Here is a 57,671-nt window from a genome sequence, read left to right on the forward strand (position 1 = left end):
ATCGGGGTGGTTTCCTTCGGCCTGCATCAAGCCTTGACCGACGAGCAGCGCCGGGCGCTGTGGTTCTGGACGGCGCGCGGTCATGAGGATCGGATCGACGACGTAGAGGCCCGGGCACTCGCCGTGCGACGATTCCGGGAGCTCGGCGCGCATGCCGAGGAACTGGGGCTGCTTGTCTCGCTGGAGATGTACGAGCACACCTATCTCGGTACGGCTGCTTCGGCGGTGCGTCTCGTGGAGGAGATCGACAACCGTGCGGTCGGGCTCAATCCCGACATCGGCAATCTGATCCGCCTGCACGAACCCATCGAGGACTGGCGGGAGATGCTCACCGCGACGCTGCCCTATACGAACTTCTGGCACGTCAAGAACTACCTGCGCGATGAGGACCCCGCCTCGGGCGTCGTGACGACATTTCCGGCCTCGCTGGAATCGGGGCTGATCGACTACCGCTGGGCGATGCGCGAAGCGGTCGCCGCCGGATTTCAGGGCATCATCTGCGTCGAGCACTACGGCGGTGACGGATTGAGCGTCAGTGCGACGAATCGCGAATATCTGCGCAGCAGGGCTCTGCCCAGACGTGAGTATGCGCTGGGGAGCAGCCGCGTGGAACAGCAGACGGACCAGGTGCGCCGATGACGAAGATCATCACAGACCCGGATGTCTTCGTCGCTGAGTCCCTCGACGGGCTCGTGTTGGCGCATTCCGATATCCTCCGGCGCGTGGACGGCGGCGTCGCGCGTGCCCAGGCTCTTCCTGCTGGACAGGTCGCGGTCGTTGTTGGCGGCGGCTCCGGTCACTATCCCGGCTTCGCCGGGGCGGTGGGTGAGGGGTTCGCCGCTGCAGCGGTGTGCGGCAACATCTTCTCCTCGCCGTCCACAGCGCAGGCCATCCGCGTGGCGGACGAGGTGGAGGCCGGCGGCGGCATCCTCTTCTCTTATGGGAACTACGCCGGCGACGTGATCCACTTCGGCGAGGCCGAACGCCGGCTCCGCACCCGGGGCGTGGACGTGCGCACCGTGCTGGTGACGGACGACATCGCGAGCGCACCGGCGGAGCACGCCGATCAGCGGCGGGGCATCGCTGGAGATCTCTGCGTCTTCCGCATCGCCGGGGCATCCGCATCCCGAGGCGATGCGATCGACGAGGTCGAGCGCCTCGCTCTGGCGGCGAACGCGAGAACGCGGACGCTGGGCGTCGCGTTCTCCGGGTGCACCCTGCCCGGAGCCACCGAGCCGCTGTTCCGGGTACCGGAGGGGATGATGTCCATCGGTCTCGGCATCCATGGTGAACCGGGCATCCGTGACGTCCCCCTCGAGACCGCCGATCGCCTCGCTCTGACGTTGCTGCACCCCCTTCTCGAAGAGCGACCGCACGGCGCCTCGGATCGCGTGGCGCTCCTGGTGAACGGCCTCGGGGCGGTGACGCAGGAGGAATTGTTCGTCCTCTTCCGGCACGTATATGAGGAACTCGTCCGTCACGGTCTCACGGTGGTGGCGCCGCTGTGCGGCGACCTGGTGACGAGTCTGGACATGGGCGGTGTCTCGGTCACGCTGATGTGGCTGAACGATGAGCTCGAAGAACTCTGGTGCAGTCCAGCACGAACTACCGCGCTCGTTCGCGGCAATCCGGTGCGGCAGGCCGCCGTGTACCCCGACGTGCAGGAAAACGGGCGCCAGGCGCCCACGGGGAGCCGGGCACTCGCGGGGAGAGCTGCCGAACAGTCAGCCCCGCGGCGCTCGGCGAGCGCGGAGTCGGTGCACGCGGCGACGGTCGCGCGGGATTTGCTCGGCGCTGCGAGGGACGCGATCGCCGTCGAGGCCGATGCATTGGGCGCACTCGATGCCATCGCCGGCGACGGCGATCACGGAGTCGGGATGCTGAGAGGGCTGGAAGCGACGTGCACCGCAGCCGAGCGGGTCGTGCCGGAAGCGGGCATCGGCGAACTGCTGGAGGCCGCCGGCGACGCCTGGGCCGATCGGGCCGGCGGTACTTCCGGTGCTCTCTGGGGAGCGGCGCTCGCCGAGTTCGGTGCTGTGCTCGAGCGCTCCCCGACCATCGATGGCGCAGCTGTCGCAGAAGCCGTGATGCGGGCACGCGAACGCCTGGTCCAACTCGGCGGCGCGGAACTGGGCGACAAGACGATGCTCGATGCCCTGCTGCCCTTCGAACAGACGCTGAAAAGCGCGATCGAGTCGGGCGCCGATCTCATCGACGCGCTGGCGGCCGGAGCGTTGGAGGTCGAACGTGCGGCCGACGCTACCGCGGCCCTTTCCCCGAAGCGCGGCCGCGCGCGTCCCCTCGCCGAGCGCAGCATCGGGCACCCCGATCCGGGGGCGGTCTCGTTCGCAGTAATCGTGCGCACGGCGCATTCCGCGATGGTTGAAAGGAACCGGACATGAACAGATGGCGCATCATCATCGGCGCGGATGACGCCGGCTACGTGCTCAAGCAGATGCTGCGGGAGATGCTCGAGGCTGACGAGCGCGTCGAGTCGATCATCGACATTGGCGTGGATGCTTCGGGCACCACCCCCTATCCGCGCATCGCCGCCGAAGCCGCTCGCCGCGTCGTTGACGCCGAGGCAGATCGGGCGCTGCTGGTCTGCGGCACGGGGCTGGGCATGGCGATCACTGCCAACAAGGTCGCCGGAATCCGGGCCGTCACCGCTCACGATGCCTATTCGGTGGAACGCTCCGTACTCAGCAACAACGCTCAGGTTCTGACGTTGGGGGCACGTGTCATCGGCGCGGAACTGGCCAAGAAGCTCATCGACGAGTGGCTGGATCTCCGGTTCGATCCGGAATCCGGCTCAGCGGCGAAAGTGGCACTCATCAGCGATATCGAGAAAGAGGAAGCAGAATGAGTGAACGTGTTGCCGTCGTCGGCTCGGGATATATGGGTGGTGGTATCGCCCAAGTGATCGCGCTCTCCGGTCGAGATGTGGTGCTCGCGGATGTGTCCGCGGAGCAGGCAGCCCGCAGCCACGAGCGGATCGTGCGCGAGGCGGAGAAGTTCGAACACGAGGGACTGTTCCCTGTCGGAGCGGCAGAGATCATCGCGCAGCGCGTGCGGCCGGCAGCATCCATCGAGGAGGCCGTCGCCAATGCCGACCTGATCGAGGAGGCTGTGCCGGAGGTTCTCGAGATCAAGCATGAGACTCTGCGCCGCATCAGTACGGTCGCGTCGCCCGACGCCCTGATCGGGAGCAACACCTCGACGATCTCGATCGCCGCCCTCGCGGAAGCCGTCGTGCTGCCAGAGCGTTTTCTCGGCATCCATTTCAGCAATCCCGCCACCTTCATTCCGGGGGTGGAGGTCATCCCGCATGCGGGGACCGATCGTTCGCGAGTGGATCAGGCCATCACCGTGCTCGAGGAGTGTGGCAAACAGGGTGTCGAGGTCCCCGACGTCACCGGTTTCGTGCTCAACCGGCTGCAGTACGCGCTGTTCACCGAAGCGGCGCGCCTCGTGGAGGAGCAGGTCGCATCCCCCGAGGCGATCGATACCATCGCGCGGACGACGTTCGGCTACCGGCTGCCGTTCTTCGGCCCATTCGCGATCGCAGACATCGCCGGGCTCGACGTCTACGAGTTCTGCTACGGCTCGCTCGGTAGTGCATACCCGGATCGGTTCGCCGAGCCGGAGGTGCTGCGCACGCGGGTCGCCCAGGGTGATCTCGGTGTGAAGAGTGGGCGTGGGTTCCTCGCAACTCCGCCCGAGCGCTCTGCCGAGCTGGTCGCCTATCGGGACCGGGCTTATGCCGCCATGGCGGAGCTGCTGGAGCGGCTCGGACCGGCCCCCGTGGACTACTGAAGCAGAGTCGACTACTGAAGCGGAGTCGACTACTGAAGCGGAGAACGTTGAGGGCCTGAGCCCGGTGCAATACCGGACTCAGGCCCTTTGGGGTTACTGGCCCAGCTCGTTCAGCACGGTTTCCTGCGCCTGCTCGAGGGCTTCTTCAGCTGGGGTGCCGCTCTCATAGATCTCGTTGAGAGTGACCGTCCGGAACTGATTGTCCACGGTGGGCAGGTTCTCGTTGGAGAACGACTGGAAGTGGCCGATGCCGTCCTTCACCGAGTTCAGCACGTCGAACAGGTTCGTCTGGAAGTACTGGTTGAACTTGTTGTCGGGGTTGTGCGTGACCGCTTCGTCCTCCCAGACCGACATGTTGACCGGATCGAAGCCGAGAACCTCCCACACGGCCACGTTGGCGTCGAGGGACAGCTTCGTGAAGGCGAGGAACTCGCTGGCGAGTTCCTTGTTCTCGCTTGCCGCCATCACCGAGGTGCCGGTGCCGCCGCCACCGATCGTGAGGACTTCGGCGCCCTCGATCTGCGGTGCGGGAGCGATCGCGATCTTGCCGGCCAGCTCGGGCATGTAGTCGACATAGCGCGAGGTGTACCACGCCGGGTAGACGATGGCCGCGTAGTCGCCGTTGTTGATAGCGCCGAAGGCCTCCTCGCTGTCCGGGCTGCCGCCGGGGATCGTCGAGATCGCGCCCGATTCCTTCATGTCCTGGAACATCTGCATCGTCTCGACGACCTCGGGGCTGGTCAGCGCGGGTGCGCCGAGCCCGTCATCGTCGAAGAGCTGTCCGCCGTTCTGAGCGATCGCCAGTGGCTCGGTGAAGTAGACGCCCGTGCTTGCAACGCTGAAGGCCTTGTCCGTCGCCTGGTTGTACTCGGTTCCAGCTGCGGCGAAGTCATCCCAGGTCTTGATCGTCGTGTAGTCGATGCCGGCGCTGTCGAGCAGTTCGGTGTTGTAGAACGCGACGAAGGCGCCGACGTGCGTCGGGTAGCCATAGATCTTGCCGTCTCGGCTGTACAGATCGAGCCGGGCCTGCACCACGTCATCGGCGTAGGGTGCGGCGGCCTCGGTCAGATCGGCGAGCGGCGGGTTGCTGCCCTTGACGAAGTTCGCGAACTTGCCGACTTCGATGTCGGCGAGATCGGGCAGTCCCTGGTTCGAGTTCACCGCGAGCAGGAGCTTGTCGTGCATGTCCTGGTACGGGTAGACCGTGAGGTTGAGATCGATCGCCTTATCGGGGTTCTCCTCGTTCCACTTCTCGGCCATCTCCTCGTAGACCTGGCCGTGGAGTTCGGCGAACACCCACATGTCTAGTGTGGTGGTGCCGTCGGCGCCTTCGCCGCCGCCCGATTGGTCGTCGCTCGTGCAGCTGGATAGAGCTCCGACTGCCAGCCCCGCCGCGATCGTTGCGGTCAGAATCCTTCGGATTCGCATGATATTGCTCCTGACTGTGTGTGTTGGGGTACTGCGGATAAAGGGGGAGGAAGGATGCTGCTGAGATCAGCCCTTCACCGAGCCAGCAGTCATGCCTGCCACGAAGAAGCGCTGGAAGGCGAGGAAGAGGATCAGGATCGGGATGAGGGAGAAGAACGAGCCGATGATCAGCAGCTCGTAGTTGTTTCCGTGCGGGGTCAGCAGGGTGTTGAGGCCAATGGGAAGCAGGAACTTCTCGGGCGAGCGCAGCACGAGAAGCGGCCAGAGGAAGTTGTTCCAGATGGTCATGCCGTTCAGGATCGCCATGGCGGCGAAAGCGGGCTTGGCGATGGGGACGATGAGACGGAAGAAGATGCCGAACTCCGAGACGCCGTCCACGCGACCGGCCTCGAGGATCTCCTTGGGCACACCCAGGAAGTACTGGCGGAAGAAGAAGATCGTCACCGCCTGCGCGAGGAACGGCAGCACGACGATCCAATACTGGTCCGCTGCGCCGATGTCATTGACCTGCACGTAGAGCGGCAGCATGAGCATCTCGAAGGGGATGGTCATCAGGATGATCACGAGGATGAAACCCAGGCTCTTGCCGCGGAACTCGTACATCGCGAATCCATAGGCGACGAACGAACTCACCAGCAGCGTGCCGGCCACCTGGATGACGGTCAGCACCAGGCTGTTCCAGAACCACTGGAAGTACATCCCGGAGTCTGTGAAGAGCATCGTGTAGTTATCGAGGCTCAGTTCGGAGAAGTCGATCGAGAACGAGATGCCGTTGCGGATGACATCGTTGCCGTCCTGGAAGGTGCCGACGAAAATCCCGAGCACGGGCACCAGCGAGATCAGTGCGATCACGATCAGGAAGGCGCTCTGGATGAGCGTGGCCGTCCTGCGGGTCATGCGTGGCCGCGAGGCGTTGGCGCTGGAGGTGCGATCGGATCTCGTCGCTGTCTGCTGAGTCATCGCGTCGATTCCTTCTTGAACGTTCCCGTGGCGGTGAGCTGAGTGAGGTTGATCGCCAGGACCAGCACCAGGAGTACGACACCGACAGCGGAAGCGAAGCCGAGGTCGTTCTCCTGGATGCCCTTTCGGTAGAGGTAGCCGACGATTGTGAGGCCCTGATTGTTCGGGGAGTTGTTGCCGGCGTAGAGCATGAAACTCTCCAGGAACATCGCCAGCCCTCCGTACACGCTGATGGTGGTGACGTAGACGATCGTGGGCTTGAGGCCCGGAAGCGTCACGTGGAAGAACTGCTGGATCTTGCTGGCACCGTCGATCGATGCTGCTTCGTAGTAGTCGGTGGGGATGGCCTGCATTCCAGCGAGGAAGTACATCGTGTTGACGCCCGCCCAGCGCCACAGGGCAAGAAGTAGCAGCGCAGCTAAGCCGGTGAGGTCCTCCCGGAGCCAGCGCACCGGGCCGAACCCGAGGAACTCGACGATCTGGTTCATCAGTCCCGAGTCGGTCTCAGCGAACATCAGCCGGAACACGATGCCGGCCACGACCACCGATGTCAGAGCCGGCACGAACAGTGACGACTTGAAGAAGTTCTTGATCCGGCCGTTACCCACCCGGGAGTTGATGACGGCTGCGAGCATCATCGGGATCGGAACGAGGATCACGAGTGTCAGCACCATGTAGCGGATGCTGTTAAACATGGCCTTCCAGAAGACCTGGTCGCGCCAGAGCCGGTCGTAGTTCGCGGTGCCGATGAATGTCGCCTGCCCGTACAGGACTTCCTGGAAGCTCATGATCACCGATCGTCCGACCGGAACCAGCCAGAAAATGAGCAGCGTCAACAGGAACGGCAGGATGAAGAGGTACGGCGCGAGCCGCTGGCTGTAGAGCAGCTTCTTCATGCGATTTGTCTCGGTCATGGCAGTTTCTTCCTCGAACTATGCCTCTGGGACTGCAGTTGTCCGCCCCTCGGTTGAGAAGGCTATACTCCGGAGAGAGAATTTACAACGTTGTATTCCAACGTTGTATTTCAACGTTGTACTTCAGGAGCCAGAGGAGCAGAGCATGCCGGCAGCGCATCTGACCATCGACCCGCACTTCGTCACGGGACGCATTCACCGCAGGTTGTTCGGCGGCTTCGTCGAGCACCTCGGTCGGCACGTCTACGACGGCATCTACGAACCGGGTCACGAGACGGCGGATGCCGAGGGCTTCCGGCAGGACGTGATCGCGCTCGTCCGCGAACTCGGAGTCTCCACGATCCGCTACCCGGGTGGAAACTTCGTCTCCGGGTTCCGCTGGGAAGACTCAGTCGGGCCGCGGGAGCAGCGTCCGCGCCGACTGGATCTGGCCTGGCACTCCACTGAGACGAACGAGGTCGGACTGCATGAGTTCTCCTCGTGGCTGGAGAAGGTGGGCAGCGACCTCATGCTCGCGGTCAACCTGGGTACGCGGGGCACGCTGGAGGCACTCGACCTGCTCGAATACACCAATATTCCCGGGGGCACTGAGCTCAGTGAGCGTCGCCGGGCCAATGGACGTGACAAGCCCTTCGCCGTGGAGATGTGGTGCCTCGGCAATGAGATGGACGGGCCCTGGCAGCTGGGGCACCGTTCGGCCGACGACTACGGCAAGCTCGCCGCGCAGACGGCGAAGGGGATGCGTCAGATCGACCCCGACGTCACTCTCGTGGTGTGTGGTTCCTCCGGAGCTCACATGCCGACCTTCGGTGAGTGGGAGCGCGTGGTGCTCAGCCACACCTACGACGATGTCGACTACATCTCCTGCCACGCGTACTACGAAGAGAAGGACGGCGATATCGACTCCTTCCTCGCCTCGGGCGTCGATATGGATCGCTTCATCGAATCGGTCGTCGCGACAGCCGATCACGTCGGTGCTGTGCGCGGCAGCTCGAAGCGGATCGACATCTCCTTCGACGAGTGGAACGTCTGGTACATCGACCGCTACCACGGTGTCGACAAGATCACGGGAATCGAGAACTGGCCGGTGGCGCCGCGGATCCTCGAGGACAGCTACTCGGTGCTGGATGCCGTCGTCTTCGGTGGTCTGATGATCTCGCTGCTCAAGCACGCCGATCGTGTCACCAGCGCCTCGCTTGCTCAGCTCGTGAATGTGATCGCGCCGATCATGACCGAACCGGGTGGTCCCGCTTGGCGGCAGGCCACGTTCTTCCCGTTCTCGATCACCTCGCGCCTGGCGCAGGGCGAATCGCTCGAGCTCAAGCTCGACTCGCCGACGTACGAGACAGCGCGTTTCGGCGAGGTTCCGCTGGTAGATGCCGTGGCAACCCACGATGCCGAGGCCGGTTGCTCCGCGGTGTTCCTCGTGAACCGCAGCACGACGGATCCGATCACGGTCACAGTCGATGTCGCCCGGCTCGGCGACGTCTCGGTGCTCGAGGCTCACACTCTGAGCGACTCCCACATCTACGCCAAGAACACCCTCGAGGAGCGTGATCGCGTCACTCCGCACGCGAATGACACCGCATCGCTCGCAGCCGGTGTCCTCACGGTCGTTCTTCCTCCCGTCTCGTGGAGCGCGATCGCGCTGGGGTGAGCTAGGCCCCTGTTCGGGGGTTCGTTCGACAAGCGCAAGTTGCTGCATCTGAGCGTCGAATCGAGCCATTTGCGCTTGTCGAACGTCAGATTGTGGGACTGGAGCGCCGTACAGTGGTCGGCGTGAGCGAGTTGAGCGAGTTGAGCGCGGGCGCAGCCCGAACCATCGGCGTCCGGGACGTGGCGGCGCTCGCCGGTGTTTCCCGGCAGACCGTCTCGCGCGTGCTGAATGACCACCCAGAGGTTGCCGCAGGCACGAAAGCTCGCGTGCGCCAGGCGATGGTCGACCTCGGCTACCGCATGAACAACGCTGCCAGGGCGCTGGGCACTCGGCGCTCGCACACGCTCGGCGTCCTCGCCTCGGACGCTCTGCAGTACGGCCCCTCCCGCAGCATCGCCGCTATCGAGGCATCCGCTCGCGACGCCGGATACTGGGTGAGCGCGGCCTTCGCCGACTCGGGGGATGCCGTCGCGGTCGTCGCGGCCGTCGACCATCTCGTCGCGCAGGGGGTCGAAGGAATCGTCGTCGTCGCACCGCACGCGCGGACGCTGCGTACCCTGGACGAGTTAAGCATCGGCATTCCCGTGCTCACCCTGCACTCGGCGGGGCGAGGCTCGGCCGGATTGTCCGTTGACCAGGCGGCTGGCGCGCGGCTCGCCGTCGCAGCGCTGGCGGATGCCGGCCACACCCGCATTGCGCATCTCGCCGGGCCCGCCGACTGGCTCGAAGCGGAATCCAGGGCGAACGGATTCGCTGCTGAGCTCGCGGCGAGAGGACTGCCGGCCGGACCCGTGATCGCGGGGGACTGGACCGCACGATCGGGATACGAGGCGGCTGCTGTGGTGCGGGAGGCCGACGTCACTGCGGTTTTTACGGCGAACGACCAGATGGCGCTCGGACTGATCACCGGGCTGCGCGAAGCGGGCGTGGCCGTGCCGGGCGACATCAGCATCGTCGGCTTCGATGATGTCCCGGATGCGGCGTTCTACTGGCCACAGCTGACTACGGTTCGTCAGGATTTCGAAGAACTCGCGCGACGCGTGGTTGCCGCACTCACCGGTGGGGTGGCCTGTGCGGCGGGTGCCCAGGATGCCGCGGGTGCGACGAATGCCGCCGGTGCGACGGATGCCGCGACAGCAGCGGCATCATCTCCGGCATCCGCGTCCATGCTCGCGCCGGTCGAGCCGGTGCTCGTCGAGCGCCATTCTGTCGCGGCCCCACCTGTTTCCCGCGCATAACTCCTGAAAAATCCCGCCGAATCCCGACCGGGCCCCGCGGGACCCGCATGTTTCCGGCGAGCCCAGGCGGCAGTGCCACCGAAGTTCAGGAGTTGTGCGCGAGGACGCGCCGAGTTGTACGCGATCACGCAGGAGTTATGCGCGAGCACGCGCGGAGACGGGAGGCTTGACCCGCACCTGGCGCCGTGATTTCATAGACCGTGACCGGTCACAGTGGCCGTCTGCAATCCAACGAGGTTCCCGTGAGCAACGAAGCCCCCGCCTTCGGCCCCGAGGTCGAAGCATCCATTGCCGCCGTCCGCGCAGACGTCGCCCGCCTGCACAGTGAGCTGGTCCGAAACGGTCTGGTGGTCTGGACCGGTGGCAACATCTCAGGCCGCGTTCCCGGCGCCGACCTGTTCGTCATCAAGCCCTCGGGCGTCAGCTACGACGACCTCACTCCTGAGAACATGATCCTCTGCGATCTCGACGGCAATGTCGTCCCCGGTAGTGCTGGCAGCGACCGCTCTCCCTCGAGCGACACGGCCGCCCACGCCTACGTCTACCGCAACATGCCCGCCGTCGGCGGCGTCGTGCACACCCACTCCACCTTCGCCGTCGCCTGGGCCGCTCGCGGCGAGGAGATCCCCTGCGTGATCACAGCGATGGCGGATGAGTTCGGCGGCCCGATCCCGGTCGGTCCGTTCGCGCTCATCGGCGACGACTCGATCGGACGCGGCATCGTCGAGACACTCACCGGACACCGCTCCCGCGCGGTGCTCATGCAGAACCACGGTCCCTTCACGATCGGAACCGACGCGAAGGATGCCGTGAAGGCAGCCGTCATGGTCGAAGACGTCGCCCGCACCGTGCACTACGCCCGTGAAGCAGGTGCTCTCATCCCGATTCCGCAGGAAGCCATCGACAGTCTCTACAACCGCTACCAGAATGTGTACGGTCAGTCGACGGACAACCGCCGATGAGCGCCCGCGACGATATCGCCGCAGGTCGCACGAGCCTCGGCATCGAACTCGGATCCACCCGCATCAAGGCCTGTCTGATCGGGCCGGACGCCACCGAAGTGCTCGCCACTGGATCATTCTCGTGGGAGAACAGCCTCGAAGACGGCCTGTGGACTTACGCCCTGGAAGACGTCTGGCAGGGGTTGCGGAGCGCCTACGCCGATCTCGTCGATGATGCCGAGACACGTCACGGTGTGCGCCCCGATACCTTCGGTGCCATCGGGATTTCGGCGATGATGCACGGGTACCTCGGCTTCGATCAAGCCGGCGAGCTGCTCGTGCCGTTCCGCACCTGGCGCAACACCAACACCACTGTCGCGGCTGCGGAGCTCACCGAGCTGCTGGGCGTCAACATCCCGCTGCGCTGGTCGATCGCGCATCTGCATCAGGCCGGCGTCGACGCTGAACCGCACGTGCCGAACCTCGACTTCGTTACGACGCTTGCCGGGTATGTGCACTGGCGCCTCACCGGCGAGAGAGTGCTCGGTGTGGGAGACGCGTCCGGGATGTTCCCGATCGACTCCGCCACCTGCGATTACGACGCGCGGATGCTGGATGCCTACGACGCGCTCGCCGCAGACCGCCTCCCGGCGCCGGTGACGAGCCTGTTCCCGCGGGTGCTGGCAGCCGGTGAGGATGCCGGATCGCTTACCGCTGAAGGGGCGGGGCTGCTGGATCCGACCGGAGCGCTCGGCGCCGGCATCCCGCTGTGTCCGCCGGAGGGCGATGCCGGCACCGGCATGGTGGCGACGAACTCCGTCGCACCGCGCACCGGCAACGTCTCAGCCGGCACGAGCATCTTCGCGATGGTCGTGCTCGAGCATCCGCTGGAAAAGGTGCACCACGAACTGGACCTCGTCACCACCCCCGCCGGAGACGGCGTCGCCATGGTCCACTGCAATAACGGCGCCAGTGAACTGGCCGCGTGGGTGGGACTGTTCTCGCAGTTCTCGGCGGCCGCCGGCCAGCCGGTCGACAGCGACGCCGCCTTCGAGGCTCTCTTCCGTGAAGCGCTGAAGGGCGAAGCGGATGCCGGTGGCCTGATCGCCTATAACCATCTGGCCGGCGAGCCGATCGCTGGTCTGATCGAGGGACGGCCGCTGTTTGTGCGCACCCCCGACAGCGATTTCACGCTGGCCAACTTCATGCGCGCCCAGCTCTACGGCGTGTTCGGGACGCTCGCGCTCGGGATGAAGGTGCTCGAGTCCGAGGGCGCGCGACTCGATCGGATGTTCGCGCACGGTGGCATGTTCCGCACCGCCGGTGTCGCGCAGCGATTCCTCGCCGGAGCCCTGGATGCTCCGGTCGCGGTCGGCGAACTCGCATCCGAAGGCGGGGCCTGGGGGATCGCCGTGCTGGCGTCATACCTGTCGCATGCCGAATCCTCGGACCTCGGCACCTATCTCGATGAGCAGGTGTTCGCCGCGGCATCCATCTCCACCGTCGATCCGGATCCTGCCGATGTCGCCGGGTTCGCCACCTACCTTGACCGCTACCGCGCTGGCCTCGCCGTCGAGGCAGCTGCGGTCGAATCGCTATAACCCCGTTCCGGTCGCACTTCATGCGGTTATTTCGCTCTCAGAGCGACACGAACTGCGACCGGAGCTGAGAAGAGAAGGACACGCTCATGACCCGCACGCCGCTCAATACCTCTCTCGACGCCTACGAGGTCTGGTTCCTCACCGGTAGCCAGCACCTGTACGGACCCGAGACGCTCGCCCAGGTCGCCGAGCAGTCACAGGAGATCGCTCGTCTGCTCGATGAGGCCGGCGATGTCCCGGTGAAGATCGTCTGGAAGCCGGTCCTCACCGACAGTGAGGCCATCCGCCGCACCGCGCTCGAAGCCAATGCCGACGACCGCGTCATCGGCCTCGTCGCCTGGATGCACACCTTCAGCCCCGCGAAGATGTGGATTGCCGGGCTCGATGCGCTGCGGAAGCCGCTCGCCCACCTGCACACCCAGGCCAACGTAGAACTGCCCTGGGCGGACATCGACTTCGACTTCATGAACCTCAACCAGGCCGCCCACGGCGACCGTGAGTTCGGTTACATCCAGACGCGGCTCGGTGTGCCGCGCAAGACCATCGTCGGCCACGCCAGCGACCCGCGCGTACAGTGGGAGCTCGGCACCTGGCAGCGCGCAGCGGCCGGGTTCGCGGCATCCCGCTCGCTGAAACTTGCCCGTTTCGGTGACAATATGCGCTTCGTCGCCGTCACCGAGGGTGACAAGACCGAGGCAGAACTGCGCTTTGGCGTGCAGGTCAACACCTGGGGTGTGAATGAGCTGGCGGATGCTGTGGATGCGGCATCCGAGTCCGAAATCGACGCGCTCGTTGCCGAGTATGAGGAGCTATACGAAGTCGCACCTGAGCTGCGGAAAGGCGCCGAGCGCCACCAGTCGCTGCGTGACGGCGCGGCGATCGAGATCGGTCTGCGCTCCTTCCTTGAGGAGGGCGGATTCGGCGCCTTCACCACCTCGTTCGAAGACCTGGGATCCCTGAAGCAGCTGCCCGGTCTCGCCGTCCAGCGTCTGATGGCCGAGGGATACGGATTCGGCGCCGAAGGCGACTGGAAGACCGCGGTGCTCGTGCGCATCGCGAATGTGATGGGTGCGGGTCTTCCCGGTGGTGCGAGCCTCATGGAGGACTACACCTACGACATGACGCCCGGCGACGAGCTCATCCTCGGCGCGCACATGCTCGAGGTTTCGCCTTCGCTGACCTCGGCGAAGCCGACCCTAGAGATCCACCCGCTCGGCATCGGCGGCAAGGATGACCCGGTGCGTCTGGTCTTCACGGCCGACGCGGGGCCGGCGATTGTTGTCGCGATGAGCGATATGCGCGACCGCTTCCGTCTGACAGCGAACGTCGTCGAGAACGTCGCGCCGCGCGCGTCGCTGCCCAACCTGCCCGTGGGGCGAGCAGTCTGGAAGCCGCAGCCGGACTTCAATACCAGTGCCGCTGCCTGGCTGACGGCCGGCGCGGCCCACCACACGGTGATGTCGACGGCGGTGGGCCTGGAAGCCTTCCGCGATTTCGCCGAGATGGCCGAGGTCGAACTGCTCGTGATCGACGATGACACCACGCTGCCGGAGTTCCAGAAGCAGGTGCGCTGGAACCAGGCGTACTACCGTCTCGCACAGGGCCTGTGAGCCGGGCGGCTATCGTCGAATACATGAACGATTCTTCCCCGGCATCCGGTCGTCAGCTACGCATCTCAGCGCACGGATATGAGGCGGTCATCGCCAGTGTCGGTGCTTCGCTGCGGATGCTCACCCACGAGGGCCGCGACCTCGTCGTGCCCTTCGACGCGGATGAGGTGCGCCCCGCGTACCGAGGCGCGACGCTCGCGCCGTGGCCGAACCGAATCGTCGATGGCCGGTACACCTTCCGCGGTAGCGCGCATCAGTTGCCGCTCACGGAGCCTGCCCGCGGGCACGCTCTTCATGGTCTCGTGGCCTGGGCGGAGTGCACCGACCGCGGTGTCTCGGATGAGCGGGTCGTGCTCGCCGCTGTGATCGAGCCGCAGAGCGGGTACCCGTTCCGTGTCGAAGTCACCGTCGAGTTCCGCCTGGGCGCGGACGGTCTGACCCAGACGGTCACGGGACGCAATCTCGGAACGGATGCTGCGCCCTGGGGAACCGGCCCGCACCCGTACCTGGTGGGTGGCGCCGGCCGCGTCGATGACTGGACGCTCACCCTTCCGGCATCCGAGGTTCTCACGGTCACGTCCGACCGGTTGAGCCCGGTGGCGGTGGAACAGGTCGAGCAGCATCCGGAGTGGGATTTCCGTGAGGCGCGCGCGATCGGTGATGTGTTCATCGACCACGCGTTCACCGAGCTCTCACGCGTCGATGGTGCCGCCGAGGTGCGCGTCGTGGCAGCGGACGGGCGCGGGGTGGCGCTGAGCTGGGATGAGAGCTGCCCCTGGGTGCAGGTGCACACGGCCGATCTTCCCGCGGATGCCGCGAACAGCCGGATCGGCCTCGCCGTGGAGCCGATGACCTGCCCGCCGGATGCCTTCAACTCCGGCGTGGACCTGGTTGTTCTGGAGCCCGGCGCGGAGTCGGCGGCATCCTGGCGGTTCACGGCGATCTGACCGCGCTGACCCCGTCGATGGGGTGGAACAGCTGGGACTGCTACGGCGTGACTGTGCGTCGGTGGTGAGAGCTGCACGGTAACGTTCAAGCTCGGCGATTCCACGATGGGCCGGCGTGCGCTGACAGCGCTAGAGGTAGGCCAGGATATTGGTTGTGCCCGAACAATTTCCCCCAGCGCTGAGGCGGAACGCTCCGCGGATCCCCGTATCGCTTCTGCAGCGGACCAGGCTCACAGAGCCACTGTTGCCGCTCGCCCCACTGACCGTGCTGCGTGCCCCCGGCGGGGCGGGCAAGACAGTGTTAGCTGCGCAGCTCGCCGATAGGCTCCCTGACGCGCGCGGCCTGTGGGTGACCGTGGACGAACACATCTCCACTCGTGACGCATTCTGGAGGACCGTGATGGACGGGTTCCTCGGACGCGATGCAGCCGGGTACTGGATCAGTGCGTCGGACTCCATCCAAACGCGCAGGCTCGTGGAAGCCTTTCGCTCCGTCGCCGTGGACAGCGTCATCGTGGTCGATGACAGTCATATGCTCAAAGACGCCAGCGTGGCGGACGACATCCTCGAGATCGTCCGTGCTGTTCCGACGATCGACTTCATCGTGGCGTCTCGGGCGTCGATACCGCGCCTTGAAGATGCCGCCGTGCGGCTCACCATAGACGTACGGGTGCTGACGGTCGATGATCTCTCGTTCTCTCTGGACGAGGTCGTGGAACTGGTCGGCGGTAGGCCGTCCTCGGAACATCTGCTTGAAAAATCCGGTGGCAACGCGCTGTTTCTGCGAGCACTCACGCTGACGGCTTCCCATGCGGGGACGTCCGGGGATGGACCCGACGAATCCCGCGTGGTCGCCAGCCACCTGCGCGCGTATCTGGCTCAGCTCGACGACAGCACCCGTCACTTCTTGTTGCGCACTTCCCTGGGCGGAGGATTCACCCTTGCCGAAGCCGCCGCCTTGGTCGGGCCTGGCGATCGCAGCAAGACGATCAGGCGATTGGAGGTGGATGGCCTGCTCACTAGGATCGACGACGGTGACGTGGAGCGTTACCGATACCATCCGGTCGTGAGTGAAGTGCTCCAGGGAGAGCTCGAACGGGAATATCCTGGCAACATCGCCGACCTGCATGCGATCATCGCTCGTACTCGTCGCAACGAGAACAACCTGCCTGCTGCGCTGACGCACGCCCTGCTGGCACGCGACTACACGCTGGCGAGCGAGGTGCTGGTCAGAGGAGGGACGGTGCTGCTGCGCTCGGGCGCACAGACTCTGGTGATGCGGGTGCCGCTGCCGGTCGCACTGCACCATCCGATGCTCGCAACCGGGCGAGCGCTCGTCGAGAATGCGCGCGGGCGGCGGTGGGTGGCGCGGGAGTTCTTTGCGGCGGCCGTTATCGGTTCACGCGCGGGGGGACAGCGGGTGACCCCGGAGAAGGCCTCGATGGCCGTCGCCGAGTCGATGATCGCGCGGCTGGACGGAAACACTCGCCAGTCGGTTGTCGCCGCGCGGCGCGCACTGCGAATGATCGATCGCCTCGGTGAAGAGGTCTTCGGAGACCAGGTCGCCGAGCTTATGGTCACCTGTGCGGTCTCGTTCTTCCGGGCCGGCGAATGGGCCGAGCTCGAAGAGATCATGGATCGGATGCCGAGAGGGAAGCGCCGCGGTGGCCTCATGCACGCTTCGCTGGCTGCGGCGCGCGCCGCGCTGCGTGGTGAGTGGGACGTGCTCGAGGAAGTGGACGAAGAGCTGCAGGCCACGGGGTGGCCAGAGTTCGTCCTCGACGAGTACAGCGGCGTGTTGCTCCGCCTGGCGAAGATGGTTCGGGCGCTGGGGAGCGGAGATGTGGCTGATGCCCGGGTGAACCTCGCCGCAGTGAACAGGCATCTGGACACCATCGAGTTCAAACCTCTGCTCATCGCACTGGATGCCATCGCTGACGTCATCTCCGGCGATGCGGAGACCGCGATTTCGAAGATCAATCGAGTACGCGCCTCGGAGTTGGCGTCTCGCCGCCTCAGCCCGATGGACGCAGACCAACTTACGCTGGTGGAAGCGCTCGCCTGCGCTGCCGCCGGCGACCTCGTGGTCGCCGCTCGGTTGTCGGACAAAGTTGACTCGCCCGTTGCGCACATCGTTCGGGCGCAGATCGTCCTGCTGCAGCAGGACGCACCCGCAGCAGCCAAGGCGTTGGCGAATCCGTCATTGACGAGCAGCACGTCGCCCCGGATGGTGCGGATGAGACAGCTCCTCCTGGCCTGGTGCATGCTCGAATCCGGAGAGCGCGATGAAGCCAAGCGGGCGCTTCTTCGAGTCGTCGGGATCGGGCGAATCGCGGGCGAGGACGGTGGGATGATGCTGCTTCCACAGGACGTGCGCGATCGCATGCGGATGCTGTTCGATGGCGACCGGTCGGAGTTCGCGGCGCAAGCTCTCAGCCAACTCTCCGCGCCGATTCCGGCGCCGTTTTTCGTCCACGAGCAACAGCCACAACTCAGCAAGAGAGAACTCGCGGTCGTTCACGAGCTGCGCCACGGGCACTCCAACGCGCAGATCGCGCAGGCGTTGAACATATCCAGGAACACGGTGAAGACCCAGCTGCGCACGGCATATCAGAAGCTGGGTGTGACCAGCCGCGACGACGCCCTCGCTAAGATCGCGGTATTGGGATTGTCCGCACCCGCCGCTGACTGACCGCTTCAGCCGCGATCGATCGCGTGTGGCAGGTCTGTGCCCTTCGAACGGATCGGCATCACGCCGCGGTGCAGCAGCTGACGGTTCAGTAGCGAGGCGACGAAAGTAAATGTCACGGTCGCAACGCAACGCAAGGCAACGATCGCGACCACGAACCACGCCGAGAACCAGGAAGAATCGATCACCGGCAGGGACGCTAAGCCCATCACTGTGCCGGTCAGTGCCGCGGCGATGCCCAGCCGAAGCGGCGACGGCTGGCGCGAGCGCCACAGCACGAGATCGAACAGCAGTCCCTGTCCAGCGAGCGAGAGCGGCAGCAGAATCCCCAGCGCGTTGAACGGAACCAACAGGATGCCGGCGATGACGCCGACCGCTGTCGCCGTGCCGGGTACTCGGCTCCAGATTCGCGCTGTGAACGGCAACAGCATCCATACCGAGCCTGTCACTGCATAAAGCAGAGGGTTGATCAGTGCGATCGCCGTATTGGGCGCCGTTATCAGGATGCCGATGACGCATTCCACAGCCGCGAAAGCAGCGAGCTGCAGGAGAAGTCGAGTGGACACAGAGCAAGTATGGGGCATTCGAGTGTGGTGGGTGAGCAGGTGGGTGAATTCGAGCCAAGAGTGCCGCTCTGAGACACCCGCGAGTTGCGCGCGTGCCTAACGTGTGACGCGGCTGGGCCCGCTGCCCTGCCGCACACGAGCTTCGGGGAGGGGCACATGGTGCTTTCGCGCGCCTCACATGCACTCGCCGTCGCGGCGTGCCTTCTCGCTCTGGTCGGCTGTTCGGTTGCCGAGCGCCCCGACGTTGCATCGGCGGTTTCGAAAACCATCGAGTCGCGCTTGGGTTTCGCCCCTGATGTAACCTGCGAACCCCTCGATGCCTTCGCTGAGGGCGCTTCGCTCGCGTGCACCATCAGCGACAGCGAGAACGGACAGGCATACGCCGCAGAAGTCGTTCTCGTCGATGTCCGCTCCGACGAAGAATTCTCCGTCGACCTCAGCGTTCATGATCAACCCCTATCCGAATCCGATCCCCAGGAGAACACCGCGCCATGATGAAACTGTTGCGCAGAAGCGCCACGACACGCAGAGCTCGGGGGCTGGTATCCGTGCTGGCATCGCTCGCCGTCGTGGCATCCGCCCTCGTCACACCCGCTGCAGCGATGGCGGTGCCGGTCGTGCCGTCGGCGGTGCCGGGAGGGCCTGCGATAGTGTCGGCCACCGTCGATTACGTCTCGGGGTTGGACTTCACGACGCCGATCACCGAACTGCAGGCGACATACGGGACGACCGCGCCGACCGACAAATTCGCGCTGAACATCGGTTACTCCTGTGGGGCAGTCGCTGCGTGTGAGGACGTGACCATCCGGATCGATCCGCAGCAGCTGGATCGCACCTATGGTCAGTTCCGCTTCGCGACGTACGCGTCGAGCACGCTCCCTACGGGCGCGACGATCGGCGGCAACAATGCCGACGGTTATACGGTTTCTCTCGGCACCATCGCCGCCGGTACGACAGGGTCGTTCACCGTGGCCTACACCTGGCAGAATCGCGGTCTCACCGCCGCGCCACAGTCGTTCTTCGTCGATGGAGAGCAGATCACCAGCACCGTGACGATCGATGCGACGAACGCGGGCGCCACCCACGCTGCGTCAGATGCCATCACCTGGCACATTCAGACTCTGGAACCCCAGGTGACGTTCGCGTCACAGGGGCTCGCGCGCGCCGACACCGACTATGACTACGTGTTGCGCATGGGCTCTGACTGCATGTGGTACCGCACGACGGCGAATCATGGGGAACCGTCGAAACTGTGTGCAGAGTCGTACACCAACACCTTCCACCTGCCCGAAGGATCCGTGTTCGTCGCGACATCGCCGGATGGCATCTATGACGCAGTCGCTCGCACGGTGACCTGGACTCAGAGCGGTCAGGCTGCGGCGGACGGATGGGGATCCGCGAACGGCTTCAGCGCCGCCCGTACGGTGACCGTGCAGTTCCCCTCGTCGCTGTTCGCCGACGGGTGCATGATGACCGCCGAGGCGACGTTCGATACGGACGTCACCTACCTCGACGGACAGAACAAGCAGGCGTCCACCGCCGTGACACACGACATCACTGACTGCACCCCGTTCGGGGCGGCGACACCGGTGGAGAAGTGGTCCACTCTGCAACAGAACCCCAACATCGTCTGGGACGACGGTTCGCGGTACAGCTGGTACATCCGGGCAGGCAACAAAGGCAATACAGCCGGCGTCGCTGTCATCACCGACGAGAACCTCGACGAGATCGAGAACATCCGCGTCTACCAGATCTTCGCCGAGAACGGCCGAATCGACTACGCCCTCGACGACGGGACAGCGGGAACCGCTCAGGGAACGTACAACGTCCCCGCGGGACGCGAAGTCGCATCAGTGACCATCACGAGCCCGACCCTCGCGGGCCCCAACAAGGAGCAGGCATCGCAGCCGCTCAGCACGCTCTGGACAGCAGCACTGCGATACGAGACTGTGGGGGAGGCACCCGCTGCGGGCTGGGAGCGAAGCAATACCGCTTCCGCCGTCATGACGTACCCCGGCAGCGCTCTCGCTGACGTGAGTGAGGGGTCGGCGACCTCCACCGTGATCATCACTCCGCGTCCGGCGAACTTCACGGCCAGCATCGCAGCAACTCTCACGGGAACCGGCAACCCGGTCGCGGGGGTGCCCGTGGACTACCGTGTAAACGGCGTCACCAGCAGCATGGAGTCGGAGGCGGCGATTGAACCGCAGTACCTGTTCATCGCGCCGTATCAGTGGAACATTGTGGAAGACTCCTGGAGCATTGCGGCCGGGGCGCCGGCCGGGGCCAGTTTCACGACGAAGACCGTGACCTACGGCGGGCAGCAGCGACAAGCGCTGTACGTGCACTGGCCTGAAGGCACGAAGTGGGGAATGAACGCGCGATGGCCCGATCTTCTGGTTCAGGCAGCGCCGTCGGCCTCCGCAGCAGCCGGCAGCGTCGGTGTGGCACACGGAGTCGTCGGTGACGCGACCAACTCTTACCCCGGGTATTCCTCGACGTGGGGTGGCGGAAACAACCCGCAGCGATACCTCGATGTGACCGACATCGACGGAGACGACGTGACGTCGGAATACTTCGCTGCAGGTGCCGCCTCGGTCACCGTCGGTGCGTCGTCCATGCTCAGTACGATCAAAGAGATCTGCAGGGTGAACACGGATGCGGTCGATGGCTGCGACTGGGTTGCTGATACCTCTCCGGCTGTTGCTGTTTCGCCGGTCTCGACGGATATCACCTACCGTGTGACGCTGCGAAACAACGGCACCACGCCACTGTCGAACATTGTGGCGTACGACGTGCTCCCTTACCCGAGCGATACCGGCATCAGCAGCGGCAGCGCCGCGACCGCGCGCGGATCGCAGTTCTCCGAGTCAGTGGCGGCCGTCTCCGCTGTCTCGCCGAACCTCGCGCTGACATACTCCTCGTCGACGGACCCGTGCCGCTCCGAGGTGTACGCGGGCGGGCCTGCCGGCTGCGACGACGACTGGGGAACCACTGCTGCGGACGCCGCGTCGATCCGGGCTGCGGTGACCAGTCCTCTCGCCCCAGGTGCATCCGCTTCGTTCGTCTACACGGCGAACGTGCTGGGTGATCCCTCGGCCGGAGAGCGGGCCTGCAATTCGATCGCCACGGCGGCGTTGAATGTGCCGGTGAGTGAGCCGAGTCCGGTCTGTGTCGTGATTGAAGCCGCTGACCTGGAAGTGACCGCGACTGCGCCGGTCGACGTGCAGCTCGACCGACCGGCGGTGCTGCCCTTCACGGTGTCGAATCTCTCCGGAACGGACGCCTCCTCGAGGGTGACCGTGAGCGTGCCCGCAGGCATCGAGATCACCGGGCTCGAGTTCGGAGACTGGACCTGCACCACCGAGGGGGTAACGGCTCCCGTCGACGGACCCGCCACCCTGGAGTGCGTTCTTCCTGGCCCGATCGCCGATGGCGAGTCGGTGTCGATGGACATCCCCGTGATCGTGCGCACCAACGGCGTGACACTGACCGTCGCCGCCTCCAGTTCCATGTTCGACCCGGTGCCGGGCAACAACAGCGACGCGATCACGATCCTCGCTCAGCCGGCGGCAGCAGGTGGGCTGACGACGAGCAAGGATGATGGACTGGCCGCGCTCGTGCCGGGACAGGAGACGACCTACACCATCACGGTCACGAACGAGCTGATCGGCGAAGACGTCTCCGATCTGCAGATCGTGGACACGCTGCCCGCGGATGTTGAGTTCGTCTCTGCATCCGACGAAGGTACGCACGCGGATGGAACCGTGACCTGGAATGTTGCGGCACTGGCAGCAGCAGGGTCCGTGACCGTGACGGTGACGGTGCGTGTCCCCGCAGACACGACGGCCACGTCCCTGTCGAACACCGTGACCGCCCAAGCACCGGATCCTGCTTTCCCGGATGCAACGCTGACCGGCACTGGGAGCGACGTGGATCAGATCGACCGGATCGCCCTGACCAAATCGGCGACATTGCGCGAGCCAGGCGATCCACTCGACCCGCAGCCGGGCGACGTGATCGACTATGAGCTCCTCATCGCGAACACCGGCAGCGGTCCGCTATCGGGGATCGTTCTCGACGACCCGAAGTCGGGCCTGTCTGAGCTCACCTTCCCGGACGGCTGGCCGTCGTTACCGGGCCGACTCGGTGCGGGGGAGAGCGTCACAGCCATCGCGTCATACACCCTCACCTCCGAGGACATTGACAACGGCACAGTCGCGAACACCGCGACGGTGACTGCGCTGTCGGGTGGTGGCGAGCAGGCCACCGCGACCTCATCGGCCGATCTCGCGCTTCCCGCCGAAGCAGGGATCGTTCTCTCCAAGGATGCGATGCTCGACGTCAGCGGCACTGTCTTGGCCGGCGATCAGGTCGCTTACGCCTTCCAGGTCGAGAACACCGGCAACGTCACGCTGAACGACGTGGCGATCGATGATGCCCTCGAGGGGCTCTCGGTGATCGAGTACGACTGGCCCGCAGCTGCCGGGGTGCTCCGCAGTGGAGAGTCCGTCATCGCTGAGGCGATCTACGTGGTCACCCAGGAAGACATCGACCGCGGAACGGTGTCGAACACGGCCATCGCTTCGGGGCTGGATGCCGCAGGCGTGGAGTTCACGGCGACGGACGCAGTCGATGTGATCATCCCCGCTGCCGCTTCGATCTCGTTCTCCAAGACCGGTGACCTCGACGGGAACAACGACCGCCCAGTTGCGGGAGACACTGCGACCTTCACCTTCGTGATCGAGAACACCGGGAACGTGACGCAGTCGGCGATCGCGATCGCCGACCATCTCGATGGGGTATCGGACATCGTCTTCGAAGACTGGCCGGTGGAGGCCGGGATGCTTGCGCCTGGTCAGGCGATCACGGGGACTGCCTCGTACTCGCTTTCGCAGGCCGATGTCGACGCGGGCGAAGTCGTCAATACGGCGACGTTCACGAGCACTCCGGTTCGTGGTCTCGCGCAGGAGGCGGAGGCTACGGCCTTGATCGAGCTGACTGCTGTGCCGGAACTCGCGATCGTAAAGACCGCTGAGTTGCTGGATCGCAACGGCGATGGCCTGGCTAACCCCGGCGAGCAGATCAGGTACGGCTTCGAGCTGGAGAACACCGGAAACGTGACCCTCATCGATGTGACCGTCGACGACGCGAAGGTCACGGGTATCCCGATGACCGGGTCGCTCGCCCCGGGACAGAAGGTTCAAGTGTCCAGCGAGCCGTACACGGTGACGGAGTCGGATGCGGCCGCCGGTCATGTGGAAAACACGGCGACCTCGAGCGCCACGGCGCCCGACGGGAACCAGGTCACGTCGGATTCTTCAACAGCGGTGACATCAGCCGGGGTTGTGGAGCCGCCGGTTGTGGAGCCGCCGGTTGTGGAGCCGCCGGTTGTGGAGCCGCCGGTTGTGGAGCCGCCGGTCGAGAAACCTGCGGCGGAGCTTCCGTCGTCGAATTCTCCTTCCGGCGGCCTCGCGGCGACTGGCGCAGAGTCTGATCCGCAGCCCGTCATCTTGGCTGGCGGTTTGCTGGGTGCAGGACTTCTCCTCCTGGCACTTGCGCTGGTGCGCCGTCGCCGGAAGGCAATGGAAACCTCTGAGTGAGCGCGCTCGGTGGCCGGCTGGGATAGACGGCCACCGAGAGCTCGTTCAGGCAGGAGCCGGTGCGGCAGATTCGATTCCTCCCCCTTCGGAATTGCCGCACCGGACTTTTTACAAGCCGAGATGAGAGATGCGAGGTAGCGAAATTGGGGAGCGGCAGAGAGTCGAAAGGCATGTCACTCGAAAGCGCGGGGGCCGAAGTGGTTTCCGGGTCTGCTCGTCGCCTTGGGGTGCCTCGTCTGCCGGCCGTGCATCTCGGTCGGGCGCGACTGGATGAGCGGTTGGCGGCCGCTGATCATCTGCCGCTTCGAGTTGTGCACGGAGGATACGGGTATGGCAAGACCACTCTGCTTGCGAGCTGGGCGCGGAGAAAGGAAACCACTGCGAGCGCGCTCATCTGGGTGACCGTGGATGAAGTCTCGAACGAACGGCTGTCATTCTGGCGGGTGGTGCTGGGACTGGTGGGCGCTTGCGAATCGGGGTCGATCTTCCGATTCGGTGCGATTGAGGTCGATACGCTGCCCGCGGCGTTGCTCAACGTGTTCGAATCGCTTCCTGCGCCGATCACTCTTGTGGTGGACTCCTATGAACGTCTCCTCGACGACACGGTGGAGCGAGATCTCCTCCGGTTGCTGCGTCACACCGACAATCTGCGCTTGGTAGTCGGGACTCGCCGCTGGCCAGCATTTGATACCCACGTGAGCGAGTATGGGATTGAACCGTTGGTGATCGACCTGAATGCGTTGGGCTTCGATCATGACGACGTCGCGACGCTGGCGGAGCGTTTGCGCGTGCAAATTACCGCGGCTCAAGCGGCGAGCTTGTTGGCGGTATCGGCAGGCTGGCCCGTGGCCGTGAAAGAAATGCTGACGAGCGGATGCGGTGAGCAATCGGCTCCGGACTGGACACGTGCAGGGGTGGCGTTCGTTAACCACCGGCTGATGCATGATCTCTCAACACAGCCCGGATTTCCGCTCCTGTTGCTGACATCGGTCGCTGACTCGTTCACAGTTGAGCAAGCCGAGTTTCTCGGTGCGGATGCGGAGCACTTTGGGGTGCTGGACGAGATGGAACTTCGGGGCCTTGGTACTTGGTCTGCCGGACCGCAGTCCGTCTTTCGAATGAACCCGACGATTCGCGGGGCGCTACGCCGTGACTTCAGACGGATGCAGGCTAAAGAGATGGCGGCGACTTATCGACGTTTGGCTCAATGGTACGAACAGCATGGTGAGGGCATGCGCGCCTTTGAGGCTGCTGTTCGCGCTGAGGATTGGGCCCGCGCGAGTCGTTATCTCCGCCGAGATCTCATTGGACGGGACGATCTCGGCTGTGCGCGTAAGCTTCTGCTCTCCGTGCCGGAGCAGAAACTACAGGGCGAACCCCTGTTGATGTTTCTCGCCGCGTTGGAGTGCTACATCCACGGCGGCATCACGAGGGCAGTGAGATATTTTCTCTCCGTCATTTCCTTATGCGAGGCGCACGACAATCCGCCTGCTCGCCGTCCTCGTCCGGATGACCTGTGGATACAGAGCGCCCTCGTCGTCTCGTTGAGGCTGGCGGGCAGACACGAACGCGTCCCTCGCGCGGCGCAAAAACTGCATCGCATGTTGATGAGCGTCGAGGACCCGGAAGGGGAACTGGTTCACAGTAACGAGGTGATTGAGGCGCAGTTGTCGATTACCTATCTCCACCTCGATCGCATCGAAGACGCGGCAAGGATGCTGGGTATCGATGCCGTGAACGGCGCAAGTAAGCGGATGAGCGATGAGGCGCTCGGGCTCGTGCCGCTTCGCGCGCTCTTACAAGCGAGCCGCGGCTACATTCACGCAGCTCGCGCAGAGCTTGACCAGGTGCGGGATGCGACACTGCTCGATGTCGATAGCCTCCACGGCGTTTCTGCTCATCTGAGTGATGCGTTGATTAGCCTTGAAGACTTCGACCCAGACGGTGCGGAAAAGCAGCTTGGGCGAGCACAATCCCACTGGGCAAGCGCTGAACACTGGCCGCTCATTGCGCATGCTCTCGCACGTGCACAATGGCAGCGCCTCGGTGCGCACGTCGCTCTTACCGGCCTCCGCGAACAGCGCAGACAGAGAGCGGGGCATCCACCGATCAGCCCTGCACTGGCGGCCATGCTGGACGCGCTCGAAGCAGAGCTGCTCATGGCGATCGGTCGGGGTAGTGAGGCGCGTATGCTCCTGAGCACGAACCAGAACAGCAGTCACCCTCGTTCTGCGGTCGCACGGGCGCGCGCGTTGCTGTTGTCTGGCCGGTCAGATCAGGCGCTGTCATTTGCGGATGGGCGGCTGCATGATGATCTTCCTTTGGTTGATCGCGCTCACCTCTTCCTCATCGCTGCCTCCGCGGCACGAAGGCTCGGCGACTGCGAGACCGCCCTGCAGAGGTTTGAGAGTGCCGTACAGAGGGCGTTCGGCACAGGACTCCGAACGCCGTTTGCGATGATGCTGCGATCCGATTTTCTGGCGTTGTCGGCCGGATGCTTGGATCTCCGCCTCCTGATAGAAGGTCGAACCGAGGTCTTTAACGACCCTGGCGTTGCGCCACAACTGACTACTCGCGAGCACGTCGTGCTTAAAGAACTTGCGGAGGGCCTCACCCTCGCCGAGGTGGCAGCACGGCTGTCTGTGGCAGTGAAGACAGTCAAGAATCAGGCGGGCTCTCTCTATCGCAAACTCGGTGTCACTGACCGGACGAGTGCCGTCACCGTCGCACGGCGACGCGGCTTGCTCTGACGAGGGCCTAAATCAGGGCCCAAACCTTTGAGGGTCCATGGCAGGAACTCGGCACGTCCCATAGAAAGTATCAAGGGGGGCAATCGATCTCAATTCGGCGACCACGCGGTCGCGCGCGTGGATCAGTCACTTGCCTGACAGACCGGGACCGCATTTCAATGCGAGGGAGAGCACAGTGAATTGGTTTAGAAGACAGGACATCTCAGGAATGAGAGCGGTCGGCACATCAGCGACCGTTCGCACGCGCTCGAAGGGGACGGCGGTCATTGCGACCGTGGCCGGGTTGATCTTCGCCTTGCTGCCGGCTTTCCCTGCTGCGGCGGCCCCGGTGTATCAAATCACTGCAGAGTGGGCGGCTGATACACCGGCCGAGCCCAGCCCTGGTTCCGTTGTTACTGCCGAGTGGCGAGTGAACGTGAATGATGATCAACCGGCACCTTCCAATGATCTGGTCGACAACGTGACCTTCACCGTTGTCGCGGGCGGCGGCTCGTTCCAGGAGCTGCCGGGGATCTGTCTGGTTGACGGCGTCGACCCTGCCTCATCGATCTCGGCGGACGGGCTGACGCTCACCTGCAACACCGGCACTCAAACGATGGGGACGGCCGTCGCCGTTCAGACTCCTGTCCTCGTGACCGGCTCGAACGGTGAGCAGCTGTCCCTGACCGGCGACATCAACGGTGTCACCGCGGCCCCCGACGACCTCCCCATCGTCGGTGCGGACTTCGGCCTCGACATGACTTGGTCGTCGTCGGGCAACTGGAGAGGCGGCGAGGTCGTCGATTCAATGATCGACCTCGACTACCAGTGGACGCTCAACCTGCTGGCGGGCAGCGAGGTCGGCCCAGACAGCATCACGGTGCGACTCGTGCTCTCGAACAACAAGGGCAGCGTCTCACGGGCGCTGGTGTGCGAGCCCTATACCGTCTCTGACAATGCCGGTCATCCGTGGTCGGGTGGCGATCACCCGGGAGAGCAGCTGGCTCCGTTCGTCGACTCGTGCACCTTGGCTCCGGGGGCGGTGCCCGGGGTCTACTTCATGACGCTGACCGGCATCGACTACTCGCTCGCCCAGGTGCCCACGAAGGATGCGGCGGGCAACCTGCTCCCGCTCGACCGTTCGGCCATCGCCAGCGGACGCATCGTGGTGCGCACCCCCAAGCCTGCCACCGCGCCCATGCAGGTGTCCCTGGCGATGGATGCCGCGACGTACACGGCCCCGTCGGGTGTGACCTTCGTCGACGATGCGTCGAACAACACCACCGAGAAGACCTGGACCGGCCCGGGCGCCTGGGCGACATCATGGCAGCGGTGGTTCACCAACTCCGGGGGGTCGAACTGGGACTACAACTATCGAGTCTCCCCGGGAACGCTCGTCAGCTACGGCAACAACTACGGTGGGGTCGGCGGACTGGACCCGCAGGATGTGGTCTGGCAGTGTCAGGCGCTGGACACCCAATTCGTCACGTTCGCATCAGCCGACATCGTGCGCCCCGGGGAAGACCTCGAACCGAGTGGGGTCAACGCCACCTACTACTACTACGTCGGCAACGACCCGCGGGTGACCGCGGGCGCCGCGGGCTACAACCCGCAGTCGTTCGCCCGTGACTGCGCTGTTGATCCGGGCGGATGGACGACGACGCTTCCCACTGATCTCTCCACGGTGAAGGCGGTTCGCACCCGCACCGTGGTCAGCGACGCGCTTGCGGCAACCCTGAGCAACATCATCCTGATCGTGCAGCAGACCATCAAGGATGACGCGCCGGCCGGGATGGACGTGTGGTCGTTCGCCAGCTTCCGCATCGGTGCGACGGTACCGTGGTACACCCACCCTGACCCTGATCCTTCGACGATTCCGCCGGACGCCCAGGCTCTCCGCTACCCCGGTACGTCCGGGTCCCGCGACCTTGTGCGCATCACGGTCACGCGCCCCATCGTTGATAAGTCGGTGGATCGTGCGGTGCTCGCAGTCGGCGACGAGGCGACCTACACACTCGAATACGCTGCGGTCGGTGAGGGCGACGTTCCCGCGACAGTCGACGGCTTCCAACTGATCGATACTCTCCCCGCCGGTCTCACCTATGTGCCCGGGTCTGCCAGTCCTGAACCGGTGGTCACAGGGGATGCGAGCGCTCAGACCCTCACCTGGACGCTGGATGGCGTCACGACGAACGCGAAGCACGCATTGACCTATCGTGCTGCTCTCGCCCCGTCGGCACAGCCCGGACAGGCGCTCGTCAACTCCGTGTACGCCCTGAGTTCGGGCATCACTACGGAGCCCGAAGAAGCTCAGGTGACCACGAGCACCGACGGTCGCACGACGATCGGCAAGAGCGCCGACATGGCATTCATCCCGAACCTCAACGGTGATGGAGTCGGTGAAGGCTCTTGGACTGTGACCCTGCGGTCGTACGACCCACTGCCGCAGTCTTTCACTGACACGATCGACATCCTTCCGTACGTCGGTGACGAGCGCGGTACTTCCTTCACCGGCGACTACTCCCTTACCGGAGTCACGGCTCCGGACGCGACCGTTTATTACACGACCGCGGATCCGGTGACATTGATCGATGACCCGGCGGATGCCTCCAACGGTTCCGCGGGAGACATCGCCGGAAACACAGTCGGATGGACGACCGAGTTCACGGCAGATGCCACGGCGGTACGTGTAATTGGTGGAGCGCTGCAGCCTGGCGCCACCCAGCAGTTCGTCGTTGGGGTGGTAACCAACGGTGTGATCGGCGGTGACACGCTCGTCAACCGTGCTCAGGCGCGTGCCGAGCACACTGAGCTCGTGATGCGCACCTCTGCTCAGATCGAGATCGCGAACTACTACTCGGCATCGCTGAAGAAGTACGTGCTGGACAGCGACGGTGAATGGCGCGATGCGAATGTCGTCGAGGATTACCCGACGTTCCGGCCGGGTGACACGATCCGGTATCGGATTGTTGTTGAGAACACCGGCCAGGGCACGCTCACAGGCATCGAGGTATCCGATGACAAGCAGCCCGAGCTGGGTTCGTTCGTGATCGATGAGCTGGCCCCCGGTGCATCCGAGAGCCATGAGTTCGAGATCATCGCAGATGCCTCGGCAGGCAGCGGCGTGGTGAACACGGCGTGCGCGACGGCAGACACCCCTGCTGACTCGCAGATTCTTCCGACGATCAACTGCGACCCCGCCGGATTCGAGATGGACGGTGACCCGACACACACGAAGTCGATCATCTCCGCCGCTCCGATCGGCGACGGCCAGTGGGAGATCGTCTACGGTCTCGATGTGAGCAACGTGTCGAACCTGACCACGTCGTACACACTGGATGACGAACTGCACTTCACCGATCAGGTGGATATCGTCTCGGCATCTGTGACATCGGCGCCCGATGGGGTCACGCTGGCCGAACCCGCGTGGGATGGGCAGGGCAACCTGCGCGTCGCTGCGGATGTGCTGCTGCTGGGCAACGACGATGAGGGATACTCGGCGCACAACTACGTGCTGACCGTCATCGCCGATGTGCCGTTGGCGCTCGACCCGGTCACGGGCGACTTGCCGGCCACTCAGTGCGGACAGCCAGGCACCGACACCGACACTGCATTCAACAACACCTCGCAGCTCACGAAGGTGAACGGTGAGGTGGAAGACGATCAGGCTTGTGCGACTCCGCCGTCTATCGGCATCGACAAGACGGTGTCGGCAGGTCCGACGCCGAACGGTGACGGCACCTGGACGGTGACATACGACGTCGTCGCGACCAACACCGGTCACGCCGATGGCGAGTACGAAGTCACCGACCGGATGACCGCCGATGGTGACCTCGAGGTCATCTCGGGTGCGATCGTCACTGCTCCGGAGGGCGTGACTACGTCTGATTCCTGGACGGGTCTGGGTGCCGAAGGTGCTGATGAGAACATCATCGCGACGGGTGTGATTCTGCCCGCCGGTGGAACGCACACCTACCAGGTGGAGGTCGTCATCGGTCTCGCTGCGGGCAGCGAAGGCGCCCCGGTGATCACCGAGTGCTCTGCACTCGAAGGTGGCGCAGGGGGGCTGTCGAACGCCGCAGCCATCGAGCACAACGATCTGACCGACGACGACCGAGCATGTGTCGCGGTCGGTGTGGTGACGGTGGACAAGACGGTCTCCGAGGGCCCGACGCCGAATGGTGACGGAACCTGGACGGTCGTTTACGACATCGTGGCCACGCACGTTGGCGCTGCCGCGGCAGATTACGACGTGACCGACCGCCTCCACTTCGGTGGCGATGTCGAGCTCGTCTCCGCTGACGTGATCACCACACCCGAGGGTGTGGCGGCGCTGGACTCGTGGACGGGCCTGGGCGCGGAGGACTCCGACACGGAGAACCTCATCGCCGAAGGTGTGCGCCTCGAAGTGGGCGAGAGCCACACGTACCAGGTTGAGACGGTCGTCGAACTCGATGAGGACACGATCGATCCTTCGGCTTTGGTGTGTGCCCCGGCGGGCTCTGGTGAGAACGGCGGGCTGGGCAACTCCACCACGCTGACCAGCAACGGCATCCCTTCCAAGGACGACGTCTGCCCGACGCTGCCGGTGATCGAGATCGTCAAAGACCTCGTCGAGGGCAGCCCGACACCGAACGGTGACGGGACGTGGACGGTCGCTTACGACCTGGTCGTCACGAACAGTGGGCAGGCTGCGGGCGACTACGACCTCAGCGACGATCTGCAGTACGGCGAGGACATCGTCATCGGTGCGGTCGACGTGATCTCGGCACCCGAGGGTGTCGTGACCAACGCAGACTGGACCGGTCAGGGTGCAGAGGGCTCTGCGGAGAACGTGATCGTCACCGGGATCACGCTCGACGCCGGTGCCTCGCACACCTACCGCGTCCAGACGGTCGTCTCGCTCGATCAGGAAGTCGTCACACCGGATGCTCTCCAGTGCCCGGCTCCTGCTGAGGACGGTGGGCTTGCCAACACGGCGACACTGACTCACAACGGTGAGGAGCGGGATGACGCTGCATGTGGTGAGCTGCCGCTTATCGAGATCACCAAGTCCCTCTCGGGCGCGGTGGTACCGGTCGACGGTGAGGCGGGCGTGTACGACGCGACCTACGAGCTCACGGTGACGAACTCCGGTCCTGCGGCTGGTGTCTACGACCTGGACGACGCGCTCGCTCCCGGCGAGGGCATCGAGATCCGTGGCATCCAGGGCGTCACGACGGATGCGCCGGACGCGGTCGGAGTCAACGAGGGCTTCAACGGCCTCGATGACATCCGTATCGTGAGCGGGCAGCCGATCGCAGGCGCCGACAGTGCAGCGGTCACGCACACGTACCTGGTCACGGTGCGGTATGCCGCTGATCTGGCTGGTGTGACGATCCCTGTCGTGGGCAGCTGCACGACCGAAGACGGCAGCACAGTGCCCGGCGGTTTGAACAACGTCGCCACGGTGGGCTGGAACGGTCTGGAGGGCACGGATGACGAGTGCATCCCTCCGAACAAGCCGACGCTGGACAAGGCGCTCGTCTCGGCGAACCCGATCGGTGACGGACAGTGGGAAGTCGTCTACGACCTGACCGTCGGTAACGTCGGCCCTGAGCCGACCGGGTACGACCTGGACGACGAGTTCCTCTTCGCGCCGGTCATCGCGGTTGACTCCGTATCGGTCACGGGCCCTGAAGGTGTCGAGATCGACTCGGCCTTCGATGGGGACGCGAACCAGCGGATCGCAACGGATGTGACCATCGCAGGTCTGGACGACGACGGGTATGCCCCGCACGTCTACCGGGTCACGGTGATCGCTGATGTGCCGTTGTACTTCGCACCTGGTGACATCGGCGCGGACGGCACCGGTTCGCCGGCCTGCACCGCACCGGCGGGATCGAACTCGATCGAGCAGGGCCTGAACAACGCAGCCACCCTGACCGACGACGCGGGTGGGACGCAGACCGACACGGACTGCGCACCGCTTCCGTCAATCGACATCACCAAGAGGATCGTGGGCGACCCGGTCAAGGGTGCGAATGGTGCATGGACAGTGACGTACGAGATCACTGCGATCAACGACGGCGCAGCCCAGGGCGACTACACGCTGACCGACCGTCTGCGCTTCGGTGCCGGCCTCGAGGTCACCGCTTCCCAGGTGACCAGCGCACCCGAGGGCGTGACCGTCGCCGACGGCTGGACAGGTCAGGGTGCGGAAGGTGACGCATCCAACGTCATCGCCTCGGGCGTGGCTCTGGCTGCGGGTGGGGCGCACACCTACCAGGTGAGGGTCATCGCCACTGTGGACGAGAACGCGGACAACCCGTCGACGTACACCTGCCCCGAGCCCGGAAGCGGTGAGCCCGGCGGGTTCGCAAACACCGCCGGGATCGACCACAACGATCTGGGCGACAGCGCGGACGCGTGCGACACACCCGATAAGCCCGAGACGCCTGATCTCGCCGTCACCGGCGCGACCATCGCGTGGAGCATCATCGGGTTGGCCATGCTGCTGCTCATGCTGGGCATAATCGCCCTGTTCATCGCTCGTCGACGCACGGCGGTCGCTGAGTAACGCCCCAGCACGACTGCGCCTCGCCGTTCCCTGTTCCCCAGGCGAGGCGCAGTCGTGTGCCTGGTTAGCGGGCGAGCCAGCTGCGCAGAGCGCGGGTGACCCAGGGGAGGACCCAGTAGGTCATGATCGGCGTCAGCACGAGCGTCGTCACGAGCACGCGCAGCCAGAGGGGGAGTTCGCCCCATCCGGGTACCGGCGTCATCGCGAGGCTGAACAGCAGATTGACCGGGAAGAAGCCCAGCCAGATCGTCACAGCCTGCTTCCACCGGGCTGGAGCTGGCGAGACACTCTCGACGGTGGCGGTATCCGGAAGATTGATCGCCCCGGTCGGCGGCTCGTCGAACCAGCCCTCGATTCCGGTGCGGCGTCTGGAGCGCTCACTGCGGATGAAGTCCTGACCCATCGACAGCCACCAGGTCCGCTCGGGTGACTGCTCCCAGGCCTCGAGCGTCTCGGTGCTGGCGAAGCGGTAGAGCATGTGCCAGACCTGGGAATCGTCGCCAGCGCGCACCCACCCTGAGCCGAGGAAACCGGGGTACTTGTGGGCGAGGTTCACTCCGGTCTGCACCCAGGTAGTCGCCTCGGAGATGTGTGCAGGATCGACCTCGCGGCGGATTGAAACGGTGATGGGTGCGCTGGACATGGGTGGCCCCTCGGGAAGAAGTTGCTTGTGGCGACCCCGAGTGTACGTGGGCTATGTTTCGCGTTCGTTTCCGACCGCCCGAGTTTCGACAAGCGCAAATGGCTCGATCTGGATGCCGGGTGCAGCCATTTGCGCTTGTTGAACGCCGCATCAACGGCCGAGCGCCGCCGAAACACGACGGACCAGGTCGGCAGGGCGCCTCAGTAGCGGTGCGGTCACCTCGATGACGGTCCAGCCCGCGGCGCGGAGGGCAGCCAAGCGCTCGACGTCTTCTGCCCAGCGCTGGCCATGCAGCATCCCGAGATATTCGACCGCTACCTTCTCGCCGGGGTAGGCCATGTCAACGCAGCCGAGGAACACTCCTGACTCGTCGAACACGTCGATGTTGAGCTCGGGCTCCGGCAATCCTGCAGCGACCAGGATGCAGCGCACGCGCGTCTCGCGCGGGGACCAGGAATCTTCCCGTATCGACTCGAGCGCTTCGCGAAGACGCGCGGCGCCACGTCGCCGGCCGGCATCCAAGGCTGCTCTGAGCGCATCACGCGTCGCCAGTGGCGGCCGGCCGGTGTCGGGCCTGCCGTACCCCGAGCGCCACTCGCGGCAGAAGTAGTCGCCCAGCGCGATCAGATCGATAAGCGGCAGCGTTCCGAGCATCGCCCAGGTCGAGGCGGGGGAGGAAACCCGGAGCCCGTCGTGCTCGGTCACAGAGGTGAGGCTGAGTAGCGTGCGATGGCCGGTGGTGCCTTTCGCCCGAGGGAACGGCACATGGCCGCGGGCGGTGATGTGCAGCGCGAGGTCCTCGTCGGCCATCACCATGTCATCGTCAGCGAACTCCAGCGGCAGTGGCCCGCCCCAAATCGATACGGCGGTTTGATGGCTGTAGAAGTGTCCGAAGTGCAGCCGCGGTGCATAAAGGCGAGCGCGGGCGACGCGTGCTCGCCGTTGCCGTTCGTACGGGTCGGTCAGCGCCAGGCCGGGGTCTCCGGCATTCGGTGTCGCCCGCACGCCGTGGAAGGGACTCTCCAGATCGGTGCCGCGCAACCGTCCGCGGCCCACGCCGCTGGCCTTCGCGATGCGCACCGAGAACGCGCCGTCGAACTCGTCTGGAAGTGGCTGTCGTCGTCCCATAGTGCACACGGTGCCACAGCTCCCGTCGATGCCGTCGGAGTTGTCCACAGCCCCGGTTCGAATCGCGCAAAGTGCTCTATCTCGGCGGAAATGGAGCACTTTGCGCGATTCGAATGGGGGAGGGGAGGAGGGGCTACCGGCGACCGGGCAGCCGATCCACCAGCGACGCAAGCGCGCCGCGCAGCAGACCGACGAGTCCGAACGGGATGAAGAACGCGAACAGGATCAGCACGATGCCGTAGGCGGCGCCGGTCGCGGCAGGACTGATGCTCGAGGTGAACGTCGGCACGTACTGGATGAAGATCGCCCCCAGCACCGCGCCCGGCACGGTCGCGAGCCCGCCGACGACGATCAGCGTGATGAAGGAGATCGACATCGTGAGCCCGAAGTTCTCAGGACCTACGAACTCCAGCAGCATCGCATACAGGCCGCCGGCGACACCGGCGAAGGCTGCGGATGCCGCGAACAACCGTGTCTTGGTCTGCCACACGTCCACGCCCAGGGTCTCCGCGACGAGTTCGGCATCGCGCACGGCGATGAACGAGCGGCCGACTCGGCCGCGGCCGAGGCGACGGGTGACGAGATAGGCGACGGCGACGATCACGAGCGCGAGGTAGTAGACCCACTGATCGTGCGCGAGAGGGATCCAGGCTGGCGCATCCCCATCGATCGCGATGCCGCGACTGCCGTGCGTGAACGGCTCGAAGGCGCGGATCGCCGCAGGCGTCGCCATCGCCATCGCCAGCGTCACAAGTCCCAACTGCAGCCCTTTCAGCCGCAGCGCCGGCAGGCCGATGACGTAGCCGACGGCGAAGGGCAGGGCGCCGGCGATCACGAGCGTGAGCGGGTGCGCCCACCCCGCCTCGCCGGCGACGGCCACCGAATACGCACCGATCGCGAAGAACGCCGAGTGGCCGAGGGAGATCTGTCCGCCGAAGCCGACCAGCAGGTTGAGCCCCAGCCCGACGATTGTCCAGATCATCACGAGCGTGACGGTGAGGTTGATGTAGCTCGGGTTCACCAGCGGCACGATCGCGAGCGCGATGAGCAGCAGGGCCGTCAGCACGATCAGTAGCGGACGGGGCAGGTTCAGCGGCGGGCGCGGGCGGCGCAGCCACTCGCCGACCGAGGTGCGCTGCGTCTTCGCGGCCAGCAGATTGCGGATGGGGGAGGTCACCACGCTCATGCGCGCACCAGCTCTCGTCGTCCGAACATTCCTTGTGGCCGCACCAGCAGCACGACCACGATGATCAGCAGCGCCACGACCTGCTTCAGCTCTGCGCCGATGACGGGGATGTATGTTCCGGCCAGATTCTCGATCACGCCCACCGTGACCCCGCCGAGGAGGGCGCCGAGCGGCGAGTCCAGACCTCCGAGGGTCGCTGCGGCGAAGGCGTAGATGAGTACCGGCGCCATCATCCCGGGATGCAGGAACAGTTCGGGCGCGATGAGCGTGCCTGCCAGTGCGCCGACCGCGCCGGCGATGGCCCAGCCGATCGACATGGTGCGCCCGGTGGAGATGCCGCTGAGCTCTGCGGATTCCGGCGCCGACACTGCCGCCCGCATCCGCAGTCCGACCCGGGTGCGGCCGAGCAGCAGCGCCAGCGCGATCGCCGCGATGCTCACGCAGACGACGATCCCGACATCCTGACGAGACAGCGAAACGGCACCGATCGAGAAGGAGCCGGACCCGAACAGGGCCGGCACCTCCTTGGTCTGATAGGTCCAGACCCAGCCGATCAGCGCGTTCAGCGCGATCATGAGTCCGAGGCTGACGATGATCAGAGCCAGGTGCTGGTGTCGTCTGACGAGCGGACGGAACATCACCCGCTCGATCCCTGCCGAGAACGCGGCGAGAGCGAGCATCGAGATGATGAGCGCGACCCAGATCGGCATCCCCCAGGCGGTGAGCTGCCAGGAGACGTAGGCACCGAGGAGGGCCATCTCGCCCTGCGCGAAGTTCAGCGTGCGCGATGCCCGGTAGACGAGCACGATCGCCAGGGCGAGCGTGCCGTAGATCGCACCGGTGGCGATGCCGTCGACGAGTTGCTGCAGGAACATCTCACACTCCCAGATACGCGCGGCGCACGTTGTCGTCGTTCTGCAGATCGGATGCCGCGCCGCGCAGCGTCACCTCACCGCTCTCGATCACCAGGGCTTCCTCGGCGATCTCGAGGGCGAGCTTGGCGTTCTGCTCGACCACCAGCAGTGCCGTGCCGCGCTCGTGCGAGAGCTCGTCGAGCGTGGCGAACAGCTCGGTCGTGATCTTCGGCGCGAGCCCCAACGAGGGTTCGTCGAGCAGTACCAGTCGCGGATCGGCCATGAAGGCGCGGGCGATCGCGAGCAGTTGCTGCTCGCCGCCGCTGAGTCCGGATGCTGGCCTCGCGCTGCGCTCGCCGAGACGCGGGAACCTGTCCAGCCAGCGGTCGGCGTCGGCCGCGGCATCCCGGGCCCTGCGCATCGTGGCGCCGGCCAGCAGGTTCTCGCGCACGGTGAGGTCGCCGAAGGTCCCTCGCCCCTGCGGGACATGGGCGATGCCGGCGGCGGCGACGCGGTACGGAGGGAGACCGGCGAGCTCGCGTCCGTCGAATCGGATCGAGCCCTCCATCCGGCACATCCCTGAGAGTGTGCGCAGGGTGGTCGTCTTGCCGGCTCCGTTCGCGCCCAGGATGACGAGGCGCCCGCCATCGGGAACCTCGAAGCGGATATCGCGGAGGATCGTCACCGGACCGTACCCGGCCGTATCGATCTCGACGCTCAGCAGGCTCATGCGACGCTCCCCAGATAGGCGGCGACGACCTCCGGGTCACGCGCAACGGTCTGCGGGTCGCCTTCGGCGATGAGGCGGCCGAAGTTCAGCACCACGACCCGGTCGCAGACGCTGGTCACCAGGCCCATGTGGTGCTCGACGAGCAGGATCGCCGTGCCGCGCTCGGTCGCCAGACGCCGGAGCGTCTCGCCCAGTTCGTGTACCTCGCTGTGGATCAGACCGTTCGCCGGTTCGTCGATGAGCAGCAGTCGCGGGGCGCTCAGCAGGGCCCTCGCGAGCTCGACGCGTTTGAGTGTGCCGAACGGCAATGCTGCGACGACCCGGTCCGCGACGGCGGAGAGCCCGAGCTCATCAAGCAGCGCATCGGCCCCGGCACGCAGCGCTCGCTCGGTTTCGGCGATGCGCGGGAGCGCGAGGGCAGTTGCCCAGAAGCCCCCGCGAGTGGTGTGGTATCCGCCGGCGAGTACGTTCTCGCGTACCGTCTGCGACGGCAGGAGCCCGAGATTCTGGAAAGTGCGACTCACCCCCAAACCGCTGATACGGTGCCGGGGCATGCGCGTCACCTCCGTGCCCGCGACTCTGATGCTGCCGCTCTGCGGGCGGTAGAGCCCGCCGATGCAGTTGAACAGGCTGGTCTTCCCAGCACCGTTGGGACCGATCAGTCCCACGACTTCGCCGTCGGAAACCTGGAAGCTCGGACCATCCAGAGCCTGCAGTCCGCCGAACGAGAGTCGGACGTCGCGCACATCGAGCAGCGCGTCCATGTCACCTCCCAGGTGGAGTCGGTGGGTCCCCGTTCCCGTTCGGGGGCCCACCGGCATCGTCAGTCGACCGTGTAAGTGTCCTCGGTGAGATCCCAGTTGTCGCCGTTGAAGATCTGGATGCCCAGCTCGCGGAACGCGAACGGGTAGTCCGCGGTGGTCGTGATGCTTACCGGCGAGAGGTCGAGTTCGACGGCGTCGAATGAGGATGCCGATTCGAGCAGCGCTTCTCGCGTGCAGTCCTCCAGGCCCAGAAGCGCCGCCTCGAGCAGCTGCGCGGTCTGGTAACCGGCAGCAGCCGGGGCGGACAGTGCGTTGACCTCATCGGGGTGAGCGGCGGCGAACTCTGTCCAGGCATCGAAGCCGGCGTCTCCGGCGAGCGACGCATCGGTGATGTCCTTCGTGTACGCGATCGACAGGACGCCATCGGCAGCTCCGGGGCCAGCGGGCTTGAGGAAGAATGTCGCGTCGGCGGCGGGTGCGTTGATCACAGTCGTCGCATCCCAGCCGAGTTCGAGCTTCTTCTTCAGTGACTGGGTGGCGAAGGCGCCGACGGCCCAGTTCAGGAACACGTCCGCACCGGATGCTGCAAGGTTCGTGACTTGGCTGTCGACGGTCGCCGAGGTGAGCTCGTAGGGCTCTGCGGCCACGATCTCGATGTCAGTGCCTTCGAAAGCGGTCTCGAAGCCGGCCCGGATGCTCTCGCCGAAGTCGTCGTTCTGATAGAGGATCGCAGCCTTCGCTCCCGGGTGGTTCTCGATGAGGTACTCCGAGAGCGCCTTCACCTCGAAGCCGTACTGGGGCATGAAGCCGGTGGTCAGCGAGGGCTGCTCCTCGTGGAGAGTGAGGATCGCGTCGGACCCCGTTCCGGTGAACAGGTTCGGCACGCCCTGTTCCTCGACGTACGGGGCGACGCTGATCGCCGCGCCCGTGCCGAGGACGCCGGCGAGCGCGAAGACCTCGCTCTGCTCAACGAGAGTGCGCACGTTCGTCGCGGTCTTCGCCGGGTCGTAGCCGTCGTCGATGATCTCGATCGTCACCTCACGCTTGTTGCCGTCGGCGAACTCGAGACCGCCTGCGGCGTTGATGTCGTCGAAGTAGGCCTTCATCGTCTGCGCGATGGCGCCGTAGGTGGCGGCGGGACCGGAAAGCGGGATGCTGGTGCCGATCGTCACCGTGGTGTCGGTGAAGCCTGGGCTGCAAGCGGCCCAGGCTGCGGCGTCGTCGGCCGGGTCCGTGTTGGCGGTGGCGTCGTCGCCTCGTCCGGCGCATCCGGACAGGATGAGGCCCGCGGCCAGGGTGCCGACGAGAGCGATCGGTAGCGCGCGGTTTCGGGTGCTGCGCAGTGTGGACATCATTCCTCCTCGAATGATCAGGTGCTGGTGATTCAGGTGCTGCGTGGGATGTGGTCGGGGATGAGGACTTCGCGGTCGCCGACCTTCTCGAGCGCGAAGAAGTACAGGGCGTCGTCGTCGGCGGCGCCTCGGCCAGTCATGACGCCGAGGACGGCGTCGGGGGAGATGCGGGTGAACAGGTCGATGACCGGCATCCCGTCGTACGACATGGCGGCGGTGCGGATGCCGTCGTGCTCGACCGTTCGCAACATCGCGCCGCCGTGCGCGAGCGCGATGTTCGCAGACAAGACGCCGTCGAACCCTTCGCAAACCAGCGGGACGACGTCGTCATCGGAGCGGAACAGCTTGCCGAACCAGCCGGTGCGCTGCAGCATCCGGTGCGTGCGATGGGCGGGGCTGAGGCCGACGCCCTGCCAAAGTCCGCGCAGCTCGTTCGGCGCCACCGGGGGCAGCGAGCGCCACAGCAGCGAGAGATCTTCGGCGGCCATGCGCCCCGCGCGTAGGAGCTCGATGAGTTCCACCGCCGCCACCGGCACCTCGGCGGCTGCATCCGCGTCGTCCATGATGAGCACGGGCTTGATCGCGCGCCCGGCGCAGGCGTCGTCGATGGCGGTGCCGATCTCGTCGAAGCGATAGCGGCGGATGAGCTTCTCGACAGGCAGACGACCCGCACGCCACAGGACGATGAGTAGCGCGATGTCGCGGTGAATCTGCGCGTCGCCCTCGATCACGCCGGTGAGGGTCCGGCCCCACAGCAGCTGTGACTGCGAGAGGGTGACCCGGTTGGATCCGGCGTGCAGCGCCACGGTGGCGCAGACGCCCAGCGGAGCGAGGGCCGCGAGACCCGCATCGATCGTCTCCTGGCGCCCGACGGTGTCGAGCGTGTGCGTGACGCCGAGCCGACGGGGGTTGAGCCCGTCGGGGGCGAACGCCTCGGTGGCGCCGAGTTCGAGCGCGAGCGCCCGCCGCTCGGAATCAGGGTCGCTGACGATGATCCGCCCGACACCGCGGTGGGCGGCGGCCATGATGCCGGCGAGTCCGGTCGTGCCGGCGCCGATGATGAGAAGAGAGTCAGTGGGGCCGGGGCGCAGCACGTTGAGTACGGTGCCGGCACCGGTGAGGATGCCGCAGCCCAGGGGAGCGGCGACCTCCCACGGAACGTCGTCCGGGATTCGCACGGCGTTCGATGCCCGGGCCAGGGCGAGGGTCGTCCAGGACGACTGCGCCATCCAGCCCGTCGTGACGGGCTCGTCGCTGCTCGTAGCATCCGATCGCGGGTCGTAGTTGCGCTCCGCGAAGCGCTCGCAGTACGCAGGGTGCCCCTCATCGCACCGGGGGCACCCGCCGCAGGCGTCGAAGCTGAGCACGACCCGATCCCCGACCCGCAGGTTCTCTACGGTCGGACCCACGCGCTCGACGGTTCCTGCACCCTCATGGCCGAAGACGGCCGGGAAGCGATCGCCGGCACCGCCGGACATACCGAACAGGTCGGTCGGGCACACCCCGGAGGCATGGATACGGACGAGGATCTCGCCCGCGCCGGGCTCGCGCACCGAGACGTCCGAGAGCGCGACGGGTCCGCCGCGCTCCCGGACGAGCGCGGCCACAGCTGCATTCATTGTCTAGATCACAGCCTCTTCGCGGTCGGCACTGCGCAGCGCGACCTTGTTGACCTTGCCGCCGGCGTTGCGGGGCAGAGCGCCGATGGTGACGAGCGCCTTGGGCTGCTTGAAGCGCGCGAGCTTGTCGCTGAGCCATCCCTGCAGTTCGTCGAGGGTGAGCTCCGCACCGGGACGCACCGCCACGGCCGCAACCGGGATCTCACCCCAACGCTCGTCAGCGCGGCCGTACACGGCGGCCTCGAGGATCTTCGGATGCGCGGCCAGGATGTTCTCGACCTCAGCGCAGTAGATGTTCTCGCCACCCGAGATGATCATGTCCTTCTTGCGGTCGACGACCCAGACGAAGCCCTCCTCGTCTTGGCGGACCAAGTCTCCGGAGTGGAACCAGCCGCGCTCGAATGCCTCAGCCGTCTCGGCGGGCTTTCGCCAGTAGCCCTTCATGAGGTTCGGGCCCCGGTAGAGGATCTCGCCGACCTCGCCGCGAGCGACGTCGTTGAAGTCTTCGTCGACGACGCGGTACTGGATGGTCGGGATGGGCTTGCCGACGCTGCCGAGCTTGCGCAGCGAGTCCTCGCCGCTGAGCGCACAGGTGATCGGCGTCATCTCGGTCTGGCCGAACACCGCGACATTCGTCGCCTTCGGGAAGCAGTCGGACATCTGCTTCAGCAGGGTGTCGGACGCCGGGGCCGCGCCCCAGCTGATGATGCGCAGGTGGAGATCACGGTCAGGGATGGACGGGTCGGCGCAGATTACCTGCCACTGCTGCGGGACGTTGAAGACGATCGTCGCCTTCTCTTTCTCCCAGGCGTCCAGCAGCTCCGTCGGGTTGAACGCGCCGAGCGGGTGGATGACGGTCGGGATGCCGATGACGAAGTTCGGTGCGATCGACCCGAGGCCCGCGATGTGGAACAGCGGAGCGGTCATGAACGCGATGTCGTCTTCGCCGAAGACCTGGTTCACGCGCAACAGGGTGAGCGACTGCGCGAAAAGGTTGACGTGGTCGAGCATCGCGCCCTTCGGGCGACCGGTCGTACCCGAGGTGTACATGATCAGGGCCGTGGTGTCTTCGGGGACGTCGGGGTACTCGAATCCCTCCGGGTCCTCGACGACGAGGTCAGCCCAGGACTCGGCATCCCCGGTCTCTGAGCCTGTTGAAGGACCGCCGATCACGATGACCTTCTTGATGCGGTCCGTGACCTGGGCGACAGCGCCGACGAGCGGCGCCAGTGGCGCCTCGACGATCAGCACGTCGGCATCGGCATCGTCCGCGATGTAGGCGATCTCGGGTGGGGTCAGACGGATGTTGATAGGCACGGCGATCGCGCCGAGGCGGTTGATTGCGAAGACGGAGAGCACGACCTCCGGACGGTTCAGAGTCAGCAGCAGCACGCGGTCACCAAAGCCGACTCCGCGGCGGGCGAGGGCTGCGGCGAAGGAATCCACGCGGTCGGCGGCCTGGCGCCAGGTGGTCACCTCGCCCAGGAACTTGAAGGCGGTCTCGTCTGGCTTCATCTCGGCGTGCGTTGCGACCTGGTTCATCCAGTGGTTGCGGCGCACCGCCGCGGGAATCGCGGTGGCGTTCTGCTCGGACATCGGGCTGGTCCCTTTCATACGTCTGTGTATCTTCACCGCATCGTCGCGGCGGGGCTTGCCATGAGTATGCCATCGTCCGCGCCGGTTGTCACGCGTTTTGTTAATCGACATTCACATCCGCGCGTCGCTAGAAGTTAATGAGTAATCACATCAGGAGGTCGGCGGCGCCCCGGTAGGCTGTGGGACATGCCCTCATCCGCCGGCCTCCCCGCGAATCGCACGCGTCCGCGCGATCGCAAGCGCCACATTCAGGAGGCGGCGGCGTCCGCGTTCGCGCGCAACGGCTATCACGCGGTCGGGATGCAGGACATCGCGGATGCCGTCGGAATCTCGGCCCCGGCGCTGTACCGGCACTTCCCGAACAAGTACGCCCTGTTCATGCGCACCGCCTTCGCGCTCGTGCAGCAGCTGATCGAGGCGACGGACGATGCCGCCGCGCAGCCGGTGGAGACCGCGACCGACGCGCGCGCTGCACTGGATGAGCTGCTCGACGACATCATCGCTACGACTGTCGAGCTGCGCGCGATCGGCGGCATCTATCGCTGGGAGGGGCGCTACCTCGAACGAGGGGACCGGGAACAGCTCACCGGCCGGTTCCGCCTGCTGCGTGAGCGCTTCGAGGCGCCGCACCGTATCTACCGTCCCGACGTCGACGACGCCGAGCGCCGGCTGATCGTGCTCGCAGCTCTCAGCGTGGTGGCCAGCATCACCGCGCACCGCACGGTCGTCGCGGCGCGGAGCCTGCGGGCTCTGCTCAGGGAAGCGGCCTGGCGGATGCTCGACATCGACCCGGCGATCACCTCATCCATTCCCGCCGGGGGCGACTTCGTCGAGGAGTCGGATGCCCCCACTGGGCGCCGCGAGCAGCTCGTGGACACTGCGATCCGGCTGTTCGCCGCACGCGGCTATAACGAGGTCACGATCGAGGATCTGGCCGCCGAGGTCTCCCTCACCCCCTCCGGCGTCTACCGGCACTTCGATGGCAAGCCCGCCGTCCTCCTGGCTGCCTGCGACCGTGCGGCCGTGGCGCTCGAGCGCGCGGTGCTGCGCGTGCGCGAGTCATCGGTGACACCGGATGAGGCGCTGCGCCGGCTGTGCCGGGCATATGTCGACCACTCGTTCCGCAACCTCGCGCTGATGCGCATCTACTTCTCCGAGCTCGGCAACCTCGCACCCGAGGATCAGCGCCGCCTACGCGCCATGCAGCGCGCGCACGTCGCGGATTGGACCGCGCTGCTGCAGGCCGTCCGCCCGGAGCTCGGCGGCCGCGAGGCCGCGGTGCTCGTGCATGCGGGCTTCAGTGTCATCACGGATGAGATGCCGCTGCTGTCCGCGCGCGATGAGGCCGCCGCCGCACGGCTCGCCGGGTTCATGGAGACCGTGCTCGGGATCGGCTGAGCCCCCGTACGTTCACAACTCCTGAGATTCCGTTGCGCCTGCGCGATGGAGCCGCACCATCTCGCACCGCGACGTGCCGAGAACGACCATTCCTCAGGAGTTGTGAACGCGAAGCTCAGCGGCTGCGTCCGTGCAGCATGGGGATCATCTTCGCCACGAGGTGCATGTCGCGGTCGCTGCGCTCCATCGTCAGCAGGTTGAGAGCCGCTTTGCCGGTCTGGCGGGCGACCGACTTCGGCACGCTGAACTCGCGGAGGCCATCGGCGCCGTGGATGCGACCGAAGCCCGAACCCTTCACGCCGCCGAAGGGGAGCGCGGGGATCGAGGCGAAGCCGAGGACGGAGTTGATCGTGACGACGCCGGACTTCAGTCGCGCGGCAACGGCCTCGCCGGTCTTCGCACTCTTCGTGAAGATCGCGGCTCCGAGGCCGAAATCCGTCGCGTTCGCGAGGGTGATGGCCTCGTCGAGGTCGGCGACGGCGTTGATCACAATCGTCGGCCCGAAGGTCTCGCAGCGCACGGCATCCGACTCCTCCGGTACGTCGACGAGGACGATGGGGGCGACGCGGCGGCCGCCGACAGACTCCGGACCTCCGAGCACCGCGCGGCCGCCCTTGGCGACGGCATCCGCCACGTGATCGGCGATGATCTCGGACTGTGAGGCGAGGGTGAGTGGGCCGTAAGACGGGTCCTCTCCGTCCAGGCGCAGGCGCTTGGCGCGCTCGACGACCTTCTCGACCAGCGCGTCACGGACCGAACGCACCGCGTAGACGCGCTCGACGCCGACGCAGGTCTGGCCGGCGTTGCCCAGGCCGCCGAAGACGATGAAGTCCGCGGCGGAGTCGAGGTCGGCATCTGCCGCGACGATCAGGGCATCCTTGCCGCCGCACTCCGCGACCAGTGGGGTGAGTGTCTCGGCGCATGCGGCCATGACGCGCTTCGCGCTCGCCGTGGATCCTGTGAAGGCGACCTTGTCGACGCCGGCGCGCACGAGTGCGGCGCCCGTGGTGCGATCGCCGGTGGTCACCTGCAGCACGGGGCGGTCGGCGACCTCGTTCCAGCGGGCTTCGATCCAGCGAGCGGTGCCCGGGGTGAGCTCGCTGGGTTTGAACACGATGGCGTTCCCGGCGGCGAGTGCGTACGAGATCGATCCCATCGGCGTGTAGAGCGGGTAGTTCCACGGGCCGATGACGCCGACGACGCCGTGCGGTTCGTAACGCAGCGTGGCCTTCTGGTTGTAGTTGATGATTCCGGCCTTGACTCGACGTGGCTTGAGTACGCGGTGGGCGTTCTTGGCGGCCCAGTCGAGGTGGCTGAGCGTGAGCATTACCTCGAGTAGGGCGTCGCCGGACGGTTTGCCGGTCTCGCGAGAGATGATCGCGGCGAGATCCTGGGCGCCGCGGGCGATCGCGCCCTTCCAGGCGAGCAATGTGCGCTTGCGACCGTCGAAGCCCTGGTGCGACCACGAGGCGGCGGCCTCGCGGGCGACGCGGACGCGCTCGACGACGCGGGTGTCGTCTTCGAGGGCGTACTCGGCGATCACACGCTCATCGCGCGGATCGCGGGTGACGAGTCCGGTGGACGTTTCTTCACGGGTGGTGGTCATGTTGGGCACCTCTTGCTCTTCATTGAGAAAAAGTTAATCAAGATTCACGTTAGCGGCGTTGTGTTCGCAGGGCAAGAGGCGGCGACACTTTTCGAATGACGGTTAGAATGATCGAATGACGATGGAGCAGACATCGAAGTCGGCGCGTACCCGCCAGCGGATTCTGGATGCCGCAGCTCAGGTGCTCAGCCGCAAAGGCTATGCCGGCACGCGGCTCACCGACGTCGCCGAGGCGGCCGGCGTCCAGGCGCCTGCGATCTACTACTATTTCTCCTCACGCGACGAGCTCGTCGAGGAGGTCATGTGGGCGGGGGCTCACCGTGTGCGCGTGCACGTCGAGGAGACGCTCGAGGCGCTCCCTGATGACGCTACTGCGTGCGACCGCATCCTTGCTGGCGTCGACGCCCACCTGCGCTACGAGCTGCAGATCTCCGACTACACGACCGCTTCCGTGCGCAACGCCGGACAGGTTCCGGAGCATCTGCGCGTGCGCCCGGCTGCGGAGGAGGGGGCGTACAGCCGCTACTGGCGCGAGCTCTTCCTCGCCGCGCAGGATGCTGGTGAGCTGCGCGACGGACTCGACATCAATGTCTTCCGGCTGCTGCTGCTCGGTTCCATGAACTGGGCGGTGGAGTGGTGGAACCCCCGGACGCGATCGCTGGACGACCTCGTCCGGAGTGCGCAGGATATGGTCCGCTTCGGGACCTTCGCCCAGCCGTGAGAATACCCGTCCGCATGGCGCCGAGCACCATACGGACGGGGTGGAAGTGTCAACGGAACATCGCCAGACGTTCGGTGAGGACCCGGTGCGCCTGTGCGACGGTGCGACGCACCACATCTCCCGCGCTCGGAATGTCCCGGATGATGCCCTGGACCTGACCGACAGTCCAAATTCCGGCATCCAGGTCTCCATCCTCGAAGACCTTGCGTCCGCGGGTGCCGGCGACGAGTGGCTGCACGTCGGGGAACTGCCCGCCATCGGCGAGGATCTGCACGACCTCGTCGGAGATGGCGTTCTTCGCGACCCGCGCGGTGTTGCGCAGGCTCCGGAAGATGAGGTTCGTGTCGAGCTCTGACGCCTCGACGATCCGCTCCTTCACGGCCTGCGCGATCGGGGACTCGATCGTGCTCATGAAGCGCGAGCCCATGTTCACACCGTGTGCGCCGAGGCTGAGAGCGGCGGCGAGACCGCGCCCGTCCGCGAAACCGCCGGAGGCGATGAACGGGATCTCCAGCGCATCGGCCGCAGCCGGGATCAGTACGAGTCCGGGGACGTCGTCCTCTCCCGGATGGCCGGCGCACTCGAAGCCGTCGATCGAGACCGCGGCCACGCCGACCGCCTGTGCCTTGAGAGCGTGGCGCACCGAGGTGCACTTGTGGATGACCTTGACGCCTGCGGCGTTGAAGATGTCCATGTGTGGTTCGGGGCTGGAGCCCGCGGTCTCCACGATCGTGATGCCCGCATCGATGATCGCTCGCCGGTACTCGTCGTAGGGTGGAGGGTTGATCGAGGGCAGGATCGTCAGATTCACCCCGAACGGCTTGTCAGTCAGCGTGCGTGCCCGCTCAATCTCCTTCACGAGATCGGCCGGCGTCGGCTGCGTGAGCGCGGTGATCATCCCGAGACCGCCGGCCTCCGAGACGGCCGCGGCGAGCTCGGCACGGCCGACCCACATCATGCCGCCCTGGACGACCGGATGCTCGATGCCGAGCGCCTCGGTGAACGGGGTGCGCAGGCTGGGCACGGTCCGCGTCTCGCTCATCGGTACTCCTCCCCGGACTCCGCGCGGGCGATGAGTGACGCGGGCGGTGCGAAGCGCTCGCCATAGGCGGCTGCCAGTTCGCGGGCGCGGGCGACGAAGCCCGCCAGCCCGCCTTCGTACTGGTTCACGTACTGCAGTACACCACCGGTCCAAGCGGGGAAGCCGATGCCGTAGATCGAGCCGATGTTGGCGTCGGCGACCGAGGTGAGCACGTTGTTGTCAAGGCAGTCGATGGTGTCAAGAGCCTCGGCGAACAGCATCCGCTCCTGCAGATCCACAAGCGGCAGCACCGTGCGTCCCGAGTCGTACTTTTCGCGCAGACCGGGCCAGATGCCGCCCCGCTTGCCCTCGGAGGAGTAGTCGTAGAATCCGCCTCCGGCCCTGCGGCCCGGGCGCTTCTGTTCGTCGACAATCCAGTCCATGATCGCCTCGGAGGGATGCTCGACCCATACACCGCCTTCGGCCTCGACGGCCGCGCGGGTCTCCTGCCGGATCTTCTGCGACAGCGAGATCGTCAGCTCGTCCAACAGCTGCAGGGCGCCCGCCGGGTATCCGGCCTGGAGAGCCGCCTGCTCGACGGAAGCCGGCTCCACGCCCTCGCCGACCGCGGCGACCGCTTCGGCGATGAACTTGCCGATGACCCGCGAGGTGAAGAATCCGCGGGAGTCGTTGACGACGATCGGCGTCTTGCGGATCTGCTGCACGTAGTCGAACGTCTTCGCGAGCACCTCGTCGCCGGTGTTCTCGCCGCGCACGATCTCCACGAGCGGCATCTTGTCGACGGGGGAGAAGAAGTGGATGCCGATGAAGTCTTCGCGCCGCTTCACACCCTCGCTGAGCTCGGTGATCGGCAGCGTCGACGTGTTGGATCCGAGCACAGCATCCGGCTTCACCACATCCTCGATCTCCTGGAAGACGCCCTGCTTCACCGGCACCGACTCGAACACCGCCTCGATGACGAAGTCGACGCCGTCGAAGTCGGCGGCATCGTCGGTCGGGTGGATCCGCGCCAGCAGTGCCTCGGACTTCTCCGGCGTGGTCTTGCCACGCGCGAGCGCCTTCTCCTCGAGCTGGCGCGAGTAGTCCTTGCCCGTCTCAGCGGCCTCGGTGGAAACATCCTTGAGTACGACCTCGATCCCGGCCTTCGCCGAGACGTAGGCGATGCCGGCGCCCATCATGCCCGCGCCGACGACGCCCACCTTCGTGGCGGTGAACTTCGGGAACGGCTCGCCGTTCGCCTCTCCGTTCCCTGAGCCTGTCGAAGGGCGGCTGCCGCCGGAGTTGATCTCCTGCAGGTCGAAGAAGAACGCCTTGATCATGTTCTTCGCGACCTGACCGTGGGTGAGGCTCACCAGGTACCGCGTCTCGACGCGGGATGCCGTGTCGAAGTCGACGTAGGCGCCCTCGACGGCCGCAGCCATCGCCGCGCGAGGTGCGGGCATCGGAGCGCCCTTGAGCTGCTTGCGCAGCAGGGCCGGCATCCCCGGGAGGAGCGCGGCGACGCCTGGGGAGGTCGGGGCGCCGCCCGGGAGGCGGAAGCCCTTCTCGTCCCAGGGCTTGACCGGTGCGGGGTTCGCGGCGATCCAGGCGCGGGCGCGGGTGTCCAGCTCCGCGAGCGGAGCGACCTCGTCGATGATCCCCACGGCGAGAGCGTCATCGGCGCGGAAGCGGGTTGCGGGGAGGATGACCTCCTGCAGGGCCTTCTGAAGTCCCAGCATCCGCACGGTGCGGGTCACACCGCCGCCGCCGGGAAGCAGGCCCAGCGAGACCTCGGGGAGGCCGAACTGGGCGCCGCGGGCGTCGGAAGCCGCGATGCGGTGGTGCGCGGCGAGGGCGACCTCGAGGCCGCCGCCGAGCGCGGTCCCGTTGAGGGCGGCGACGACCGGCTTGCCCAGTTGCTCGATCCGGCGCAGCAGCGCCTTCACGTGATCGATGTGCGCGGTCTCCTCCGTTGCCTTCGCGGGATCCGCCGCGCGCAGCAGGTTCAGGTCTCCGCCGGCGAACCAACTCTTCTTAGCCGAGGCGAGGATGACGCCGGCGATGTTCTCGCGTTCGGCCTCCAGTCGGCCAACGGTCGCCTCGAGGGATGCGACGAAATGCGGGTTCATGGTGTTGACCGCGGCGTTCGGGTCATCCATCGTGACGGTGACGATGCCGTCGGTATCCAGACCCCAGGCGTAGCCGGTGTACACGTCAGTGGTTGCTGCGACGTTCTCTGCAATGCTCATGATTCTTCTCAGACCTTTCGTCTCAGACCCGCTCGATGATGGTGGCGATTCCCATGCCGGCGCCGACGCAGAGCGTGGCGAGGCCGCGCTTGAGGTCCCGTCGCTCGAGCTCGTCGAGCAGGGTGCCAAGGATCATCGCGCCGGTCGCGCCCAGCGGGTGGCCGAGCGCGATGGCGCCGCCGTTGACGTTGACCTTGTCGTCCGGGATGCCGAGATCCTTCTGCCATTTCATGACGACGGCCGCGAATGCCTCGTTCAGCTCGAACAGGTCGATGTCGTCCACCGTCATTCCGGCGCGGTCCAGGGCCTTCTGTGTCGCCGGAGTGGGGCCGGTGAGCATGATGGTCGGCTCGGAGCCGATGACGGCCGTGGCGACGATGCGGGCGCGGGGCTTCAGCCCTGCGGCTTTTCCGGCCTCACCCGATCCGATGAGCATGAGAGCCGCGCCATCCACGATCCCCGACGAGTTGCCGGGGCCGTGCACGTGCTCGATGCGCTCGACGGCGTGGTACTTCTGCAGGGCCACGGCGTCGAAGCCGGCCTGTGCACCGGCAGTGGCGAAGCTCGCGGGCAGCTTTCCGAGCGATTCGACGGTCGACTCCGGACGGCGGTGCTCGTCGGTGTCGAGCAGCACGACGCCGTTGAAGTCCTTCACCGGCACGATCGACTTGTCGAAGCGCCCCTCCTGCCACGCGGTCTCGGCGCGCTGCTGCGAGCGGGCGGCGAAGGCATCGACGTCCTCGCGGCTGAAGCCCTCGATCGTGGCGATGAGGTCGGCGCCGATGCCCTGCGGCACGAAGTAGTTGTCGTAGGCGGTGGTCGGATCCTGCGCGTAGGCGCCGCCGTCCGATCCGATCGGCACCCGCGACATCGACTCGACGCCGCCGGCGAGCACGAGGTCCTCGTATCCTGAGGCGACCTTCTGGGCTGCGAGGTTCACGGCCTCCAGGCCTGAGGCGCAGAACCGGTTGATCTGCACGCCGGCGACGGTCTCGGGCAGCTCCGCCACGAGTGCGGCGGTGCGGGCGATGTCGCCGCCCTGCTCGCCGACCGGAGAGACGACGCCGAGCACGATGTCGTCGACCCTGCTCGTGTCGAACTCCGGGTTGCGGTCGCGGATCGCGTCGATCAGCGTGACGACGAGGTCGACAGGCTTGGTGCCGTGCAGGGCGCCACCGCGGTTCTTGCCACGGGGCGTGCGCACGGCGTCGTAGATGTACGCGTCTGTCATGTTCCTTCTCCTGCTCCTATGCGGGGATGACTAAAGGCCGAGGTCCCGACCGACGATCTCCTTCATGATCTCTGTCGTTCCTCCGTAGATGGTGGTGATTCGCGCATCGAGGTAGTCCTGGGCGATGCGGTACTCCTGCATGTAGCCGTATCCGCCGTGCAGCTGCAGGCAGCGGTTCACGATGTCGACGTACTGCTCGGTGGTCCAGAACTTCGCCGCCGAGGCATCCGCCGCCGACAGTGCACCCTCATTGTGCTGCTTGATCGCCTGGTCGACGTACGAGCGGCTGGCCTGCGTCGCGGTGACCATCTCGGCCAGTTCGAATCGGGTGTTCTGGAACGAGCCGATCGGCTTTCCGAAGGCGGTGCGGTCGCGCACGTATTCGAGGGTGCGGGCGAGCACGCCCTCGCTGGATGCCACAGCTCCCGCAGCGATCGACAGGCGCTCCTGAGGCAGGTTCTTCATGAGGCCGAGAAAGCCCGCGCCCTCTTCGCCGAGCAGATTGGATGCCGGTACCCGCACGTCCTCGAAGATGAGCTCGCTGGTGTCCTGTGCGTGCAGGCCGACCTTGTCGAGGTTCTTGCCGCGTGAGAACCCGGCCATGCCGCGCTCGATGACGATCAGGCTGAGGCCCTTGTGCGGGTCGGGCGAGGTGCGCACGGCCGTGGCGATCAGATCGGCGTTCTGGCCGTTGGAGATGAAGATCTTCGAGCCATTGACGATGTAGTCGTCGCCATCGCGCACGGCGGTGGTGCGGATGCCGGCGAGGTCGCTGCCGGTGCCGGGTTCAGTCATCGCGATCGCGGTGATGAGCTCGCCCGCGGCGATGCCGGGCAGCCAGCGCTGCTTCTGCTCGTCATTCGTGAGGTCGGTGAAGTAGGGGATGGTGATGTCGTTCGACAGGGCGATGCCGGCCATGCCGCTTGAGACCGGGTTGCTCGCCAGCTCCTCGGCCATGATCGCGTTGAATCGGAAGTCGTCGGTGCCGCCGCCGCCGTACACCTCATCGATCGAGAACCCGAGAATGCCGGCTTCGGCTGCCGCGGTGAACAGTTCGCGGTCGACGACGCCCTCGGCATCCCAGCGCTCGGCATTGGGCTTGGCGTTGCGCTCGACGAACTCGCGCACGATGTTGCGGAACTCTTCGTGGTCGTCGTCGTATAGGTCTCGTGTCAGCGCCATCGCCGTCTCTCCTTCTCCGCGTCGTCGCGGTCACAGTTTTTATTATGCATTCAAAATTTTAGGAGTCAAGCCCGAGTAATCCAATCAGGAACAGCTTGCACAAGGAGGGAAGTTTAATGAAGATTAGAGAAATCGAGTTGATCAAGGGAGATCTTCATGACGCACGTCGATGGACCGCTGACCGGGCGCACGGCGCTGATCACCGGCGCCAGTAGGGGGATCGGGCTGGCTATTGCGCAGCGCCTGATCGCGGACGGCGCCTCGGTGTGCCTGACTGCCCGCCGCGAGGAGCAGTTGGCCGAAGCCGTCGACGGTCTCGGAGACCGCGCGATCGGCGTCGCCGGGGCTGCCGACGATCCGGTGCACCGCGCCGAGGTGTTCGAACGGATCGCGACTGAGTTCGGCCGCCTCGACATCCTCATCAACAACGCCGGTATCAATCCGGTCTACGGTACGCTCGCCGGCCTCGACCTCGATGCCGCGCGCAAGGTGCTCGAGGTCAACGTCATCGGCACTCTCGCCTGGACGCAGGAGGCGGTGGGTGCCGGCCTCGGCGCGCAGCCGAACGCCGGCGTTGTCGTCAACGTCTCCTCCGTCACCGGTGAGGTGCCCTCTCCCGGCATCGGCTGGTACGGCGTGACCAAGGCGGCCGTCAGTCACCTCACCCGCACGCTGTCGGTCGAGCTCGCACCGCGCATCCGGGTGAACGCGGTGGCACCTGCGGTCGTGAAGACGCGGTTCGCCCGCGCGCTGTACGAGGGACGCGAGGGCGAGATCGCCGCCGACTATCCGATGGGCAGACTCGGCACGCCGGAAGACGTGGCGGATGCCGTCGCCTATCTCTGCGTCGACGGCTCGGGGTGGGTCACCGGGCAGGTTCTCAACCTCGACGGCGGACTGCTGAACGCCGGAGGCACGGCATGAACGACCTGGTTGCGCGCACGCGCGCCTTCGTCCGGGGTGTCGTCATCCCCGCCGAACCCGGCTGGGGCGAGACACTGTCGGGTGCCGCGCTGCAGGGCCTGCGCGCCCAGGCGAAGGCCGCCGGGGTGTACGCGCCGCACGCGCCGCGCGAGTATGGCGGTCTCGGGTTGTCGCTGCCCGAATGGTCGCCGGTGTTCCAGGAGGCTGGATACTCGCTGATCGGACCAGCTGTTCTCAACTGCATGGCGCCCGATGAGGGCAACATGCGACTGCTCGAAGTCGTCGCCACCGACGACCAGAAAGAGCGGTACCTGCGCCCGCTGGTGGACGGCAGTGTCCGTTCGTCGTTCGCGATGACGGAGCCGCACCCCGGCGCCGGGTCCGACCCGGATGCCCTGGCCACCGTCGCCGAGCGCGTCGACGGCGGCTGGAGGATCAGCGGTAAGAAACGGTTCATCTCCGGGGCCGAGGGCGCGAGCTTCGCGATCGTGATGGCGCGCACGGCCGCGGACGGCGAGCATCCGGCCGGGGCGACGATGCTGCTGACGCCGCTCTCGGCTGACGGCGTGCGCATCGGTCCCGGCATCCGCACGATCGAGGCGGCGATCGCCGGCGGGCATCCGCATGTCGTCTTCCGTGATGTGTTCGTGCCCGACGCCGACGTGCTCGGCACACCCGGCGCGGGCTTCCGATACGCGCAGGTGAGGCTCGGGCCCGCACGTCTCACGCACTGCATGCGCTGGCTGGGGCTGGCGCGGCGGGCGTTCGACATCAGCCTCGACCGCGCCAACGGTCGCTCACTCTTCGGAGCGCAGCTCGCTGACCTCGGCGTTGCGCAGGCGATGATCGCGGACAGCACGATTGACATCGAGACGTCCGCCGCGATCATCGACCGTGCCGCGCGGGTGCTCGACGACGATCCGCGTGCCGGTGCCGCGCTGTCATCGATCGCGAAGGTGCACTGCTCGGAGGCGGTGTTCCGGGTGATCGATCGTGCAGTCCAGCTGTGCGGCGGCGACGGAGTGAGCTCCGGCCTGCCGCTGATCCAGTACCTCAACGAGGTGCGGCCGTTCCGGATCTACGACGGGTCGAGCGAGACGCATCGCTGGGCGATTGCACGACGGGCCGCGAAGGCTCGGCAGCGGGCTGTGGATGCCGGGGAGCCCCGCCGTGACATCGTCGGAGGTGCACCATGAACGCCACCGACCTCGAGGTGGTACGCACGTGGGATGAAGCGGCCCTGCTGGATCGGCCCCCGCTGCTCGTGCTCGAACCGCTCGGCGAGCGTCTCGCCTCGGTCGGGCTGGGGCTGGCCGGACTCGGTGGGGGCGAGATCCGCTGGGCCCGGATCGGCGAGGGGCACTCGAACGTGACCTTCTTGCTCGAGCTTGCCGGCCGCAGGCTCGTGCTGCGCCGGGGTCCGCGGCCCCCGCTCCCGCCGTCAACGCACGACATGCTGCGCGAGGCGCGGGTCCAGAGGTTACTCGCCGCAGACGGGGTGCCCGTGCCGACGATCGTCGACGTGTGCGATGACGAGAGCGTGCTGGGTGTGCCGTTCTACGTCATGGAGCATCTCGACGGAGAGGTCATCACCGATCTGATGCCGACGCACCTCGACACTGATGAGGGTCGTACGGCGCTTCCCTTCGCGGCCGTCGACGCGCTCGCCGGGCTCCACGCGCTCGATGTCAGCGCGGGCGATCTGGCCGGGCTTGGCCGCCCGGACGGGTATCTTGGCCGGCAGGTGGAGCGCTTCGCATCTCTGTGGCCGAAGGTGTCGCGGCGGACACTTCCCGAGGTGGACCGCGTCGCCGAGTGGCTGCGGGACAACCTGCCGGTCTCGGCGCGGGCATCCGTCGTGCATGGCGACTACCGCATCGGGAACCTGATGTTCCGGGGGTCGGGGCCGGCGGAGGTGCAGGCGATCCTGGACTGGGAGATGGCGACGCTCGGCGACCCGCTCGCCGACCTCGGCTATCTCGTTGCGACGTATGCCAGCCCGGATGCCGCGCCCACACCGCTCGAGCTGACGACCGTGACCCGCGGGGAGGGGTATCCGCGACGAGCGGAGCTGGTCGGGCGGTACGTCGCCCGCACCCGCGCGGACGTCTCGGCGCTGTCTTGGTACGAGGTGCTCGCGCTGTGGAAGGCCGCCGTGTTCTGCGAGGCCATCTACACGCGCTGGCTGGACGGCGAGCGTCCCGGTGACACCTTCGGACCGACGCTGGAGGTCGGGGTGCCGACGCTGTTGGCTGCTGCTGCGGCAGCGGCGGCAGCAGCCCGGTAGCCGGGGCTGAACCCGCCGTTCGAATCGCTCAAAGTGCTCCATTCGGCGTCGAACGGAGCACTTTGAGCGATTCGAAAGAGGGAGACCCCCGCCGACCCGATTCGGCGGGGGTCCTTTCGCGGTCTGATGACCGCGGCGGGAGCTGTGCTCACCATTGTGCGGGACGTTTACGACTACCCGATCCGGTCTGAACCTTCCGCACATCTGCAGTTGTAATCAGCGCACATGTCCGGATGGTGAACAACACTCAACGAAAGGGCGTCGACTTGTTATGCACAGTCGTCGGATCGTGGCGATCTGTGCACAGGCCGCGGAATTCCGCGCTCGTCCTCCGCGCGGAACAGTCATCATCGGGGCATGACAAATACAACCCCGCACCTCAAAGACCGAGTCCTCGACAGTGATGACGACCTGCGCGATGTTCTGGAGCTCCTGCTGCAGCGCGCGAATCAACGGCAGATGTGGTTGATGTTCATGGATGATCGCGGATGCCTCGGCGATCCGTTCATGCCGATGAGTGACTACCCCGTAGACCCGAACGCCGTCGTCGAACTCGACGACCTCGGCGCTGTCACCAACGCCTATCTGCTCATGAATCGCGCCGGGCTGATGCTGGAGGCGACCGGAAACGCCAGCGTGATCCTCGCCTGGGAGCGCCGCGGTCCCAGTGCGGTGGTCGACGTTGATCGCTCCTGGGCGCGAGCGATGGCAGAAGCAGCGGCCGAGATGGAGATCCCCCTGCGCGCCCAGTTCGTCGTGCACTCGCGTGGTGTGCGCCAACTGCACCCCGATGACTACCTGTGACGCCGGCGGCATATACAAGGGCCCCCTAGTAAATCCCAGGAGATCCGCGTAATGTGGACATCGTGCCAATGAAGGCACGAAGGGACATCACACAATGATTCGTACCATTCCACATTTTGTTGGCGGATCGCTCCTCACCCCGGATGCTGGCCGCTTCAACGACGTCTACGACCCAAGCTCGGGCGAGGTGCAGGCACAGGTGCCGCTGGCCTCGGCCGACGAGGTGCGCGAGGTGATCGCGAACGCCGAAGCTGCGCAGCCGGCGTGGGCGGCGACCAATCCGCAGAAGCGCGCGCGGGTGCTGTTGCGCTTCCTCGAACTCGTCCACCGCGATATGGATGAGCTGGCGCGGCTGTTATCCAGCGAACACGGCAAGACCCTCGACGATGCGAAGGGAGACATCCAGCGCGGCCTTGAAGTGATCGAGTTCTCCGCCGGTGCGCCGCATCTGCTCAAGGGGGAGTACTCCACGGCCGCCGGTACCGGGATCGACGTATATTCCATGCGTCAGCCACTCGGAGTGGTCGCCGGCATCACGCCGTTCAACTTCCCGGCAATGATCCCGCTGTGGAAGGCAGGGCCCGCGCTCGCGGCGGGGAACGCCTTCATCCTCAAACCCAGTGAGCGTGATCCCTCGGTTCCGGTGCGTCTTGCCGAGTTGTTCGTCGAGGCTGGTCTTCCCGCTGGCATCTTCAACGTCGTGCACGGCGATAAAGAGGCCGTTGACACACTGTTGACGGATCCGCGCGTGCAGGCCATCGGCTTCGTCGGCTCGACCCCGATCGCCGAGTACATCTACACGACGGCAACGGCGCACGGCAAGCGCGCGCAGTGCTTCGGCGGTGCCAAGAACCACATGATCGTCATGCCGGATGCTGATCTCGACCAGGTCGCGGATGCCCTGATCGGAGCCGGCTACGGCTCGGCAGGGGAGCGCTGCATGGCGATCTCGGTCGCTGTGCCGGTCGGCGAGGAGACCGCGGATGCACTTGCCGCGAAGCTCGCTGAACGGGTACGTGAACTGCGCGTGGGCCCGTCGCTTGCGGAAGATGTCGACTACGGGCCCCTGATCGCGCGTTCTGCGGTGGAGCGTATCGAGGGGTACATCCAGCAGGGAA

General features: G+C 65.9%; 40 protein-coding genes (2 of these 40 cut by a window edge). 21 read left to right on the plus strand and 19 right to left on the minus strand.

Annotation, left to right across the window (positions count from 1 at the left end):
- The 4 genes in view from ACW5CM_RS02205 to ACW5CM_RS02220 are tightly spaced (each overlapping or abutting the next) and all read left to right on the plus strand, a layout consistent with a single transcriptional unit that may run on beyond the window.
- Positions 1 to 639: the 3' portion of a sugar phosphate isomerase/epimerase family protein gene (locus tag ACW5CM_RS02205; protein ID WP_457124033.1), read on the plus strand. 342 nt of this gene lie to the left of the window's left edge; 639 of the gene's 981 nt are visible here — the last part of the coding sequence; the start codon falls outside the window, past its left edge; its stop codon occupies positions 637 to 639.
- Positions 636 to 2,402, plus strand: a complete 1,767-nt coding sequence (locus tag ACW5CM_RS02210; RefSeq protein WP_457124034.1) for a dihydroxyacetone kinase family protein — start codon at positions 636 to 638, stop codon at positions 2,400 to 2,402. Before ACW5CM_RS02205 ends, ACW5CM_RS02210 begins: the two co-directional genes overlap by 4 nt.
- Entirely contained in the window at positions 2,399 to 2,866 is a 468-nt protein-coding gene (locus tag ACW5CM_RS02215) for a ribose-5-phosphate isomerase (RefSeq protein ID WP_438253977.1), read from the plus strand. Before ACW5CM_RS02210 ends, ACW5CM_RS02215 begins: the two co-directional genes overlap by 4 nt.
- Positions 2,863 to 3,816, plus strand: coding sequence for a 3-hydroxyacyl-CoA dehydrogenase family protein (locus ACW5CM_RS02220; protein WP_457124035.1), 954 nt, complete (start codon positions 2,863 to 2,865; stop codon positions 3,814 to 3,816). Before ACW5CM_RS02215 ends, ACW5CM_RS02220 begins: the two co-directional genes overlap by 4 nt.
- Before the next feature lie 93 nt (positions 3,817 to 3,909).
- Here ACW5CM_RS02220 and ACW5CM_RS02225 read toward each other — a convergent pair whose 3' ends face one another.
- The 3 genes from ACW5CM_RS02225 to ACW5CM_RS02235 all read right to left on the minus strand — a co-directional run bounded on the left by ACW5CM_RS02225 (position 3,910) and on the right by ACW5CM_RS02235 (position 7,118).
- Positions 3,910 to 5,244 (minus strand): ABC transporter substrate-binding protein, encoded by a 1,335-nt coding sequence (locus ACW5CM_RS02225; RefSeq protein ID WP_438253979.1) that lies wholly within the window; start codon positions 5,242 to 5,244, stop codon positions 3,910 to 3,912.
- 66 nt (positions 5,245 to 5,310) lie between these two features.
- Positions 5,311 to 6,204: a carbohydrate ABC transporter permease gene (locus tag ACW5CM_RS02230; protein ID WP_438253980.1), complete on the minus strand. Its 894-nt coding sequence runs from the start codon at positions 6,202 to 6,204 to the stop codon at positions 5,311 to 5,313.
- A complete protein-coding gene (locus ACW5CM_RS02235) occupies positions 6,201 to 7,118 on the minus strand; it encodes a carbohydrate ABC transporter permease (protein ID WP_438253981.1) in 918 nt (305 codons plus the stop codon). The genes ACW5CM_RS02230 and ACW5CM_RS02235 overlap by 4 nt, the downstream gene beginning before the upstream one ends.
- A gap of 145 nt (positions 7,119 to 7,263) precedes the next feature.
- Between ACW5CM_RS02235 and arfA the strand changes: the two genes are divergently transcribed.
- From arfA to ACW5CM_RS02270, 7 genes are all read left to right on the plus strand, one after another.
- Complete coding sequence (arfA, locus tag ACW5CM_RS02240; RefSeq protein ID WP_457124036.1) at positions 7,264 to 8,775, plus strand: arabinosylfuranosidase ArfA; 1,512 nt, start codon at positions 7,264 to 7,266, stop codon at positions 8,773 to 8,775.
- A 122-nt stretch (positions 8,776 to 8,897) separates the two neighbouring features.
- On the plus strand, positions 8,898 to 10,013 hold the full coding sequence (locus tag ACW5CM_RS02245; RefSeq protein ID WP_457124037.1) for a LacI family DNA-binding transcriptional regulator: 1,116 nt from the start codon (positions 8,898 to 8,900) through the stop codon (positions 10,011 to 10,013).
- A gap of 242 nt (positions 10,014 to 10,255) precedes the next feature.
- Positions 10,256 to 10,975, plus strand: coding sequence for an L-ribulose-5-phosphate 4-epimerase (locus ACW5CM_RS02250; protein WP_457124038.1), 720 nt, complete (start codon positions 10,256 to 10,258; stop codon positions 10,973 to 10,975).
- The gene (locus ACW5CM_RS02255; protein WP_457124039.1) at positions 10,972 to 12,555 is read left to right on the plus strand and encodes a xylulokinase; all 1,584 of its coding nucleotides are present in this window, start codon (positions 10,972 to 10,974) and stop codon (positions 12,553 to 12,555) included. Before ACW5CM_RS02250 ends, ACW5CM_RS02255 begins: the two co-directional genes overlap by 4 nt.
- Before the next feature lie 86 nt (positions 12,556 to 12,641).
- Positions 12,642 to 14,165: an L-arabinose isomerase gene (gene araA, locus ACW5CM_RS02260; protein ID WP_457124040.1), complete on the plus strand. Its 1,524-nt coding sequence runs from the start codon at positions 12,642 to 12,644 to the stop codon at positions 14,163 to 14,165.
- Positions 14,166 to 14,188: 23 nt separating this feature from the next.
- Positions 14,189 to 15,112: an aldose 1-epimerase family protein gene (locus ACW5CM_RS02265; protein ID WP_457124041.1), complete on the plus strand. Its 924-nt coding sequence runs from the start codon at positions 14,189 to 14,191 to the stop codon at positions 15,110 to 15,112.
- Between the two features lie 244 nt (positions 15,113 to 15,356).
- Positions 15,357 to 17,804: a winged helix-turn-helix domain-containing protein gene (locus ACW5CM_RS02270; protein ID WP_457124042.1), complete on the plus strand. Its 2,448-nt coding sequence runs from the start codon at positions 15,357 to 15,359 to the stop codon at positions 17,802 to 17,804.
- Between the two features lie 5 nt (positions 17,805 to 17,809).
- On the opposite strand, the gene ACW5CM_RS02275 is transcribed toward ACW5CM_RS02270, so the two are convergent.
- Positions 17,810 to 18,367, minus strand: coding sequence for a hypothetical protein (locus ACW5CM_RS02275; protein WP_457124043.1), 558 nt, complete (start codon positions 18,365 to 18,367; stop codon positions 17,810 to 17,812).
- 174 nt (positions 18,368 to 18,541) lie between these two features.
- Positions 18,542 to 18,814 (minus strand): hypothetical protein, encoded by a 273-nt coding sequence (locus ACW5CM_RS02280; RefSeq protein ID WP_457124044.1) that lies wholly within the window; start codon positions 18,812 to 18,814, stop codon positions 18,542 to 18,544.
- Positions 18,815 to 18,858: 44 nt separating this feature from the next.
- On the opposite strand from ACW5CM_RS02280, the gene ACW5CM_RS02285 reads away from it, so the two are divergent.
- The 3 genes from ACW5CM_RS02285 (at position 18,859) to ACW5CM_RS02295 (ending at position 33,258) form a co-directional block, all read left to right on the plus strand.
- Complete coding sequence (locus ACW5CM_RS02285; RefSeq protein ID WP_457124045.1) at positions 18,859 to 23,970, plus strand: CLIPPER-2 domain-containing protein; 5,112 nt, start codon at positions 18,859 to 18,861, stop codon at positions 23,968 to 23,970.
- A 170-nt stretch (positions 23,971 to 24,140) separates the two neighbouring features.
- A complete protein-coding gene (locus tag ACW5CM_RS02290) occupies positions 24,141 to 26,720 on the plus strand; it encodes a LuxR C-terminal-related transcriptional regulator (protein ID WP_457124046.1) in 2,580 nt (859 codons plus the stop codon).
- Between the two features lie 415 nt (positions 26,721 to 27,135).
- A complete protein-coding gene (locus ACW5CM_RS02295) occupies positions 27,136 to 33,258 on the plus strand; it encodes a CLIPPER-2 domain-containing protein (RefSeq protein WP_457124047.1) in 6,123 nt (2,040 codons plus the stop codon).
- 64 nt (positions 33,259 to 33,322) lie between these two features.
- On the opposite strand, the gene ACW5CM_RS02300 is transcribed toward ACW5CM_RS02295, so the two are convergent.
- The 9 genes from ACW5CM_RS02300 to ACW5CM_RS02340 form a co-directional block, all read right to left on the minus strand.
- Entirely contained in the window at positions 33,323 to 33,901 is a 579-nt protein-coding gene (locus ACW5CM_RS02300; protein ID WP_439255096.1) for an antibiotic biosynthesis monooxygenase, read from the minus strand.
- 150 nt (positions 33,902 to 34,051) lie between these two features.
- Positions 34,052 to 35,029 (minus strand): putative endonuclease domain-containing protein, encoded by a 978-nt coding sequence (locus ACW5CM_RS02305; protein WP_457124048.1) that lies wholly within the window; start codon positions 35,027 to 35,029, stop codon positions 34,052 to 34,054.
- Positions 35,030 to 35,162: 133 nt separating this feature from the next.
- Entirely contained in the window at positions 35,163 to 36,206 is a 1,044-nt protein-coding gene (locus ACW5CM_RS02310; protein WP_457124049.1) for a branched-chain amino acid ABC transporter permease, read from the minus strand.
- Between the two features lie 5 nt (positions 36,207 to 36,211).
- Positions 36,212 to 37,090, minus strand: coding sequence for a branched-chain amino acid ABC transporter permease (locus ACW5CM_RS02315; protein ID WP_438253999.1), 879 nt, complete (start codon positions 37,088 to 37,090; stop codon positions 36,212 to 36,214).
- Between the two features lies 1 nt (position 37,091).
- The gene (locus ACW5CM_RS02320) at positions 37,092 to 37,799 is read right to left on the minus strand and encodes an ABC transporter ATP-binding protein (RefSeq protein WP_457124050.1); all 708 of its coding nucleotides are present in this window, start codon (positions 37,797 to 37,799) and stop codon (positions 37,092 to 37,094) included.
- Positions 37,796 to 38,563, minus strand: coding sequence for an ABC transporter ATP-binding protein (locus ACW5CM_RS02325; RefSeq protein ID WP_439255094.1), 768 nt, complete (start codon positions 38,561 to 38,563; stop codon positions 37,796 to 37,798). Before ACW5CM_RS02325 ends, ACW5CM_RS02320 begins: the two co-directional genes overlap by 4 nt.
- 59 nt (positions 38,564 to 38,622) lie before the next feature.
- A complete protein-coding gene (locus ACW5CM_RS02330; RefSeq protein WP_457124051.1) occupies positions 38,623 to 39,915 on the minus strand; it encodes an ABC transporter substrate-binding protein in 1,293 nt (430 codons plus the stop codon).
- A gap of 32 nt (positions 39,916 to 39,947) precedes the next feature.
- On the minus strand, positions 39,948 to 41,534 hold the full coding sequence (locus ACW5CM_RS02335; protein WP_457124052.1) for an alcohol dehydrogenase catalytic domain-containing protein: 1,587 nt from the start codon (positions 41,532 to 41,534) through the stop codon (positions 39,948 to 39,950).
- Between the two features lie 3 nt (positions 41,535 to 41,537).
- The gene (locus ACW5CM_RS02340; RefSeq protein WP_438254005.1) at positions 41,538 to 43,130 is read right to left on the minus strand and encodes a long-chain-fatty-acid--CoA ligase; all 1,593 of its coding nucleotides are present in this window, start codon (positions 43,128 to 43,130) and stop codon (positions 41,538 to 41,540) included.
- A gap of 186 nt (positions 43,131 to 43,316) precedes the next feature.
- Between ACW5CM_RS02340 and ACW5CM_RS02345 the strand changes: the two genes are divergently transcribed.
- A complete protein-coding gene (locus ACW5CM_RS02345; RefSeq protein ID WP_438254006.1) occupies positions 43,317 to 44,528 on the plus strand; it encodes a TetR/AcrR family transcriptional regulator in 1,212 nt (403 codons plus the stop codon).
- A 115-nt stretch (positions 44,529 to 44,643) separates the two neighbouring features.
- Here the strand turns inward: ACW5CM_RS02345 and ACW5CM_RS02350 are convergent, their stop codons facing one another.
- Positions 44,644 to 46,134: an aldehyde dehydrogenase family protein gene (locus ACW5CM_RS02350; protein WP_457124053.1), complete on the minus strand. Its 1,491-nt coding sequence runs from the start codon at positions 46,132 to 46,134 to the stop codon at positions 44,644 to 44,646.
- A 115-nt stretch (positions 46,135 to 46,249) separates the two neighbouring features.
- Here ACW5CM_RS02350 and ACW5CM_RS02355 point away from each other — a divergent pair, with 115 nt between their 5' ends.
- Positions 46,250 to 46,855, plus strand: a complete 606-nt coding sequence (locus ACW5CM_RS02355) for a TetR/AcrR family transcriptional regulator (RefSeq protein WP_438254008.1) — start codon at positions 46,250 to 46,252, stop codon at positions 46,853 to 46,855.
- 49 nt (positions 46,856 to 46,904) lie between these two features.
- On the opposite strand, the gene ACW5CM_RS02360 is transcribed toward ACW5CM_RS02355, so the two are convergent.
- The 4 genes from ACW5CM_RS02360 to ACW5CM_RS02375 are packed head-to-tail and all read right to left on the minus strand — an operon-like array spanning position 46,905 to position 52,538.
- Positions 46,905 to 47,897: an NAD(P)H-dependent flavin oxidoreductase gene (locus tag ACW5CM_RS02360; protein ID WP_457124054.1), complete on the minus strand. Its 993-nt coding sequence runs from the start codon at positions 47,895 to 47,897 to the stop codon at positions 46,905 to 46,907.
- On the minus strand, positions 47,894 to 50,125 hold the full coding sequence (locus ACW5CM_RS02365; protein ID WP_457124055.1) for a 3-hydroxyacyl-CoA dehydrogenase NAD-binding domain-containing protein: 2,232 nt from the start codon (positions 50,123 to 50,125) through the stop codon (positions 47,894 to 47,896). The genes ACW5CM_RS02360 and ACW5CM_RS02365 overlap by 4 nt, the downstream gene beginning before the upstream one ends.
- Before the next feature lie 22 nt (positions 50,126 to 50,147).
- On the minus strand, positions 50,148 to 51,356 hold the full coding sequence (locus ACW5CM_RS02370) for an acetyl-CoA C-acetyltransferase (RefSeq protein ID WP_438254013.1): 1,209 nt from the start codon (positions 51,354 to 51,356) through the stop codon (positions 50,148 to 50,150).
- A 30-nt stretch (positions 51,357 to 51,386) separates the two neighbouring features.
- On the minus strand, positions 51,387 to 52,538 hold the full coding sequence (locus tag ACW5CM_RS02375) for an acyl-CoA dehydrogenase family protein (protein WP_438254014.1): 1,152 nt from the start codon (positions 52,536 to 52,538) through the stop codon (positions 51,387 to 51,389).
- Between the two features lie 156 nt (positions 52,539 to 52,694).
- On the opposite strand from ACW5CM_RS02375, the gene ACW5CM_RS02380 reads away from it, so the two are divergent.
- The 5 genes from ACW5CM_RS02380 to ACW5CM_RS02400 form a co-directional block, all read left to right on the plus strand.
- Complete coding sequence (locus ACW5CM_RS02380; RefSeq protein WP_438254016.1) at positions 52,695 to 53,462, plus strand: SDR family oxidoreductase; 768 nt, start codon at positions 52,695 to 52,697, stop codon at positions 53,460 to 53,462.
- Positions 53,459 to 54,658, plus strand: a complete 1,200-nt coding sequence (locus ACW5CM_RS02385; RefSeq protein ID WP_438254017.1) for an acyl-CoA dehydrogenase family protein — start codon at positions 53,459 to 53,461, stop codon at positions 54,656 to 54,658. The genes ACW5CM_RS02380 and ACW5CM_RS02385 overlap by 4 nt, the downstream gene beginning before the upstream one ends.
- Positions 54,655 to 55,749, plus strand: coding sequence for a phosphotransferase family protein (locus tag ACW5CM_RS02390; protein WP_457124056.1), 1,095 nt, complete (start codon positions 54,655 to 54,657; stop codon positions 55,747 to 55,749). Before ACW5CM_RS02385 ends, ACW5CM_RS02390 begins: the two co-directional genes overlap by 4 nt.
- 357 nt (positions 55,750 to 56,106) lie before the next feature.
- Positions 56,107 to 56,553: a hypothetical protein gene (locus ACW5CM_RS02395; RefSeq protein WP_438254019.1), complete on the plus strand. Its 447-nt coding sequence runs from the start codon at positions 56,107 to 56,109 to the stop codon at positions 56,551 to 56,553.
- 94 nt (positions 56,554 to 56,647) lie between these two features.
- A protein-coding gene (locus ACW5CM_RS02400; protein WP_457124057.1) for a CoA-acylating methylmalonate-semialdehyde dehydrogenase crosses the window boundary here: on the plus strand, positions 56,648 to 57,671 show its 5' portion. 479 nt of this gene lie beyond the right edge of the window; 1,024 of the gene's 1,503 nt are visible here — the first part of the coding sequence; the start codon lies at positions 56,648 to 56,650; its stop codon lies beyond the right edge, outside the window.

The organism is Microbacterium wangyouchuni, from assembly GCF_054072595.1.

Excerpts from the sequence above, each read along its gene's own strand:
- ACW5CM_RS02210 (WP_457124034.1), top strand. The coding sequence starts at position 636 with ATGACGAAGATCATCACAGACCCGGATGTCTTCGTCGCTGAGTCCCTC.
- ACW5CM_RS02215 (WP_438253977.1), top strand. The coding sequence starts at position 2,399 with ATGAACAGATGGCGCATCATCATCGGCGCGGATGACGCCGGCTACGTG.
- ACW5CM_RS02220 (WP_457124035.1), top strand. The coding sequence starts at position 2,863 with ATGAGTGAACGTGTTGCCGTCGTCGGCTCGGGATATATGGGTGGTGGT.
- ACW5CM_RS02225 (WP_438253979.1), bottom strand. The coding sequence starts at position 5,244 with ATGCGAATCCGAAGGATTCTGACCGCAACGATCGCGGCGGGGCTGGCA.
- ACW5CM_RS02230 (WP_438253980.1), bottom strand. The coding sequence starts at position 6,204 with ATGACTCAGCAGACAGCGACGAGATCCGATCGCACCTCCAGCGCCAAC.
- ACW5CM_RS02235 (WP_438253981.1), bottom strand. The coding sequence starts at position 7,118 with ATGACCGAGACAAATCGCATGAAGAAGCTGCTCTACAGCCAGCGGCTC.
- arfA (WP_457124036.1), top strand. The coding sequence starts at position 7,264 with ATGCCGGCAGCGCATCTGACCATCGACCCGCACTTCGTCACGGGACGC.
- ACW5CM_RS02255 (WP_457124039.1), top strand. The coding sequence starts at position 10,972 with ATGAGCGCCCGCGACGATATCGCCGCAGGTCGCACGAGCCTCGGCATC.
- araA (WP_457124040.1), top strand. The coding sequence starts at position 12,642 with ATGACCCGCACGCCGCTCAATACCTCTCTCGACGCCTACGAGGTCTGG.
- ACW5CM_RS02265 (WP_457124041.1), top strand. The coding sequence starts at position 14,189 with ATGAACGATTCTTCCCCGGCATCCGGTCGTCAGCTACGCATCTCAGCG.
- ACW5CM_RS02280 (WP_457124044.1), bottom strand. The coding sequence starts at position 18,814 with ATGAACGCTGAGGTCGACGGAGAATTCTTCGTCGGAGCGGACATCGAC.
- ACW5CM_RS02285 (WP_457124045.1), top strand. The coding sequence starts at position 18,859 with ATGATGAAACTGTTGCGCAGAAGCGCCACGACACGCAGAGCTCGGGGG.
- ACW5CM_RS02290 (WP_457124046.1), top strand. The coding sequence starts at position 24,141 with ATGTCACTCGAAAGCGCGGGGGCCGAAGTGGTTTCCGGGTCTGCTCGT.
- ACW5CM_RS02300 (WP_439255096.1), bottom strand. The coding sequence starts at position 33,901 with ATGTCCAGCGCACCCATCACCGTTTCAATCCGCCGCGAGGTCGATCCT.
- ACW5CM_RS02305 (WP_457124048.1), bottom strand. The coding sequence starts at position 35,029 with ATGGGACGACGACAGCCACTTCCAGACGAGTTCGACGGCGCGTTCTCG.
- ACW5CM_RS02315 (WP_438253999.1), bottom strand. The coding sequence starts at position 37,090 with ATGTTCCTGCAGCAACTCGTCGACGGCATCGCCACCGGTGCGATCTAC.
- ACW5CM_RS02320 (WP_457124050.1), bottom strand. The coding sequence starts at position 37,799 with ATGAGCCTGCTGAGCGTCGAGATCGATACGGCCGGGTACGGTCCGGTG.
- ACW5CM_RS02325 (WP_439255094.1), bottom strand. The coding sequence starts at position 38,563 with ATGGACGCGCTGCTCGATGTGCGCGACGTCCGACTCTCGTTCGGCGGA.
- ACW5CM_RS02330 (WP_457124051.1), bottom strand. The coding sequence starts at position 39,915 with ATGTCCACACTGCGCAGCACCCGAAACCGCGCGCTACCGATCGCTCTC.
- ACW5CM_RS02335 (WP_457124052.1), bottom strand. The coding sequence starts at position 41,534 with ATGAATGCAGCTGTGGCCGCGCTCGTCCGGGAGCGCGGCGGACCCGTC.
- ACW5CM_RS02340 (WP_438254005.1), bottom strand. The coding sequence starts at position 43,130 with ATGTCCGAGCAGAACGCCACCGCGATTCCCGCGGCGGTGCGCCGCAAC.
- ACW5CM_RS02345 (WP_438254006.1), top strand. The coding sequence starts at position 43,317 with ATGCCCTCATCCGCCGGCCTCCCCGCGAATCGCACGCGTCCGCGCGAT.
- ACW5CM_RS02350 (WP_457124053.1), bottom strand. The coding sequence starts at position 46,134 with ATGACCACCACCCGTGAAGAAACGTCCACCGGACTCGTCACCCGCGAT.
- ACW5CM_RS02355 (WP_438254008.1), top strand. The coding sequence starts at position 46,250 with ATGACGATGGAGCAGACATCGAAGTCGGCGCGTACCCGCCAGCGGATT.
- ACW5CM_RS02360 (WP_457124054.1), bottom strand. The coding sequence starts at position 47,897 with ATGAGCGAGACGCGGACCGTGCCCAGCCTGCGCACCCCGTTCACCGAG.
- ACW5CM_RS02365 (WP_457124055.1), bottom strand. The coding sequence starts at position 50,125 with ATGAGCATTGCAGAGAACGTCGCAGCAACCACTGACGTGTACACCGGC.
- ACW5CM_RS02370 (WP_438254013.1), bottom strand. The coding sequence starts at position 51,356 with ATGACAGACGCGTACATCTACGACGCCGTGCGCACGCCCCGTGGCAAG.
- ACW5CM_RS02375 (WP_438254014.1), bottom strand. The coding sequence starts at position 52,538 with ATGGCGCTGACACGAGACCTATACGACGACGACCACGAAGAGTTCCGC.
- ACW5CM_RS02380 (WP_438254016.1), top strand. The coding sequence starts at position 52,695 with ATGACGCACGTCGATGGACCGCTGACCGGGCGCACGGCGCTGATCACC.
- ACW5CM_RS02385 (WP_438254017.1), top strand. The coding sequence starts at position 53,459 with ATGAACGACCTGGTTGCGCGCACGCGCGCCTTCGTCCGGGGTGTCGTC.
- ACW5CM_RS02390 (WP_457124056.1), top strand. The coding sequence starts at position 54,655 with ATGAACGCCACCGACCTCGAGGTGGTACGCACGTGGGATGAAGCGGCC.
- ACW5CM_RS02395 (WP_438254019.1), top strand. The coding sequence starts at position 56,107 with ATGACAAATACAACCCCGCACCTCAAAGACCGAGTCCTCGACAGTGAT.